The following is a 57,671-nucleotide window of genomic DNA, read 5'->3' on the forward strand; positions in this document are numbered from 1 at the left end:
GACGCCTCGGCGCTCTCGTACAGCACGCCGCGCGCCGCCATGTCCACGTGCATGCCCTCGCGCTGCCCGGCCTGCTTGGGCTGCGCGACGACCGTAGTGGGTGCGTCGCTGCCCAGGTCGGCCACCGGCGGGTGCGACAGCACGTCTGCCTTACTCGCGGCGTCGTCCCTCGGGGTGCGCCGCGCACGCCGCACCAGCGCGCTGCGGCCGCGACGGGAGCCATAGCTCCCCACAAGCTCGCCGACCCTTCTCCCCTGGAGGAAGTGGATGGCGGCAAGGACATCGAGCTTCACGAATATCACGCCGGCGGCCACGGCACATGCGAGCGCGCACATAAACGCGACCGTCGAGACCACCGAGAGCACGGTAATGCTATCCACAGCCCCACCTCCTAATGCTGGCCTACGACCGCGTTGGAGTACGCGGCGGCGATGCGTGCGTTCACTTGATTCGCGAGGCGGCTCTCGAGCTCATCGATTCTGGCGAGCATGGCCGCGTCGTCCTCATCGCTGCCTACGGTGCCGATCTGCCCGCGCAAACGGTCGAGCCCCTGCTCGACCACGCGGTAGAGCTCTTCCATCTCCGCCTTCTCGACACCGGCCCCCTCGAACTTGACCGCGTAGGTCTCCATGGCGTTCACCAGCAACGCGTAGCTATCGAGCTGCACCGTCTCGTTGGTGTCCGAGCTCACATTGCGTGCGAGATCGACCAGGTTGCCCCAATAGGTGGCGTACATCTCCTCGTCATCGTCGTCGGTGCGCACCGCCGTCGCGATGTCGGTCGTGAACTGCGCGATGCCGTAGTACACCTCGGCGCGGTCTTGATCCTCGAAGTTCGCGTCCTCGGCAGGGATGCGGAAGTACTCCATGGAGGCGCGGATGCGCGTGGTCTGGTTATCGTCGCTGTCCGGACCGGCCCCGTAGGAGTAGAAGTACCAGTAGAGTTTGCCGATCTCGAAGCTCAGCTCGGAATAGTCGCGGCTGCGCTGCAGGACGGTGAGGTTTTGCTGGTATACCGAGTTGAACTGGTCGCGCTCGCCCACGTCGAACTCGCCGTCGACCTTGTAGGTCTCGATGAGGCCCAGGTACGCCTCGATCGCATCGGGCCGGTACCCGATGGCCGCCAGATATGCCTCCGCGGCCGCCTCGGGATCGCTCTGGCGCTGGTCCACGCCCAGCTGCATCTGATATTCGAACCGCTCGGTAACCTGGACGGAGCGCACGACCATACAGGCCAGGCCGATCACCAAGAACATGATGGCCGCGGCCGCGGCCAGGCCGAACGTGCGGACGCGGCGCACCTGGCGCTCGCGGAACGAGCTCGTGAGCTGCTCGTAGCGCTCCAGATCGATCTCGAGCTCTTCGCAGGTCTGGTACCGGTCCGCAACCCCCATGGCGCAGCATTTGGGGATGATCACGCCGGCAAAGCCCTCGCTTGCCTGGGGGTTCACCGTGCGCACATCGGGGATGGGGCGCTCCTTGGAGGGCGCCTCGCCCGCAAGCAGATGCCATATGGTGGCGCCCATGGTGAAGATGTCGCTCCGCGGGTCGATATGGTCGACCGAGTCCATCTCGGGCGCAGCATATTCCCTCGTGCCGAAAAGCACCCGATCGCGCTCGGGGCCCTCCACGAGCTCGCGCGCGGCACCGAAGTCGATAAGCTTGATGTAGCCATCGGGGTGCAACATGATGTTGGCCGGCTTGAGGTCGCAGAAGACGATAGGTGGGCTCTGGCGATGCAGGTAGTCGAGGGCGTCGCACACCTGCAGCATCCAGCGGCGGACGTCCTCCTCCGCCTGCGGGCCCTGCTCGCGCACGCGCGTCTCGAGATCGATCCCCTCCACGTGGTCCATGACGACGTAGATGAAGTCCTCGGTCTTCTCGATATCGACGATGTTCACGATATTGGGGTGATCGAGCCGCGACAGCAGCTCAGCCTCGCGCGCGAGCGATTGCTCGATGGGGCGGCCGGCGCTGTCGGAGGCCTGGCGGTCGATCTCCTTGACCGCCCACTGCTTGTTGGTGAGCTCAAGGTCCGCCGCCAGGTACACGCGGCTCATGCCGCCCTTGCCTATGAGCGAGAGGATGCGATAGCGGCCTTTGAGCACATCGCCTACGTCGACGCTCCCCCCGCGCAGTGTCTCACCCATCACGAACGCACCTCCTCTGCATGGGCGCGCAGCACGATGCCGGTGATGTTATCCGCCTCGCCGCGCGCCATGACCAGGTCGGCGATGCGCATCAGGGCGCTGCTGGGCGTGCCCTCCGGCGCGGGGCTTTCCGGTGCGGTCCCCTCGGGCCCTGAGCCCCCGGGTATCATCCCCGCACCGGCGCGGCTCTCGCGCCATCTGCGCTCGCGTTCCCACGCCGCCGCATCGAGGACGCGGGGGCCGAGCGCGCCATACAGCTCACCAGCCGTTACCTCGTGCCTAAAGCCGTCGGAGCAGAGCAGGTAGATGGCATTGTTCTGCACGTTGCCGTGGATGAGCTGCGGCAGCACCTCGCGCGTGGAGCCCAGGCACTGCAACAGCACGTTGCGCTGCGGGTGCACGCGTGTCTCTTCTTCCGTTATGTTGCCCGCCTCGAGCTCGCGCTGCACAAGCGTCTGGTCGCAGGTGAGCTGCACGATCCCATCCGAGGTGATCTGGTAGGCCCTCGTATCGCCCACATGCGCGATGGAGTAGCGCCCGCCGATGGCGAGCATGACGGTGAGCGTGGTGCCCATGTTTGCCTGCGCGCTCATGCCATAGCGGATGAGCTGCAGGTTCATCTCCTGGACAAGACCCTTGAGCTGCCCGTCGACATAGAGCTCGAAGCCTTCTACGGAGGCGTCGAGCGCCTCGAGCGCAAGCGGCAGCTTGGTGTCGAACCACTCGGACAGCATGCGCGCCACCGCCGCGGACGCAAGCTCCCCCTTCTCGAGGCCACCCATGCCGTCGGCTACCGCCGCCATGGCGACATCGCCCACATGGGTTTCGGCGACCTTGATGAGATAGCTATCCTGGTTCGACTCGCGCGTGGCGCCTTGATCGGAATAGCCGACCCCTTCGAATATCACTCCTCGCTCCCCTCCTCGGATGCTTCGAGCACCTCGAACACGAAGGTCTCGTCACTCATGCGAATGCGGTCATCGTCTTCTAGGGCATAGCGTTTTCCCTGGTAGATGCGCTCACCGTTGAGATAGGTCCCGTTGCGCGAGCCGTCGTCCTCCACGCTGCATCCCTCGTCGCTGCAGAAGAACAGGGCGTGACTGCGCGAGACCGTGGTGGTATTGCGCACCTGGTAGCTGCTGTATTTCGACTTGCCGACCACGAAGCGCCTGCCGCGCACCTCGAAGCGCTCCTTTGTGGACAGGCGCGTGAGGAAATAGCGCCGGCGCGGCGCACGTTTGCGCACCGGTTCGCCCTCGGGATCGGAATCGGTCCGGTCGGCCGCAGGGGCGGGTTCGGGCTCGTCGGTCGCGGGGGTGCGGGCGAAAACGGGCGCTTGCTCCAGCGACACCGTGAGCAAGGTCTGCGCTCCCGAGGATGCATCGATGCACTGGTCTTCCCCGGCGATCACCTCGGTCTCGGGAATCTCCCCCCGGTTGCCCACAGAGATATCGCCCTCGCGCTTGGGCTTGGGCACCTGGGTCGTTATGGGCGTCTGCGAAACCGGAGATGTCTGCTCGCCTGCGCCCTGCACGCACGGATCATCGGCAGCCTTGGGAGCGGCATCCATGCCGCGCGGGGCATCCGTGACGCCTGGGATATGGTGGACATCGATGCCGGCGACCACGACGGTAGGCGTCCGCGAGATCGCGGGCCGCCTCGCCGGTGCGCCGGTGGCCTGCGCCTTGTTTACGGGCGCGGCAGCAGCCGAGATGCCGCCTGCCCCGACAGCAGGCGGCGACGAGACCACGGCAGCGCCTAGCCCCTGCGTCGCGGCGGGGGCGATCACCTCGGTCTTCTCGCCATGGAGCGCGCGCGACAGGCCGGCCGCCGGCGAGACGCGCTGCGCCGGTGCTGCCTGCATGTCGCTCGCCTGCATCTGGCTTGCGTACGACCTCGCGCCCAGGTTAACGGTGCCCCCCGGCACGGGTGCGGGCTTGGAGGACTCTTTGGGCACCACCCTGGCAGCCTCTTGCGCACGCTGCCGCCCATCCGTCTTGAACGGCCGGCACGATACGCTCGCAACCACCTGCTCTAGGTGCGTGGGAAACGCCATGATATCGAAGCGTTCGCGCTGTCTGAAAAACGCCAGGTACGAAGTCTTAACGCCCGTCGCGTCCTCATCGGCGGGGATGAGGGCCTCGCCGATTCCCTTGAAGAACCGCTCCGTGGCGTCGAGATTCACGGCCAAGCCGCTCACAGGGAGATATGTGAACCGCCACGTGCCCTGCTGGGCGTCGAACAGAGCACACCGCGCCTGGAACGAAAGGTTCTTGATCGGCAGCTGCTCGCGCACCAGAGCGCGCAAAAGGGCGGCCATATGGTCGAGGAGCGCGCATGCATCCCTCCCGCCCATAGGACGGAGCAGCCGCTGCTGCAGCGACTCCCCTGCCCCATAGAAGCGCAGGGTCATCCCGGTGCCATAAGGCTCCACCCGGAAGGGGAGCAGCTGGGGCACGCGCGACATGCGCGCTGCCAGCGCCTGATCGAGGGGATACTGCGGGCCCAGATGATATTCGAATTCCGGAACGGGCGCCCCCGCAGGAACCCCAGGTCGGGAGAACAATCGCATCAGAGCTCCATCCGTTCCTGGGAAGGCCGTGCGGGCGCGTATAGGCAAAACAGGTACGAGACGCGTCGCGCCAGCTCGATCACATCACCCGGGCGGAGCTCGAACGTGCTGCCCGCTCCTTCTCCGAGGCTGTCATACACCGGCTCGTACGCGTGGTCGGCGCCGCGGCGCAGCACGCGCGTGCCGTAGCGCGCATGTGCGTCTTCCACAAACCACCCATCGGCATAGGCGTATACGCGGCAATGTAGGCGTGACACATACGGATCGCTTTCGATGATGGTGGTGTCGGTGAATCTCCCGAGCGTGGCCACACCGTGCTCTATGGGCCAAAGGCCGAGCAGCTCACACGGGGCGGCGGGATCGATTTTCACCAAGCACCCTTGCGTGCTCGGCGCGGGCAGCTCCTGGTTGGACGGGGCGGCCACCGCGACGGGCGTGTCGCATACGAGCAGGTGCGCGAGCTGGTTGGGGATGCAGCCGAAGGCGAGCATATGAAGGAGCGCCTCGAACAGGACCGGTAGCGGGCTGTTCCCACAAGTGCACTGATGCCGTGCCCATGAGCCAAGGCCGCGCAGTTCGCGTTCGATACGGCTCACATTGAGCTCGGGACGGCCCGCCCTCGCCTCGCTTGCAAAGCCCTCGAGCAGCGAGGGGAAGAGGTCGACATCGATGACATCGAGCAGTTCGCAAACAGACTGGCTGGAGGCTTCGCTCACCCTGCAGGCAAGATCGCTTCCCGCGCTGACGAAGAGCTCGGGATCGTCTTGGAAGCGCTCGCGCATCTCTGCGGCATAGCGCGTTGAGTGGATCAAGCGCGAAAGGGCTGCCGCCGTTCGCTTGCGCACCAATGGGTTCGCGTGGTTCGCGTAGCGTGCGTTCGTGCCCACCAACGCGTAAATCGCCTTGTGGTTAACCGCGCCGCCGGTGATGATGCGTATACCCTCGGCGAAGCGGTAGAACGCGCTGTCCCACCCTTCTACGGTTTTCCGCTTTCGCGGGGAGCGCCCGTCATCTTGCCGATCGAGCGTATCCCCGGCTGCTCCCAAGGCACCCATTGCTCACCCCCAACAGTAAAACTGTACGCAGCGGCCTACTGCAGAGGTGTTGCGCAACAGCAGGGCGCGTCTTTGATGCAACGCCGGACACGCCTCGGGCTCAGGCGCGCAACGCCTGCTCCCCCTCTCCCAAACAGACAGCGACCTCGTGCAGGGCGCGTGCGATCTCGGTGAGCTCGGGCCGGTTGCCTGGAGCGACATCCATGCAGGCCACGAGCGTGGACAGGGCTTCTGCTGGCAGGTTTATCCACCTGCGGTCGCCACCCCTCCGGTATAGGAAGAGGTTGTCAAGCAGCGCATACGCCGTCTTGGCGGGAATGTTCTTCCTGCACCAAGCCAGCCAGGCATGTACCGACGCCTCACCCTGCTCGCCGATGGTCGCGGTCGCATAGGGCCAACTCCCCGAAAGCGCCTCGCACGCGATGATGCCCAAAGCCCACGCATCGCTTCGCAGGGTGACGAGCGCTTGCTCGCCAAAGAGCTCGGGCGCGCTATAGCCCGGCGTGCCAGGCGGCGCACCAGCCGGCAGGCCCATCGCGGCGACACCCACCCGCGCGTCGCGGAACCCCTCTTCAAACAGCACGAGGGTATCGAGATCCAGCAAGCAGGGGCGAAACCCTCCTGCAGCGCCATGAGCGGAGCACAGGAAGATGTTCTGGGGTTTCAGATCGAAGTTCACCAGCGCGGGTACCGGTTCACCTGCATGGTCCAAGCACTGCCCCCGCAGGCGCGCCAGGCCGTCCGCAAGCAGCGACAGCTGCTCGCACACCCAGGGTCGCGACAGCTCGTAGCTCTTCTTGACGCGCGCCCCCCTTCTACGGGAGATAACGCCCCAGTAGAGGGCATCGGCCAAGCTCGACCCCTCGAGCAAGGGAGTTACCAGAAAGAACGCCTCGTCGCCATCGGGGAACGCCATGTTACCGTGATGCAAGATGGGAGTGAGCGCGCCGGCGGGCGCACGACCGGGCCCGCCGCCCCACGCGCCGCCCCTCATAAGGCATGCGCGGATGATGCCGTCCTGGCGACCTATGAACTCATGGGGGCCACGGACGATCTTGAGAGCGCAGGCTATCCCGTGGCAGCCGTTCACCCGGTATTCCCCGCGGTACACACGGGCGTGCTCGGTCGCATGCATCTGCTCGGCAACAGCTACGCCCGCCGCGGCGCATATCAGCCTAAGCTTCTGCTCTTCAGCCGTCACAGATGGCATCGCCGCACGCTCCTTTTATATTGCTCCCCCCATAATATTCACGGAACGGATTCTTCGAAGATGACATGGGAACGGCGAGTTATGACATGGCGCCTACGATACGGCGCTAGCGAATCGTGAACTGCTCGGCACCGAGCTTGAGTGCGCTGCCGCGGCGGAGGGGGACCTCGGCACGCGGCATGATGCGCCTTCCGTCGACGAACACGCCGTTCGTCGAATCCATATCGGTCACGGCGCACGCTGCGCCCCGGCACGTGAAGCACGCATGCATGCGGCTGAGCCCGCGCGCGTCGGGTATGACGATGGAGCACGATTCGTCGCGACCTATGTCGTACACGCCCTCACCGAGCTGCCATGACGCACCGGTCGCCTCGCGGATGAGAATCCATGGCCGGGCAGCGGGCATGCCCATATCCGGCCTTATTCCTTGCCTCAAATCCGGGGACTGCCCGGCGGCCTTTGTGAAATCGAGGCCATGGGAGCTGCGCTGGCCAAGCTGGTCGGTGTCGAGCCAATCATAGCTCTGAGGTTCCTCGCGGTCGGCAGGCAGGGCCCCGTGTTCCACGAGGAACAGGCGGTATTGGCCGCTCGTGACCACGGCCGTGCCACGTGCGTACTCGAGAGCGGCTGTCCGCAGCACGCTCTCGTTCACCGTGTCCGCGCGCTCGCAAAGGTATGCCATCGCGTCGCTGATCCCCACCGTGCCGGTGGTGAACGACTGCAAAGGCACGTAGACGAAGCGCAGACGCCGCGCCTCGACATCGAAGAACAGCTGGGTGTGGTCGAGCGCTACCCGCTGGCGCTTGAGCTCGCACCGCTCGCAATCGCCGAGCAAGTCCAGGAACGATATGAGGAAGCTGCTCAGCTGCCCGGGTTCGAGTCCCATGGCGAGCACATCGTCGATACGCACGAGGTTCGACGGGTCGTACATGAAGCACCAGGTGCGACCGTGCTGCTGATACTCAAACGGCACGAACGAGACCGGCCGTCCATGAACCAGCCGCTGGATATCGGCGTAATCGACCGCGTCGTTTTTCCCGCTCTCGACCGTGATGGCGCGAACCTCTTTGCGCCTCGGTCCTTTGACCTTGAACTTCATAGCTACACCAGTACAAACCGATCGCCATCGGTGAAACCGATCTGCGCAACCGTCGCCTGGGGCATCTGAATCTCACCCGTGGGAACGTACATGAGCGCCGCATCCGCCGTGGCCCGGTAGAAATCGGGTTCAGCGACCTGCATGGCCCGTGCGACAAGCTCGGTAACCGTCTGCATGGGCATATCCGAGGGAACCCAAAAGTCATAATGCTTGCCCGTAGCGGGCAGCATGATATCGAACAGCACTTTCTGCATTGCTACCACCGTGCACCCCATGCATACGTTTCGTCGGATTCCAGACTCTCCTGCAAGCGATCCAAGCGCTGAGATTCATCGCGCAGGCTCTCAAGCTGCTCGTCGGCCTCTCCCATGAGATAATCCGACCCCGCTTGAACCACCTTGCCAGCCAAGTCGACGGTTCCTGCACCGGTAAACCCGTCGGCGATGCCGTCGTAGACGTACGACGCGCCCTCGCCGACGATCTTCACGCCCGTCTTCGCCTCATCGCTCTCGACCCCTTGCTCAACCATGTCGAAACCGAGACCTAGGGCCTGGCTACCAAGGAAAAGCTTGTCGCTTCCCGGCTTGAACGCATCGTCACCTTTGAGGACGCCTCGCTTGGTGTAGTCGTACTCGAGCATAAGCCCCGTGCCCTCGCCAACGCCCTTGCCGATGGCGTTCGCCGTCGACTGGACCTCATCCTCCTCGACGTCCGCATACACGTCTACCCCGGTCAGGACCTTACCGGTCTGTTCCACACGATCCAGCAGATCGTTCGAGGCGCTTATGAACCCCAGCGTGCTGACCGTGCCCTGGACCGCGAAGAGCAACGGGGTGGCTGCGCCGGCGGTCGCCACCATAGCCATCCCCGCCCCCACGACGATCGCAACCTGGGCGATGGTACCGACCACGCTCCAGCGCTTCTTTTCCTTCAGCGCTTGCTCGCGTTCGTATTCGATCTGGGCGTTCTTTACCGAGATGCTCCGCTCGAGCGACTCGGTGACGATCTTCTCGTTTGCGACCTGGTATTCACGACACCTGCCCAGCGCATCGGCTATCCCCAGCTCCTCGACGGTCTGCAAGAAACTTCCGGGCTGGTAGTCCACGATGGGCGCGGCGCTCTTAGCGCACGATGCGATCGCCTGGCTCAAGCCCGCGGCCACACGGTCGAAGTCGCCCTGCTCATTCGCGAGGGAGGCCGCTCCCTCACCATCCGCGTTGCCAACAGCCTGGCGCAAGGCCTTCGTCTTCTCGATGCACTCCTCGAACGCCGAACGCAGGTTGCCCGAAGAGGGAATGTCGAATGAGATGCCCTGGGGGAAGCTCTGTGCCGCGCGGGTCAGGTTGCGCTCCGCTTGAGCCAGCTGCTCGTCGCGGTAGGTAGCCATCTTGGAGCGCGCCGACCCGATCACCGACGACGGCCAACGCGCATCGTGGGCGTCCGCCCCCTCCTTGATCGGATCCTCCGCGAACCTCGACGAGAAATCGGTCGCATACGTCGTGCTAAGCTGATGCGCCAGGGTGGAGAGCGCCTCCGCCAAGCCTTGGTGCACGTCCTGGAAATACGATTTGGCAGCGAGTGCGGCCTGCCCCTGGAACGAATCGAGCCCCGACAAGGTGTTCACGGCGCTGTCAACGGATCGCATCGCCTCATCAAGGGCCTGCTCATACTCAGCGTATAGCCTCTGATGGTCGTTGACCTCTATGTATCTGATGTCGTAATCAGCTGCCATGCTTTCCCCTTCTATGCGCCTGGGTCCGCCGCTGCCGGTTCATGCGCCGTGCGCACCGCACCCGCCGCGCCCTACCTGCTAGTGGTTCGCCTGACGTTTGACGGCGCCGAGCGCATCCGCCCCGACGGAGGCGCCCCCTGCCGCAAAAGCCCCCGCCGACGCCCTATCCTGCTCCTCAAGGTTCTGGATGAGCGCATCGAACTCGCGAGCATCGGATTCCAGCAGATCGCAATAGCTCTTGACCAGCTTCTTGAACTCCTTGGCACGTGCGCGGAACTCCTTGAGCGCCTGGGAGTTCGACGATTTATCGCCCAGCGAGAGCTTTACGCCATCGACCGAAACGCGAGCGGCGTCTATCGTCTTCTGCGCCTGGTGCAGCTCGGCGAACTTAGCTTTTATCTGCGTTCCCATACCTCGCTCCTCAATCCTGCCGCCGGCTTACGCGTCAACCCATCAACTCGCCGAGCGCTCTGCTCAGCTCGTTCAACCTGTTGTCGAACCCTGTTATGGCTTCGGCAATCACGTTGACCTGCAGCCTCAGATCCCAGATCTTGCTCGAGATCCGATCCTCAAGCTCGTCTATAGCTTCGCGATAGCGGTGGGCCTTGGCGTATACCTGATAGCGCTGGCTACCGAAACGCTCGCGGGAGCGTCCCTTCCACGCATCATCCGGGTTATACGTCTTGAACGTGTCCTCAATCTCCCGCGCTTCCCTCTTTGCGCTCTTCACGTAGGCCAGCGCGATTTCCAGATCGTCGATCTGCTGTTTGAGCCTTTCGTTTTCCGCGCTCTCCTCACGGTACCAACGCTCGATCGCGGACATCTCCGCGCGGATCTCGGACTCCGTAGCCATGCCCGCCTCCTACCACTCGTTATTCGGCGCGGGGTCGGCCTTGGGGATGGTCAGCTTGGGGAGCAGCTCCTGCAGGTCGGCCACGACCTTCGCGTTCTCCTCGTTCTCGAATCCGCGGAACAGTACCTGGTCTATCAGTTCATGGTTGGTGTAGATCATGGTATCGCGCAGCATTCCCTCGGGGTAGAGCACCAGGCCGTAGTCGTAGTACTCCGTCTTGCCCTCGTCGGATTTATAGGCGAGCGCGCGCGAGACGATCATCAGGGTCTTCGGGCTCCCTTGGATGGTCACCACCGATCCGAGCGGGTAGAATTCATGGCTCTCGATCATCGGGCTACTCACTCCCCTCATCACCGGCGGCGCTACGAACCAGGCGAACCAGCCTGGGGGTGCCGCCCTCTATGGCATAGCCGCGCTCCGCGCGCATGGCGTGGTCGGGCACGAACTTCGTGTACGACACGTTGAACGCCGTCTGGGCCTCGATGCCGGGGCCGATCCAGAGGCCATCCCTGTTGGTCATCTGGGCTTTGAACCAATCGTCATAGCCGTAGGAGACATCTGCCGCCGCATCGAAGAGCATGACGCGGACCGCATCGGTAAGGGCGAGGCTCTGCAGGTGCTGCTTGGCGAGCGTTGCCGTCTCGCGATCGCCCGAGCTCAGGAGCCCGGCTATGCCGGTGACGATGACCAGCGTCGTATGCGCGCCCTCCTCCGCCTGCTTCGTCGGCAGGCTGCCCGAGAGCGCCGACGCAAGGTAGGCCAGGCCCTGGTCGTGCTTGCGCGTGGCGAACGAGCATCCTTCCGGTTTGGTTGCGCCGAAGAGCTGCGCGGCATCCACGAGCGCCACGTCCCACGCGGGCAGATTCGCGGCAACAGCCACGAGCGCGTGAAGGAACGCCGCACCGCTTTTGCGCCGCTGGTACAGGACGCGGACCATAGCCGCCTCGTCGAAATCGAAGCCGGCGGACTCGAGGGTGTCCTCGTACAGACCGTAGGGCATGTACAGGGCATGCACCGGCTGGACGAGCAGGGCATCAAGATCGATGTGCTCGGGCACCGTGGGGACGGGCTGCGCCTGGGGCAGGCCAGCCGCCTCATGCGCGCGCAGCAGACGCTCGCCCAGCGCCGCGGCGGCGCCGTAATCATCGCCCGTGCGGCTCAGCTGCGCCGCCTGGAACTCGAAGATGCCCTCGTCCGTGAGGGTGAGACCACGCCCGTAGCCGCGCGGCAGGGGGATGCCGCGCATCGACCCGAATACCGTCCCGTACTCGGTGGGATCGCTTGGGTCGCACACGAGGATCTGGCGGAACGTCTGGCGCATGCGGATGCGCAACGACGACGACCCCGGGGCGGAGGCGATCACATAGATGCCGCTGCGGCCCGCCTCGCGCAGGAAGCGCACCAGGCGCTCCTCGAGCTGCGGAGCGGCCTCCGTGAATGCCGGAAGGCCGTTGAGCACCACGACGATCGCCGGCATCGCGCCACCGGCCGCGATGTAGCGGTCGAACGATCCGCCGTACTGCGCGAGCTGGGCGCGGCGCCGTACCTGCACGCCTTCGATCAAGTCGAAGAAGCGACGCGCCTGCTCCTCGTCCTCAGCGCATACCACGCCACCCACCTGCGGAGCTTGCGCGAATGCGCGCATCGACTCGCTGCCGAAATCAAGCACGTAGGCGTTGAGCTCGGTCGCGTCGAAATCTTGCAGCATGCCGTAGAGCGCCGAGCGCAGCACCTGCTCCGCACCGGTCTCCGCCGAACCGTAGACAAGCGCGCTGCCGTTCCGGGTAAGGTCGAGCACCAAGGGCCCCTGGCGCTGACGCTGCGGGTCGTCGAACTCACCCACCACCGGCGCGATGCTAAACGCCTGCGCATCGGCGATGCCGCCGCACGGCACGCGGTACTTTGCCGCCACCTCGTCGACGACGATGCGAGCCGGGATGGGCTCGAGCCAGAGCTGGCGCGCCCGCAGGCCCTCTTCGGCTGCGACGCGCTCGACCATGCGCAGCACCGCCACCGATTCCGGCCCCGTCTCCTCGGTATCAACCGCATGGTCGGGCTTGACCGAGACCAGCTGCCGGCCCGTGTCGGAGATGAGCGTGACCGCCTCATCGCGTGTGGCGATAAAGCGCTCGCGCGGAGTATAGCACGCCCCCGCGTAGGCCGCCTGGCCCAGCGCTGAGTACTCGTTATAGCCCACCAGCAGGAAGAACCTGCCCGCCTGCGAGAACGAGGCGGCGTCCGGGCGGCGGATCATCTCGCGCGAGTCGGCCTCGTCGGCGACCTTGAGGCAGACCTTGAAGCGCGCGTTGCTCCAGATCTGGTCGTTCACCACGCCTGACGGCTTCTGGGTGGCAAGCACCAGATGCACGCCGAGCGAGCGACCGATGCGCGCAGCGGAGATCAGCTCGTCCATGAAGTCCGGCTCCTGCTGCTTGAGCTCGGCGAACTCGTCCGCGACGATGAAGAGGTGCGGGCACGGCTCGGTCATCTTGCCCTGACGGAACAGGTCGAGGTAGGTGTAGATGTCCACATTGTCGCCGCCCACAGCATCGCGCGCGCGGTTGAAGAGTGCCTGCCTGCGCTTGAGCTCGCTTTGAATCGACACCAGGCTGCGCTTGATCGCCGCGCCGTCGAGGTTCGTGATGACGCCCGCCAGATGCGGGAGATGCACATGTTCGTTGTCGAAGGCCTTGGCAAGACCGCCGCCTTTGTAGTCGATGAGGACGAAGGCGACGTCGTTGGGCGAATAGGTGATCGCCATGGACAGGATCCAGGTGATGATGAACTCGCTTTTGCCCGAACCGGTGGTTCCCGCAATCAAGCCATGGGGACCGTGGAACTTTTCGTGCAGGTTGAGCATGAGCGGCTCGCCCTGCGCGTCCACGCCCACCGGGCACGCCAGCGTTGCCGAGGCGTTGCTCTCGCGCCAGCGGGCGGCAATACTCAGATGCTCGACGCTGCCGGCTCCCTCAAGCTCCAGGAAGCCCAGGTGGTCGGGGATGTGCTGCGCGGCGACCTCGACATCGAGCTTGACCCTGCCCATGGCGAACGCAAAGCCCTGCGCCAGGTCGCGCGTGACGCCGATATCGGGAACGAATTCCCTGCGGTTTCCCAGCGGGTCATCGCGATCGAGCTGGTAGGAGCCCTCGTGACCAAGGTGTATCACGCTACGGCACTCTTTGGGAAGGTCATGCATGTCGCGTGCGATAGCGATAAGCGAGACGCCCAGGTTCTCGCGGCTCTCGACGATGGAGCGCACCAACCCCGAGGTATCGGCGATGTCCTCGGAAGCGCATACCACCACGTAGTACGGCTGGGCGTCGCGTGCCTCGAAGACATCGGCAGCACGGCGGGCATCGAGCACGCGCTCCATGTACATGCCCAGCTCGCTTGCCTCCTCCATGCCGCACGCCGTGAAGCGTACGCTGCGCTCGCCCGAGAAGCAGTGGGGCAGGTGCCAGGCAAAGGACCACTCGTCGCGCTCGGCCCCATCGCAAAGCACCATGAGCTTGACATCGTCGTAGCTGCACAAGGCGGCGATCTGCACCATGATCCCGCGAACGAAGCTGCGGGCGAGCTCGCGGTCGCCCACCACGCCGAGCACCGGCTTGTCGATAAGGGAGTAGGCGACGGGCACCTCGCGCAGGACGCGCGGCTCGCGCGCCTGGGCATCAACGGCATCGCGGACGTCATCTTCCACGACCGAGAAATGCGATTCGGGGAAGCGGATGTTCGCCTGCAGCGGCTCGCTGCCCAGGCCCAATCGCACGGCGAGGTAGTCGTCATGCAGCGCCGTCCGATCCATGAGTTCAGGGCTACCCGTGTACGCGCGCTCCAGGCACGCCTGCACGGGGATGCGGTTCTCGCAAAGGATCTGGCGCTGCAGGTTCTCCTCCTCCGCGATGGAGGTGAGCTTGCTGCTGAGGTATTGGGAATAGGCCGCGCGACGGCGTGCCTCATCTTCACGGCGCTGGCGTGTCTGGCTTCGAGAACTCAAAATGGGCCAGAGCACGCTACCCGCGAGCATGGCCACGGCCATGCCGATCATAGGGACGGCACGGATCATGGAACCGCCCTGGTCGGCAAGCGTGCTCACGGAAACCATGGCCGAGAGCACCGAGGCCAGCACCATGACGAGCGACGGGCCTATGCGCATGGCGAGGGACATCTTCTCTTCTGCCGGTGGCTGCGGCGGGGCATCGATCACGAAGTCCTTGGGCTCAATCGACCGCGCGAAACGGAGCGCCGGATAAAAGTAGGCTGGTTTTGCGTCCTGTTCTGACGTGGGCGCCTCGACAGGGACCGCTCGATAGCGCACGAAGGATTCGCGGACGCGCACCGCGCCCCCAGGGCAGTTGCATGAGAACAACCCCTTACCCACCGTGATGCGCTCGTCGAGGAAGGCTACCACATCGCCGTACGCCAATCGATACGGCACGCCCGCACGGATGCGCGCCCCGTTGACGAAGACGCCGTTTTGCGACCGCTCATCTTGCACGGTCCAAACGCCCCGTTGGTACGCCAGGGTCAGGTGGAGCGCGGACACGAAGGGGTTGTCATAGCAGACGTCATTTTCGGGCGCACGGCCCACGGTGATGACGCCGTCCCCGGTAAAGCCGAAGATCTGGGTCTCTTTCGTTCCCGGTGAGTCGGGATAGAACACCAGGCACCAGGTTTCGCCGCTCGCGGAGTCGAGGTTGAGCACCATCGACTCCCGCGGCGTCAACGCGAGCGCGCCTCCGGCACCATCCATCCCGCGCACGTTCATGCCTCCGGCGGGCTCGATGTGCCAGAAGCCCTCCCTACCTTCGATAAACGCAAGACGCGTGCCCGCTGCGTCCTCGATCCAATGCGCACCGGCGACCGTTTCCGGCAACGCCCGCGTGCGCAGACGCTCGCGAGACTGGACGGTGACGATCATCAGCCGCGCAAAGCTGCAGCAGCAGCGCGGTCGGCCTCTTCTTTGTTGCTCGCCTCTTGGTTCAGGGCGCGCGAAATCTCCTCCAGCATCCTCTGAGTGCGCTCGAGGCCCGGTTTGAACTCGCCGAGGTAACGCTCAGAGTACGCATCGGAAGCCTGGCCCTTCCATTCCGCTTGGAGATTCGCAAGCAGGGCGTCCATGTTGCGGACGACGTCGCCGATCGTCTTCGCCTGGGTATCGCACTCACGCGCACGACCACGCATCGCATCAGGGGAAATCAGGATCTCGTTCGAAGCCATGGCAAACCTTCCCTTCGTCCGTGCGCCCTATGCGCACCATGCTTTCATTGTGCGCACGAACGAACTTCCGGGCTGTTGTGCAACAGCTCGGGGGCCTGGTGGGAGCGCACCTCGTCATGACACGCGGGGGAACGTAGGAGGACCCGTAAAGCACCCATCCGCAAGGCGCCCCATACAGGAAAAGCATCGCACGTTCGTCAAATCCAGCGCATTTCCAAGCGCTTTTGACGTTCATGCGATGCTTTTCAATCCGGAGCCTCGACGCAGCTTGCCGTTCGATCACGACGGCAAGCTGCGACGCCGCGAAGGAAGCGCTACATCAGCTCGCAGACGTTCCGCGCGAAGGCGACTGGGTCCTCGGGCAGGATGCCCTCGACCAAGAGAGCCTGGTCATAGAGGAGCCCAGCGTACAAGCCGAGCTTCTCGGTATCGCCAGCCTCCTGGGCTGCGACGAGCTTAGCGACCACGGGATGCTTGGCATTGAGCTCGAGCACGCGCTGGGTGCTCGGCAGGTCCTCGGTGTCCGCTTCGGGGCCGCGCTTCAGCACCTTCTCCATCTCCAGCGAGAGCGGACCCTCCGTGGAGATGCAAGCGGGCGCGCTCTGCTCCCCCACCAGGCGCGAGGACACGGCAACCTTCTCCACCTTGTCTCCCAGCGCATCCTTCATCGCCTCGAAGAGGTCGGCATGCTCCTTGGATGCTTCCTCAGCTTCTTTCTTCTCGTCCTCGGTCGCTAGGTCAAGATCGCCCGACGCGACGTTCTTGAGCTCGAGGTGACGGTCCTCGGTCTCGGGCTCGGCACCGTCGGCCACCGCCTTGGCAGCGGCCTCGCGAGCTGCCTCGTCTTCATAGAGCTTCGGCATGTCCTTTGCCACATACTCACGCATGGCCTGGAACGTGAACTCATCCACATCCTGCGTGCAGAGCAGCACGTCATAGCCACGCGCGAGCACCCCCGTCACCACGGGCATCTTGGAGAGGCGTTCGCGGTCGTCGCCCGCGGCGTAATAGATGGCTTTCTGGCCTTCGGGCATGGCGGCGGCGTACTCAGAGAGCGTAACCATCTTCTGCTCCTTGGCGCTCCAGAAGAGCAGCAGGTCGGCAAGCTCGTCTGCTTTCATGCCGTAACTCGAGTAGATACCGTACTTAAGCCCGCGGCCAAAGTTCTCGAAGAACTTCTCATACGCCTCGCGGTCATCGTCGCGCATGGCGCCGAGCTCGGTGGTGATGCGCTTCTCGATGCGGCGAGCGATAGCGTGCAGCTGGCGGTCGTGCTGCAGAGTCTCACGGCTGATGTTGAGCGAGACATCGGCGGAGTCGACGATGCCGCGCACGAAGTTGTAGTAGTCCGGCAGCAGGTCGGCGCACTTCTCCATGATCATGACGTTGGAGCTGTAGAGCGCCAAGCCCTTCTCATAGTCCTTGCTGTACAGATCGAAGGGCGCGCGACCAGGAATGAACAGCAAGGCGTCGTACTCGAGCGTGCCCTCAGCGTGGAAGCTGATCGTGCGCGCCGGCGCCTCGAAGTCGTGGAACGTGCTCTTGTAGAACTCGTCGTAGTCCTTCTGCTCAACCTCACTTGCGCGCTTCTTCCAGATAGGCGTCATCGAGTTGATGGTCTCGAGCTCCTGATAGTCCTCATACTCGGGCTTGTAGTCGTCGCCGGCATCCTCGGGCTTGGGCTTTTGGCGGCTCTTGGTGACCATCATCTGGATGGGATAGCGCACGTAGTTGCTGTAACGGCGGATGAGCTCCTTGAGCTCCCACTCAGTCAGGTAGCGATCGTAGTTCTCACCGGGCTCGGCGGGCTCGCCAGGCTGCGTGGGACGGGCAGGCTCGTTATCGCGCAACGTCAGGATAACGTCCGTGCCGTGCTCGGCGCGCTCGCCGTCCTCGATGGTGTAGCCCTCCATGCCATCGGACTCCCATACGTGAGCCGCATCCTCGCCATAGGCGCGACTCACCACGCGCACATTCTTGGCAACCATGAAGGCAGAGTAGAATCCCACGCCAAACTGGCCGATGATATCCACCGCGTCGCCCTGGCTCTGGGCGTTTGCCTCCTTGAACTCCTCGGAACCGGAATGGGCGATGGTGCCCAGGTTGCGCTCGAGCTCCTCGGCGGTCATGCCGATGCCGTTGTCGGAGACGGTGATCGTGCGCGCATCCTTATCGAAGCTCACGCGAATCGCAAGGTCCTCCTGCTTGACGTCGAGCGACTGGTCGGTAAGGCTCTTGAAGTTGAGCTTGTCCACCGCGTCCGACGCGTTGGAGATGAGTTCGCGCAGGAAGATCTCCTTGTTGGTGTAGATGGAATTGATCATCAGGTCGAGGAGCTTCTTGCTCTCTGTCTTGAACTTGCGCATGTGCTGCGTCCTTCCCATGTTGCCGCATGCGGCCACGCCGCGTGCGCTATGTACCGACCACATGGTACCCATATGGGCACGCATAAAACCTTAGCGTACAAGACTTAGATTATCTACATGCCCTCCAATTTGATTGAGAAGCGATCCTGGGAAGCATGCGTAACGAGCGCCGTGACACGACCCGCGAGAAGCGAATCAGCCGAAACGCAGGATGCCCCCGGCAGCAAAGCCGCCGAGGGCATCACAACAAGTGTCTATGGTTGCTGGAGCGGGGGGATGAGCGCAAGCGCGGCGTGCGCTCCGCAACCAGCTGCAGCTATCCGCGTCACCGGACCTACAGCACAACCATAGCGACGGTGAGAAATGCGGTGAGCACCACGCCGAGACCGACCACATAGGGCATGATGAACTTCACGAACGTGGTGTACTCGATCTTGGAGATCGCAAGGCCGGCCAGCAAGACGCCAAACGTTGGCGTGAAGAGCAGGATCAGACCGTGAGCAACGACGTAGATGAGGATCATGACCTCGGGCGCAAGGCCAAGCTGGATGGCCAGCGGCCCCATGATGGGCATGGACACGGTGGCCATACCGGAGCTCGAGGGAATCACGAAGGATAGCAGCAGGTACAGGGCGGTCGATCCAACGGAGAAGATCGCGGCGGGGACGTTCGCGAGCGCGCCCGCACGCAGGGAATCGGCACGTACGTCGAATTATAGGATAGAGCTGTAGGAACGGCCGTGCCTCGGCGAGCTGCCAGGCGCGGCCTCGCCGCATAGGGCGGCATATCGACCGACCGCGAATGCAGACAGGAGAACAACCATGAAGATCAAGGATTTCGGTGTCGAGCAGTGGATGAATGCTTGGGAGACCAAGTGCACGCACAACGTGGCAGAGACCTGCGTCTACTCGCTCAGCCTCGATGAGCTCTTCGAGCTCACCGGCACGGATCCCCAAGAGTTCTACGGAAAGATCTCGAGCCGCCGCTTCACCTACGGTGACATCGAGGGATCGCCGGCCTTCCTCGAAGGGGTCAGCAAGCTCTACCGCACGGTTAAACCCGAGCACATCATCCCCACCCACGGAGCGGCGGGCGCCAACTCGCTCGTACTCACCACGCTCGTCGGCCCCGGTGACCACGTGGTCTCGATCATGCCAACCTACCAGCAGCTCTACTCCATCCCCGAGATGTGCGGCGCCAAGGTCGACATCCTGCATCTCGATCCCGCCAAGCACTACCACGTGGACATCGCCGAGCTCGAGGCCCTCGTGACCGACGAGACGAAGGCGATCTGCATCAACAACCCCGACAACCCCACCGGCGCCCTGCTCAGCACAGAGGAACTCGAGGCCATCGTCGAAACCGCGCGCAAGCACGATGCCTGGCTCGTCTGCGACGAGGTGTACCGCCTGCTCACGCAGGAGGACGTCTACCCCGAGTCCGCCATCGATCTCTATGACAAAGCTGTCGTGACCTCATCGATGTCCAAGGTGTGGTCGCTCGCCGGCATCCGCCTGGGTTGGTGCATCACCAAGAGCCCCGAGCTCCGTCATGACCTGCTCTCGCATCGTGATTACAACCTCATCTCGTGCGGCATGTTCGACGAGGCGGTCGCCGCGCTCGCGCTCGGGCACGCCGACAAGATCTTGGAGCGCAGCCGCCGCATCGTGCGCCAGAACCTCGCCGCACTCGAGGAGTGGGTCAACGCCGAGCCGCATCTCTCGTTCGTAAAGCCGGAGGCGGGTACCACGGCATTGGTCTACTACGACTACGACATCGACTCGTATACCTTCTGCACCGACATGATCAAGGTCTCCGGCGCGCTCGTCACCCCGGGCGATTGCTTCGAGGAGCCCAAGAGCATGCGCATCGGCTACGCGTACTCCGACAACGTCGCGGACCTGAAGCGCGGACTCGCCGCCATCTCAGAATATATGCGCACCCTGGAGTAGCGGGCGAGACGTCGGCATATGGCGCCCATCGCACTGACCGCGAAGGGCATCGCACCGGCCTCGGCGCGGTAGCGCTGGGGCCGGTTTCGCCATGCCGGGAACCTGCTACATCTCGGGCAGGTCCTGGACGGGAAAGGTCACGGTGATGCAGGTGCCCATGCCAAGCTCGCTCGCCAGGTCGATGGTCGCGTTGTGGAACACAGCCGCGTGCTTTACGATAGCGAGCCCCAACCCCGTGCCGCCGCGCGCCTTGCTGCGGCTCTTGTCCACGCGATAGAAGCGTTCGAACACCTTGGGCTGCTCCTCCGGCGCGATACCGATTCCCGTATCAACCACCTGGATGTAAGGGTGGCCCTCGACGTCGATTCCGCATCTGAGCGTGACCGTGCCCTGGGGCAGGTTGTAACGGATGCCATTGCTCGCCAGGTTGTAGGCGAGCTCGTCGATCAGGCGCGGCACGCCGAGCACCATCGCAGGCTGGATATCCAGGATGATGGTCACTTCCGCTCGCGAGGCCATCTGCTCCAATCGCTGCTGGATAGACTCGAGCATGCGTGGCAGGTCGACCGGCTCGACCGACCCCAGGACCGAAGCCGAACCATCCAGTTCGGAGCGCTCGGCCTCGTCGAGGTTGGAGAGCGTGAGGATATCGTTTACGAGCGAGGTCAGGCGGCCTGCCTCCTTGTGGATGCGCCCGCCGAAGTCACGCAGGTCGGCCTCATCTGCCACCATGCCGCCGGCGATGAGCTCGGCGTAGCCAGAGATCGTGGTGAGCGGCGTCTTGAGCTCATGCGTGATGTTGGCAGTGAACTCACGGCGCATGCGGTCGTTGTCGGCCAGCGCGCGCATCTGCTGCTTGAGCTCCTGCCGCTGGCTCTCAATACGGTCCAACATAGGCATCATCTCTGAGTAAACGGCATCGTTATTCCTACGGGGATGGTCGAGGTCGACCTCTTGGAGCGGCGCGATGATCGTGGCGGCGAAGTGACGCGCGGCGATGAACGACAGGCAAAGCACCGCGATCGCCAGCATGATGAAGGGCACGGCGAGCGACACGAGCACGGCAAGGAATCCATCCTGCTCTTGGGCGAGGCGCACCACCATACCGTTATCCAGACGCACCGCCTGGTAGAGCATGACCTCGCCGAGTGTGGAGCTCGAACGCTCGGACGTACCGGCGCCATCTGCAAGCGCCGCAGCGATTTCGGGGCGCCGGGCATGGTTTTCCATTCCCTCAGCAGGCTCCTCGCTGTCATAGAGCACGGTGCCGTCAGCCGCGACGAGCGTGACGCGCTTTCCCTCGAGCGAGAGGCTCTCGATCGTCGCTATGTCGTCATCGGTCTGGTCGAGCGCAGTGGCCAACGTCACGGCCTCGTCGTGGAGCTCGAAGCGAGTCACATCGGCGAGGTTTCGTTGCAGGTACGCCGTACCGGCGACCGTAAGGACCACGACGACCGCGAGCGCGACCGCGAAGATGGTCCCGAACACGCGCCTGAACAGCGACCGCTTATTCCCGATGGGACTCATGGGCAGGACCCGAGGCTATTCGTGCGACTCAGCGGCTCGGTCGGCGAAGCGATAGCCCACGCCGCGGACCGTCTCGATGCATCCCGAACGGTCGCCGAGCTTCTGACGGAGCGTCTGCACGTGCACGTCCACGGTGCGCGAGCCGCCGTCGAAGTCCCAGCCCCATACGCTCTGGAGCAGCGCTTCTCGGCTAAAAACCACGCCAGGCTTGCGCATAAGGTACTCGAGCAGGTCGAATTCGCGCAGAGTGAGCTTGACGGGCTTGCCGTCGACCGTCACCTCGCGATGGCTCGGCGACAGCACGATGCCGCCGTAGGAGAGGATGTCGCTCGTCTTTTTGGTCATGCCGCCGCGACGTAGGAGCGCACGGCAACGGCTGGTAAGCTCCATCAGGCTGAACGGCTTGGTGAGATAGTCGTCTGCGCCGCCGTCGAGCGCTACGACCTTATCGAGCTCGGTATCCTTGGCGGTGAGCATCATGATGGGCACCGTGGCGGTCTCTTGGTCGGCACGCAGGCGGCGAAGGATCTCCAAGCCGTCGGTGTCCGGCAGCATGATGTCGAGCAGGACGGCATCGGGCACGCGGCGCGCCACAGCGGCCTTGAACTCGCTATCGCACGAAAAACCCTCGGCCTCGATGCCCTGCTGGTGCAGAGCGTAGAGCGTGAGCCCGCGGATGTTGTCGTCATCTTCGACGTAGTAGATCACGGCTTGTTTCACTCCAACCAGGATGCCGGCATCGCTTGGATGCACCCCATCATACACCGGGCACCTTGAGAACCTGGGCAGGGGCCCGGCGGTGGCGCATCCCCTTGATTCCAATATGCCGCTTCTATAGTACGCGTCAAGGTTCAATAAGGCGAAAGGACTTTGTCAAGGCGATGTAAAGCCGCCGTTTGCACCCGTCATCTTTGCTACCGAATGGTTTCCGCAGGCGGCAAGAGGTCTCCACGGGAAGCCCTGCGATCGCATCGAGCCGCAAAGCCGCCGCACCAAGCCGCTGCGCCACGGCGGGGCACACGGACCTCTACGCGGGGATGACGATGGTGAAGACCGTGCGCTCAGGAGACGAGGCGCAATCGATGGTGCCGCCATGCGCAGCCACGATTTCCTTTGCGATGGCAAGTCCCAGCCCCGCTCCGCCACGGTCCGTCGCTCGAGCGGCATCGAGCCTATAGAACTTCTCAAAGATCACCTGCAACTTCGGAGCAGGGATGGGGTCGCCGTGGTTCTCGAATCGGATGACGATGGTCTGCTCGTTGCGCTCGGCGGAAACGGTGATGGTGGACCCCTCGTAGCTGTAGGCGATGGCGTTCTTCATGACGTTATTGAACACGCGCGCCATCTTATCGCCGTCGATAAGCGCGGTGAGTCCGTCGGGAACCTCGATGTCGGCGCGCTTCTGCTGCTCTTCGAGCGCCGGGTAGAACTCATCAGCCACCTGCTCGAGCATGAACTTGAGGTCAACGTATCCCCGCGTCAAGACGATGTCATGGAAGTCGAAACGCGTGATGTCGAAGAACTCTTCGATGAGCGCATCGAGTCGGTGCGCCTTGTCGAGCGCGATGCCCAGGAAACGAGCGCGCTGCTCGGTAGGGAGGTCCGGCGCCTCGTCCAGAAGCGAGAGGTAGCCCACCACGCTCGCGAGGGGCGTCTTGAGATCGTGCGCAAGGTAGGTCACGAGGTCGTCCTTGCGGCGCGCCTCGTCGCGCAGGGCCTGCCGCGCCAGGCGCTGACGCTCGCGCACCCGGTTGATGGCGCTTTCGACCTCCAGGAAATCCCCGTCCAGCTGGGTCCAATCGTCGGGATGATCGATGAGGCGCCCCACGATATGCTCGGCGATAGCGTCGTCTGCCCGCTCTTGCCCGCGCTCATAACCCAGCTTGTACATCGCGCGTCCGGCAAAGAAGGAAGCACACACCGCGACGCCAAAGAGGAAGCCGCAGAACATGAAGAGGTAATCGAGCTCCACGAACACGCGGCCGGCGACGCTCTGGTTGATGAACTCGCCTAATAGAACGACCGCGAGCCACGAGACGCCGCCGAGCACCACGCAGCGGCGGACATTCATGAAACGATCGATCAGCAAGAACCCTGCAAAGAGAAGCGCAAGGAACACGATGAGGTTGTCGAGGCCAACGATGACCAGAAGCAGCAGCACGAGCACGATCGTCGAGGCAACACGGCTGTCGGCGAGCGAGCGCAAGCGCTCGACAAGAGCATCGTTGCCCTGCTGGGCGATTGGAGTGACGAACGGCGCGGCAGGATAGGTGGGTACGGAGGCGGGGCCGGATGGGGAAGCCATGCCAGGCGAAGCGGTGAAGCCAGGAGCGCCGCCTGCAGCGGACGAGGCGGCAGAGGCGCCGCAAGCGGCGGGGTCGGGAGCGGCCGAGGATGCCGGGGGCGTGCTGCCCTGCGGAGAACACGGCGCGCTCGCAGGGCCATTTGCACCCGTCACACCCGCTTGCCCACCATACGAGGCATGCCCCGCTTGCGCAGCACCTTGCTGAGGCACCGGCGGCTCGCCCGGAACATGCGGCAAGCCCGTGTACGGATTCACCGGTGCATGCTGTGCGCGCCTTCCCGCAACATCATCGATCTTCACGCTCGTCGCTCCCCATGCGCCCAGCGCGTACGCCAAGCGTTCTCAAAACGTTCCATTTGCTTAAAGTATAGGGAACGAATTACCCGACATAACAGGGAAGAAAAACTTAAAGTTGCGAGATGGCGAGCATCGCCCGCTCCCGTCGTCGTGCATACGTGCCGACAGCAGGGTTCGTCCCAAAGCTTCGTATGGGGTTGCGGCGACTGCCCCCGCGACCTATACGCGATAACCGTCCGCATCCTCGCAGACGTCGTCCTACCCCTCGATCGTGTACCCCACGCCCCAGATGTTCTTGATGAAGCGCGGATTCGCCGCGTCGTCGCCGATCTTCTCGCGCAGGTGACGGATGTGCACCATCACGGTGTTGTTGGAACTCGCCATGAACTCCTCGTTCCACACCGCACGGAACAGGTCCTCCACCGGCACCACGCGTCCTTGGTTCTCGGCGAGGTACAGCAAGATGGAATACTCGAGCGGCGTGCAGCGCACCGGCTTGCCATCGACCGTCACGGAATGCGCATCTGGGTTGATCTCGAGCCCCTTGATTGAGATGATCGAGGGACCATCCTCTTTCTCGCGACTCCCGTAGCTGGTATAACGACGCAGCTGGGCCTTCACGCGGGCAACAAGCTCAAGCGGGCGGAAGGGCTTGACCACGTAGTCGTCGGCGCCGAGGCTCAGGCCTTCGATCTTGTCTGTCTGCGAATCGCGCGCGGTGAGCATGATCACGGGATAGGTATGCTCGGCGCGAATGGTGCTCAGCAGCTCGAACCCGTCGATGTCAGGCAGCATGATGTCGAGTACCGCAAGGTCGAATGTCTGGCCGAGAATCGCGCGGGCGGCGTCCGCTCCGTTGTAGGCAAGCGTGACATCGTAACCCTCGTTGCGCAGGTAAATGCCAACCAGGTCGGCTATGGTCTTCTCGTCGTCGACGACGAGGATACGAGGCTCCACATGTGCTCCTTTCCCCGTTTCATTATGCCCGCGATACAGCTGCTCACTATTCATTCAGCTCGTATTAAGGAAGAGTTCACTATTGGTTGGCGTATGGCGGCCGCCCCCGTCCGCACGGCCGCACGCTATAATCTGCTCAGGTATCCACCATCCAAATCGCACCACCATCGCACCTGGAGGTACCCTGTGCCCACCAGCCCCACGCTTTCCCATCGCGCTGCACGGAGCGCGGTGCGGCTCATCCTTATTGCATCATTAGCCTTGACAGCGACACTCATGCCGCCTGCGCCCGCCACGGCCGAGACGCTCGGCTCGGATGTCGTCTGCTCGCAAACCGCCGATGAACGCGGCCTTGCCGCCGAGGACCTGCCCGACATCTCCGCGCGCAACGCCATCGTCGTGCGCAGCGACGGCGAGGTCTACTTCGAACGCGACGCCGATGCGCAGGTGAAAATCGCCTCGACCACGAAGGTCATGACGGCGATCGTCGCGCTCGAGCACGCGAGCCTCGATACCGTGATCACCGTCGACCACGCCGCCGCCACGGTGGGCGAATCAACCGCGCACCTGCGCGAAGGCGACACGCTGACGCTCGGGACCGCGCTCAAGGCCCTGCTCATGCCCTCGGGCAACGACGCGGCGATGGCTATCGCGCGCTCGATCGGGGCGATCATCGACCCCGCCAGCGCAGATCCGTATGCCACCTTCATCCAGGCGATGAACGACAAGGCCGCTGAGCTGGGCATGGGAGCGGTCTTCACCAACCCGCACGGCCTCGATTTCGGCGCATGGGAAAACGACGCGATGCACGCCTCGGCGCGCGATGTGGCAACCATGTTCGCCCACGCCATGCAAAACGACGACTTCCGCGAGATCTCGGCGAGCACCGACAACGTGATCACCGTCACCGGCTCGGACGGCGCCGAGCGCCAGATCGAGCTGCTTGAACGCAACGAGATCCTGGGGCAGCAGGGAAACATCGGAGGCAAGACCGGAGGCACCTACGAGGCGCTCTCGTGCTTCGTCGGGGCGTTCTCGCGCGATGGAGACGAGATCTACACCGTCGTACTCGGTTGCGAAGACAGCGACATCCGCTGGGCGGATACGCTCGCCCTCGCCAACTGGTACTACGCCCACATGCATACCGCGCCCGTCTTGAACAGCGAGCGCACCACGGCAGAAGGCGAGCTGCTCGTCGCCCGCGCCTCCGCCGTCGACTGGACCGATAAGACGATCGACATCGTAGCAGACGATCCAGAAGCAACCGTGCGCTTCTTCGACCTGGAAGGTGATCTCGCTCTTGATGTAGAGCTAGAAACGTTCGACGGGGATGTCGAGCTCGGCGCGGAGGCGGGCACGCTCACCCTCATCCAAGGGGATGAGACCCTAGCCACGATCGACCTTGTCACAGCCGAAAGCATCCAGGCGCCGAGTCTGCTCGAGTGGGGCCTGATCCAGCTCGATCGATTCGTGCGCCTCTTCACCGGCGAACCCGCCACCGCGCCGAGCGAGATCTTCGCCACCGTACCCGAAGTGTAGGGCGGACACGGCACAGGGCGGACTCGCGGGGTCTTCGCACGCCAATCATGCTAGACGAGCCGGCTAATCCGCCGCGCCTAGGAACTGCACGAAACGGCGCGGAAGCGGGACCCTAGCGAAGCCCCTTCTCGATGCGGAACAGCTCCTCGACGCGCTCCCCTGCTTCGTCTGGCATAACGAAGCACGTACCCATCGCGGGCGAATCGCCGTACTTCCCGTGGTAATCGCTTCCGCCGGTCACGAACAGGCCAAAGCGGCCGGCAAGCTCGAACGCACGCGCCGTGTCCTGTGGACCATGGTCCGGATGGAAGGCCTCGATACCCATGAGGCCGGCTTCGACCAGCTCCGGCACAGCGTCCCACGAGTCCATCTGGCCGGGATGCGCCAGCACGGGCACGCCGCCCTGCTCACGGACCGCCCGCACGGCGCCTGCAGCCACCGGCGAGGCGATGTCGTGGGCCGCCACCCCGTCGCCCTTGAAAAGGCACTGGTAGCAGAAGCGGTAATCACGATCGGTCTGCGGCCGGCGCGTGAGGGCTTCCATAATGTGCTGCTTGTAGACGCCCTTGCTCTCGCCCGCAACAGCAACGACCTCATCGAGCGAGACGGTGTGACCCGAGAACTCCGCGCCCGCGCACTTCAGCACCCAAGCCTGCCATAGGGAGTTCGCCGTACGGTCGAACAGCGTCTGGGCAACTAAGCGCTCGAGCGGCCCGGAGCCATCCGGCGTGGCCTCGAGACCGAAGGCCAGGATGTGCACCTTGCGGCCGGTTGCAGGATTGTGTGCCGAAACCTCGGTCCCCGCCAACACGGGAAAACCCAGCTCACGCGAACGCTCGCGTACATACGAGAGCTGCGCCAAGGTATCGTGGTCGGTAATGGCGATTCGCGCGAGCCCGGCGGCGCGCGCTTCGGCAATTAGTTCGTCGACGGTCTTGGAGCCGTCGGAAAAGACGGAATGGGAATGCAGGTCCCACGCGCCCTCGACCGAACGGGATGCCTTGATCCGGGAAATGCTTTCCGCAGAAGCCCGCGCGCACTGGACGAGCTTCTGCGCCGTCTCCTCGGCAGCAAGTTGTATTGCCTTGGCGGCCTTGCGCTCTGCCTTGCGGCGCACCTTCTCTGCGGCCTTTGCACGCGCGCGCGACTCCTTCTTGCTCTGCTTGATGCGAGCCTCGTCATCACGCGCACCGCTCTTGCCCTTGACCTTCTTAGCCATCGCGCCTCCCCGAAACGAATCTTGCTCCCATGGTAGCAGGCAGGAAGGATGCGAGCGCGCCTCTCAGCCGAAAAGACGGACGGCGTTGTCCCACGCGGCACGCGCGACAGCTGCAGGCTCCTCGCCCGTGCGGGCGGCGCGATCGCGGCTGAGCGCGTCCACCGTGAACGCAATCATCGCCGGCTCGCACTCGAGACCGCGAATGGGATCGGGTGCCATGTAGGGACAATCTGTCTCGAAGAGGATACGGTCCGCCGGACAGGCGGCGAAGGCCTCGCGGATGGGCTCGTTGCGCTTGAAGGTCGCCGCGCCTCCAAAGGCGATGTAGCAGCCCAGCTCCACGAAACGTTCCATCGTGGGACGGTCCTCGGTAAAGCAATGCAGTACGCATCCCGCGGCGGGAACGCCCACCTCGCGCAGGACCCGATAGGCATCTGCATGGGCCTCGCGCTCACTGTCGCCGGCGTCGTTGCGCAGATGGAGTTCAACGGGCAGTCCTCGCTCCATCGCAAGGGCGAGTTGGCGCTCCATGCATGCGATCTGAACATCATGCGGGGCCGCCTCAATCTGATCGTCCGCATCGAAATGGTAATCGAGCCCGATCTCGCCGATACCGATGCACCGAGGATCCTGCAACGCCGTCTGGAGACGGGCATGAACCGCGTCATCGTAAGCCGGCGCACCGTAAGGGTGAACACCCACCAGATAACGTACCTTGTCGGGCAGTGTGAGCGCAGCCTTCGGCGGCATGGCTTGGTGCGGCGCACCATCACGAGCACCCGCTGGCACCGCCCGCATATCCGCCAATTCCCCAGCGCCACATGCTACGACGAGCATCTCACGCGCAGAAGCGAGCACGCTATCGAGCTGCATCCGGAACTCCGCCGGCTCGAGCTTATCGCCAACCGGATCATACAGCGTCACGAGCCGCTCGATGCCCGCGAGCGCCGCGCGGGCAACCGCTTCGGCGGGATCTTTGCTCCAGAAGCAGGTGAGGTGTGCATGGGTGTCGGCAACAGGCGCCGATATCAGCGGTGGAATATAGGTCGTCACCTTGGATTTCTTCTTTTTTCTGTATACAAGCGCAAGGGAATCGTCCAAGCAGGCATGCTGCGAAGACTTCCCGTCCACTGGATCCGTTTCCATATCGCAAGCCTCCTGCCCGCCTCAGCCAACCTCGCACCCCACCAGCATGCCCCAATGCGCGCCGCGCGAGCGACGTCGCAGCTTTCCGTAGCGCCAATCGAGGACGATCAGCGAAAATAACCGCATCGATAAAAGTTCGTCCCTCTTGGCGGTGGTTAATTGCGAAACTCCAAAATAGCCTCTTGCATGGCACTCATTCTACCAGCGCATTCGTCTCTGCACGTGGGGGGCAGCGCCCCTCAGTCCGCTAGCACCTCGGCAAGTCGGATGAAGTCCTCCACGGAAAGGGTCTCTGCGCGCGCCGCTGGCGCGATCCCCGTTGCAGCGAATGCGGCGTCTAGCTCATCCTTTCCGAACCCGTTAGCGGACATCGAATTGCGAATCGTCTTGCGGCGCTGCGCGAACGCAGCCTCTACCACACGCGCTACCTGGGCAAACTGCGCATCCGCGACAAGCGGCTCATCGTAGCGATCGATGCGAACCACGGCAGAGTCCACGTGCGGAGCCGGCATGAAGCAGCGCGGCGGCACCTCGAAGCGGCCCGTTACCCGCCCATGCAGCGCAAGCTTCACCGTGTAAGCCCCGTATTCCTTAGTGCTAGGCACGGCCCCGATGCGGTCCGCGACCTCCTTCTGCACCATGACGACCGCCCGCCGAATCGAGGGCATCCGATCGAAGAATGACAAAATGATCGTCGCGGCAACGTTGTACGGCAGGTTCGCGACGAGCAGCTCCGGTTCGCCGCCCAAAGCCTCCACGATCCGCTCGTAGGGCACCTTAAGCGCGTCACCCATCACGTAGGAGAAGTTGGCGTGCTCGGCGGCATGCTCGGCAAGCACCGGCTCGAGCTCTGCGTCCATCTCGATGGAGGCGACATGCGCCGCCTCCTGCACGAGCGCGAGCGTGAGCGTGCCGATGCCCGGCCCCACTTCGAGCACGCGCTCCGTGCCGGTAAGCTCAGACTGGGCGCAAATGCGCTCGATAACATGGTTGTCCACCAAGAAGTTCTGGCCCAAGCGATGCTTGGTCGCGAGCCCGAACTCCTCGAGCAGAGCGCGCGTCGCGGTAAGGTTCGCCAGCGGGGATGTCGTCATGGCCTATTCGTCCGTCAGACGCGGGAAGAGCGGCTGGCCCTTCTCGACCGGCGCGCCGCCTTCGAGCCCTCCCCACGCGCAAGCGGCGGCAAGGTCCGCCGTCGGCGCCGTATCCAGCGAGAGCCGGCGACGTACCTCCGCGGAGATACTCGGCATGAAGGGATCGTAGAGCTCGGTGGCGATACGGATGACCTCGAGCAGGCTCCAGATCACATGCGCGAGCTCGTCGGACTGCGCGGGATCCTTCGCGAGCGCCCAAGGAGCCTTGTCCTCGATGTAATGGTTCGCCGCGGAGACGATGCCGAGCACCTCGCTCACAGCCCCGCCAAAGTCCATGGCCTCCATGCGCGCGGCATAGCGCTCGAACACACCTGCGCACGCATCGTGCAGCGCCGTGGCGCGCTCGAAGTCCGCAGGGCGCACGGGCGCGCAGCCGTCGAAATACTTGGCGCTCATGTTGAGCGTGCGCGACACGAGGTTACCCCAGCTGTTGGCGAGATCGGCGTTGTACACCTGGCGCATGCGGCCCCAGCTGATGGGTGAATCCGCACCGTGCACCACGTCGGTCATGAAGTAGTAGCGGTACGCGTCGACCCCGAGCAGGTCGACAACCTCCTGCGGCGCGATCACGTTACCGCGGCTCTTGCTCATCTTCTCGATCTTACCGGTCTCCTCGTTGCGAACGGTGAGGAAGCCATGCACGAAGACCTTCTCGGGCAGCGGCAGGCCAGCCGCCATGAGCAGCGCCGGCCAGATAACGCAGTGGAAGCGGATGATGTCCTTGCCCACTACGTGCACCTGGGCGGGCCAGCGGAAGGCGAGCGTTTGGGCCGCCTCTTCACCCTCGGCGCCGTAGCCCACGGCAGAAAGATAGTTGATGAGGGCGTCGACCCACACATAGGCGACGTGTCTCTCGTCAAACGGGAACGGCACGCCCCAATCGAAGGTCGAGCGGCTGATGGAGAGGTCCTTGAGGCCACCCTTCACGAAGGAAATCACCTCGTTCCGGCGGGTCTCAGGCTGGATGAAGTCGGGGTGCGCCTCGTAGAAGTCGAGCAGCGGCTGCTCGAATGCAGAGAGCTTGAAGAACCAGCTCTCCTCTTGAATGCGCTCGAGCGGGCGATCGCAATCAGGGCAAAGCGGGTGCTCGGGGTCGGCGGGCGCCTCGCCGGCAGCGACGCGCTCCTCCTCGTGATGACGTACCTGCGTCTCGGTGAAGTAGGTCTCGTCCGGACGGCAATACCAACCGTCATAGGCATCCGTGTAGATGTAGCCGCGGTCGAGGAGCTCCTTGAGGAACTTCTGCACGCCGGCAGTATGGCGCGGCTGGGTGGTGCGGATGAAGTCGTCGTTCGAGATCTCGAGCTCGCGCCACAGGTCCGTGAAGGCAGGCTCCATGGAGTCGCACCATGCCTGCGGAGATTCGAAGCCGTTCTTCTCGGCAGCTTCTGCCACCTTCTCGCCGTGCTCGTCCATGCCGGTGAGGAACTTCACGTCATAGCCGCACGAACGACGGAACCGCGCCTGCACGTCGGCGAGGACCGTGCAATAGGCAGTCCCCAGATGGGGCTTGGCGTTCACGTAGTAGATGGGCGTGGTGATGTAGTACGAAGGCTTCGTGTGCTCCATGCTTGAGATCCCCTCCGGTGGTTGTTGCACTCGACCTCCCATTCTATCGCATGAACCCCGATGTATGCCGCGCTTCCCTTGGCAAGTGCAGACCAATCAAGTGCGATGCGCGCAACGAGCCTCCGCTTCCCCCTACAAAAACGGGGCAATGCGGCGCAATCACCGCTCGCTCACGATCATTGTGAAGCGCATGCCCCCTTGATGAAGCGTACGACCCCTTGGACCGAACCGAGCGCGCCGTCCCGAGATGGTCACTCAGCCTGAAGCTCGACCACCATAGCGTAGACCTCGCGGCGGCGGCGCGAGTAGCGTTGTGAAAGCCGCTTTGCGATCGAGGATGCCGACTCACCGTCTGCCAGCGCGCGCTCTATGTCTGCACGGAGCGCCGCATCCAGGTCGGAAACGCCCGCCCCTGGAGCTCCCGCAGCGCCCGGCATGAGAACCGCCAGCTCGGCGAGCTCGCCCGCTGTAGGCGGCGCGACCACGAGCACGATCTCGCCTCGAACCTCGTCACGGGTCTCAAGCTCCTCGAGCACTTCTGCCGCCGTGCCGCGGATCACCTCTTCGTGCAGCTTGGTGAGCTCGCGGCACAGCGCCACCTCACGCGAAGGGTATGCCTCGGCGAGCGATGCGACCGTCGCCGTCACACGGTGCGGGGACTCGTAGAAAAGAAGCGCTCCCGGTACAGCGGCCAACTGAGCCAAGCGCCGCGCGCGCTCGCCCGCCTTGCGCGGCAGAAACCCCTCGAAGAAGAAATGCTCGCACGGAATGCCCGACGCCACGAGCGCGGTGATGCAAGCGGTCGGCCCCGGCACGACCTCGACGGCGATACCCGCCGCGCGCGCCGCGTCGACAAGCACCTGCCCGGGATCCGAGACGCCCGGCATGCCCGCATCTGAAGCGAAAGCCAGCGTGTCTCCCGCCGTCATGCGTTCAACAAGGCCCGCGGCCCGGCCCGCAATCACGTTCTCGTCGCAGCGCACAAGCGGTTTCTGCACTCCGGCGTGCGCGAGGAGCTTGCCCGTCACACGAGTATCCTCGCAGCACACCGCATCAGCGCGACGAAACGCCTCGATGGCGCGAGGCGACAGGTCACCGAGATTGCCGATCGGCGTACCGACCACGATGAGGCGGCCGGCGCTTGTTGCGTGCTGGACCCCCATGGCGCCTAATCGAGCATCGCGCGCTCGAGCGTGCCGAGCGCCGCGCGCGCATCCCAAGCGGCGATGCGCTTCTCGGTCTTCCACGTTTGGAAGAACCAGCCGCGTGCCTCGGCGAACGAAGCCATCTGGTTCGAGATGAACACGCGCTCATAGGCGGAACGGCCCTCGGGCGTGATGGAGACGTTGGTGAACACCGCGGCTCCGGACCACTCGCCCACGATGACCGGGAACCCGGCCGAACGCGCCTCGTGGATGAGGCGGCGGTTGCGTGCAAGCGCTGCCGAAAGCCCGTGCGGCGTGGTGATGTCGAGCGCCATCTCATCGCGATAGTGGTAAAGATGCACGTCCATGCACACGTTCTTATAGCGAGAGCTGCTCATGAAGCGCTTCCACGCCTTGGGGTGGCCCGAAGCGGAGAACACGATCATCTTGTCCTCGTTCATGTGCATGCGCACCAACCCGTAGGCATCGCGGTAGAAGTTCCTGAGATAGTGGCTCGGAATGCCCTCCGTCACAGTGAAGACGTTCTTGCGGACGCTCATGATGGGAGAGTCGAGCAGCTCGATGCCCATGAGGTTGGCGTTCGTACCATAGCGCGCAGCAAGACGCTCGAGCACGTTCAACGCGATGTGCCTGCCGTTGGTTGAAGAATGCCAATCGACGGTTGACTCAGGCGTGCTGCGGGAATCGTTCGAATCCCCCTGGCCACCGGGAACCGTGGCAAGGTCGAGCAGGACCTTCATATCGTATTTGCGCGCCCATTCGAATGCACGATCGATGTAGTCGACCACCGGGATATGGACCTCGGAATCCTGCTGCGCGCCGAAGGTGTACCACGGCACCGGCAAACGCACCGCGTTCAGACCAATCGCCGACATGCGGCGGAAGTCGTCCTCGGTGATAAAGGTCTCATAGTGCTCGCGAATGCGGTCGCTGTACGTAGCCGCGCCAAGCGCCACCTGAAGCTCGCTTTCGTTTGAAGCGCCCGTCGCTGCGAAAAGCGATGGCGAGACCCACGGCTCGGGGATGAACCATCCAGACAGATTGACGCCGCGGATGCGATCCGCTGCGCCTCTCACTCGTCCTACCTTGGCATCCCTATTCATGCCCGCACGCTCCCTACGCCTCGCTCGTCAGTTGCAATCACTCGATGGTTACCTGAGTATAGGCTATGTACCCTACCACATTGACCCGAGCATGCAATTATCCCGCCGGGGATTTGCGCACCACATCGATGCATCCGACGATGCACCCAACACCAAGGCCGTTGGCCCTCCGTTTCATGCGATTTTCAAACCCGTCAAAATGGCCGCTTGACGCCCCGCCGCAATTTGGTATAGTTATCGAGCCGTTAGTTGCTAACGCACCCGGTCAGATAGCTCAGTTGGTAGAGCAGAGGACTGAAAATCCTCGTGTCGGGGGTTCGACTCCCTCTCTGACCACCATCGATTACTCAAGCCCGCCTCGTGTGGGCTTTTTTAATGCGTTCTCCACAACCGCCGCCACGCCTTCCCGCATGCCCTGCGCGCTCTTCTCACGCCTTCCCATCTCGATCTCGCGTATCGCGCGTCTTTCTACCACCAATCCTCGCTACAGCAGTGGCATTCACGCATGTTTTGCAAACCTCAACATGCCTATCGTAAGATTTCTGCAGTTATACCTTTTGTAATCGTAACTATTCTGCATTTCTAAATTCTTATATCGTACTTTTTCTTCGTTTTAATTTAATATCGTAAATATATTGCATTTCATATACTGTTTTCGTTGTTATTCTGCATTTTATTTTTGGTTATCGTAGTTTATATGCGTTTATTTTTAAAAATATGTAGCATTCTTACGATTGGCATTTCGTTTTTGCATTAATCTTACGATCGTATATTCATAGCAGAAGTGTACGACGGACGGTGATGCAATTCAGCGGCTCGTGCGAAATAGGTAAGGCCCTCATCCGGACGCACCACCGCGTCCCCCATGGATACTGGCAACTTGGCCACCTGCCCGAGGTGCCAGCCATGCTAGCCGTTCATGCCACCCTTACCATAGAGTACGGCAACGGGTTCCACAGGGCACGCCGCGCGAGCCGTCAGCTCGGCGACAATCCCCGCGGGCAGGCTGACGCCGGAGTCGGCAATATCGCCCCATGTGGAGAGCGCTTGCAGGTCTTCCACTGAGGCCTCCACGCGCACCGTGCCGCCAATAAGCCGCGCGCGGACGGTGCTCAACCCAAGCGAGTACAGGTAGTCCTCGCACGCCCGAACCGTTGCGAGCTTCCGAAGATCCAGCTCCTCTCCGCACGGGATGCGCGTCGCTAGGCATGCCCCAGCCGGCAGGTTCCACTGCGCGAAGCCCCAAGCTCGCAGCAGCTCGCGTTCTTCAGGCTTTCGCCAACCGCATTCCATAAGGGGCGAGCGCACACCGAGTTCCCTGATCGCTCGCATGCCGGGCCGGTAGTCATCGGCGTCGTCGGCGTTGCTCCCGTCCGCGACCTCCGCGAACCCACGCTCGCGAGCGACCTCGACGATGCGCTCGAAGCCCATACGCTTGCAGTAATAGCAACGTAGCGGCCCGTTCTCCCTAATATCCGCATCGCCGAGAGGATCGACGTCGATCGTCACGAGCGGCAGGCCGAAGCTCGTGGCTTGCGGGGTATCCAACGCCGTGTCCGGGTAAGTGCCCGTCGCAGCATCCGCCCTGGCACCCCCCATCGGTACCGAGCGTTCGCACTCGACCGTTGGCGCAACCGGTACCGAGCGCTCGCAGCCGGGCGTCACCGTGAGCGGTGCCGAGTACTGTCGTTCAGGCGTTGTCGCAAAGGGCGTCGCCAGATGCACGAGCAGAACGCGCGTGGGCATCACCCGCGCGCAGACCGCCGCGAGAAACGTGCTATCCACCCCGCCGGAGAAACCTACTGCCACCGACCCGTAGCCCAGCAGGCATTCTTCGAGCGCGCGCAACTTGTCGCGATACCGGCTCTCGACCCGATCCATCCCCATTGCCCCCATCTGCTCCGCATCCAACAGGGCGGGAAGCCTAAGCGATTCCCGCATCACGAAGCGGTAACGAATTCAAGAAGACGCCGCCGATTGCCGGCAGCTCTGGCACAATGGTAGCGGCTACGCTGCCGTAGGACGCGCATCTTCAGCAAATCCCACATCGCTCAACCGCGCGCCGAGTATTCGCATGCAACAGCAACCGAACGGAACAAGCATGATCACCACCATTCTCTTCGATATGGACGGCACCCTCATCGACAGCGAACCGCTGAGTGCACGCGCCTGGCGTCAAGCCGCCGACGCGCTCCATGCGCCCGTGTCCGACGAGATGATTCGCAGCTTTGTTGGCCGTCCAATCAAAGCCATCATGAACATGATTGCCGAGAAGCTGGGTTCCCGTGAGTTCGCAGACACCCTCTATGCCGACTACCGCGCCCGCAAAACCCTGATCTACGACCAGGAGCTCGAACTCAAGCCCCAGGTGGCGGAGTCGCTTCCCGCACTCAAGGAAGCCGGGTTCCGCATGGCCGTTGCCACCTCATCGCGGCGCGAGATCACCTTGCACAACCTCGAGCGCTTAGGCATCCTCGACTATTTCGAAAGCCTCACCACCGGCGATGAGGTCGAGAACGGCAAGCCCAATCCTGACATCTATCTTCTGGCCTGCAAGCGTATGGAAGCCGAGCCCGCCGCGTGCGCAGTGATCGAGGACTCCATCAACGGGGTGCGCTCCGGGCATGCTGCCGGCTGCCCCGTCTTCATGATCCCCGACCTCACCCAACCGGATGCCGAGCTGCGCTCGCTCTGCACCGACGTGCTTCCGGACATGAGCAAGCTGCTCAATGCCATCAGACGACAGAATGCGTAAAAGCCCGGCAGCGAAGCGCCCCTGTTAGAGATACGCCCCCGCATCGTATTCCGGAATCCCAGCGGCAACATCGGTCGCTGGGACGCCTGCGGAGGCCCCCGATACATCCAAAGGATCCAAGATTCCCCGCGCCGTGCTTGCACGCTCGAGTAAGAACGGACGAACCGTCTCGTGCGCGACCGGCGGCCCCTCCTGCGCGATGCCGCCGAAACCCCGCAACACCGCGCGTTTCGCCTCGCGAGCGTGCTCCTCGTCCCACATAACGCGCTCGATAATGAGCTGCGCACCTTTACGACCCAACTCGTACCCAGCGGGCGAGCAGGTAGTGAGCGGCAGGGGCCCGCCCCAAGCCAGCGGGTTGCCATCGCATCCCGCAACCATGATGTCATGCGGAACCGAGCATCCGGCCGCCATCACGCCGGCAAGCGCACCCATTGCAATGGCATCCGTTAGACCGATAATCGCATCTGGTCTCACGCGCTCGTTCCGGCTGGCGAGCATAGCGCCCAGCCGGGCTCCATCGCCCGACCCCGAGGTTGCTCCCTCGTTGTAGATCTCCAGCGAGACGTCGCCGTACCCGGGAAACATGTCTCGGATCCCTTCAAGGCGTTCGGCAAGCTGCGCGTTCTCGGCACGCCCCACCACTGCGACGCGCTCTGCCCCCCGTGCAAGCACGTGCTCCGCGATAAGGCGTCCCTGCGCACGGTAGCGCGCTGCAACCGAGGCAACCCGGTCGGACACCCAAGGTACATCGAGGTAGACCGTCGGCACGGGAAGCTCCGCCGCGGCGCGCTGCTTCATGCTCGGCGCGGGCTGCACCAGGATGCCGGCAACCTGAATGCCTACGAAGAAGTTGAGGTAGCGGTCTTCGAGCGCGCTGTCGCCGTCGCTACTCATCACGAGCAGGTCGTAGCCATGGCGCATCGCCTCATTGCGCGCACCGTTCGCGATCTGCAGGCTGCAGCCGCTTGTCAGACCGGGCAGCACCAGGCCGATCGTGTTGGTACGGCCGCCCGCAAGCAAGCGCGCGCTCTGGTTGGGCAGGTAGCCCAGGCGCTGGATGGCCTCATCGATGAGTTTCCTCGTCTCGGGCCGGACCTTCTCGGGATGGTTGAGCGCGTTCGACACCGTGCCGAGCGACACGCCCGCTTCGCGGGCCACATCAACGATTCGCACCTTGCCCATGCGCCCTCCCCTGTTTGCACTCGCCCCGTTCATACCGAAGCCCATCGATCTTGTCGACCATCAATCCCATGGACCCTGAGTATACCAAGGAGTTGAAACGCTTCAAAGCCACATGCTGCCGAGCGCGCAGTGCTCCATAAAGCAGCGGCGCTCAGCGACGATGCTCGTAGGCAGCATGGGTGCAGGCATCGAGCCGCAAGCACCTGAGCTACAATGTTCGGCAACCAAGCGCCCCGCTCCGCAACTACCGGCACCGGGCTCCACCACCTCCAGGGAGGCAGTATGCTACTCGCCGTCGATATGGGAAACACGCAGACCGCTCTCGGCCTCTTCGATGGGACCGAGCTCGCTCATTCCTGGCGCATGCCCACCGACCGTACGTTCACCGCAGACGAGCTGCACGTTCGTCTGCTCGGCTACCTGCGCGTTTACGACCTTCGACTTGAGTGCATCGATGCCATTGCCTTCGCCGGGGTTGTGCCTCAGCTCACGAGCGAATGGCGCGCCGTGGCGCAGCGCATCACGCAAAACGTCGTGGCAGTGGGCCCTCAGACCGCGGACGTCGTACGCGTGGATGCTCCGCACCCCGCCGAGGTCGGCGCGGACCGCATCGCCAACGCCGTCGCTGCGGAGCAGTTCTACGGCGCTCCTTCCATCGTGGTCGACTTTGGCACGGCAACCAACATCGATGTCGTGGACGACCGCGGCTACTACATCGGCGGAGCCATCGCGCCGGGCCTCCGCATCTCGATGGACGCGCTTGTAGCGCGGGCGGCGCGCATCGCGAGCATCCCACTCGATACTCCCCAGCACGCCATCGGCCGCGACACGGTCGAGGCAGTGCAGAGCGGCGCGGTGCTCGGTACCGCCGCCATGGTCGAGGGCCTAGTCGCTCGCATCAAAGACGAGCTCGGCTCGCCGCGTGCGCGGGTCATCGCCACCGGCGGGCTGGCGAACGTCGTCGCGGACTCAACCGATGTGTTCGACGTCATCGACCAGCAGCTCACGTTGAAGGGTATCGCCGAGATCGCTCGCCGCATGCGCGATCGCTAGGCACATCTGCCCTCCATCTGCAGGGGCTCCTCCGAATCCGGCATGAAACCGCGCCTAGCCTTGGAATCCCCCGCGTTCTAGAGGCCGTTTCCCCGCTTTCTCAAGCCGCGGCTTCTCAGCAGGAACCGCGCGCTACTCCTCGCCTGCATCATCCTCGGCAGCGAAGGCGTCTGCAGCCAAGCGGTGCGCCATCACGTCGCACGCAAGCGCGCCTACCACGGTTTTCGCGTCTTCGATCTTGCCGTCGAGCACCGCGTCCACAAGCTCCTGGACATCGACGAGGTCCACATTGAGGAACTCATCCTCGTCGGGCTCGGCGCCCTCGAAGGAGAGTTGCGTGGCCAAGAAAATGTGGATGAGCTCGTCCGTGAAGCCACCCGAGGTAGCGATCGTGGTGAGATAGGCGATCTTCCCCGCGACGAAGCCCGTCTCCTCCTTGAGCTCACGCTTGGCGCTCTCCAGCGGTTCCTCACCGGGATCCATCTTGCCTGCCGGAATCTCCACCGTCACGCGGTCGAGAGCCGTGCGGTACTGGCGCACCACGGCGATCTTGCCATTCTCGGTGAGCGCGACCACGGCAACGGCGCCGCAATGACGCACCACGTCGCGACGGGAGCAATGGCCGTTGGGAAGCTTGACTTCCATGGTCTCGATATCGAAGATCTTGCCGCGCCAAACCGTCTCCTGCGAAAGGATCTCCTCATGCAGGCCGGCGTCGCGCTCGTCCTCGTCGCCGGGGACCAGATGGCCCTCCTCTTCACCGGCATCAGCCTCCACGGCCTGTCCGTCTTCGTACTCAGCGCCGGTTGCACCGCTTTCGAACGGTTCTTCTACGACAGAGCTCGTCGCTACCTGCTCATCCAGCATCTGGTTCTCGTCTTGGGACATATGATCCTCCCCCGGTTGCACGCCCTCTGGTCATACAAGCGTCTTGTACCCAGTCGTCCGGTTTTCCAGCGGAGAGCCAGGCAATCGGGTCGCGCCCCACGCCCCTTTCCCACGAGAACAAGCAAACCATCGCACGAACGTCAAAATCAATCGAAATAGCCATACAAATGTCGCTCATGCGATGCTTTGGGCGGCGAGACGCGGAGCAGGCCGTAAATCGAAAGGCACCCCACCGCATACAAAAGAAGCCCCGAGGCAAGTGCCCCGGGGCTTCCGTTCAGAGCCTATCGACCCGTGGAATCCATGATCCCTTAGACCTCAGCGTAGAGATCCTTGAGCTTGGTGAGGTGCTGGTAGCGGGCGACGGCAGCTTCCTCGTTCTCCTCGAAGAGCTTGTCGACCTGCTCCTGCGGCAGCACGCGAGCGAGCGACGCGTAGCGAGCCTCGTTCATCAGGAACTCCTTGTAGCCGCCCTTCGGCTCCTTGGAGTCGAGCGTGAACTTCTTGCCCACCTCGGCAGTCGGGTTGAAGCGGAAAAGGTTCCAATAGCCGCACTCAACAGCCTTCTTCATCTCGGCCTGGCAGTTCTGCATGCCGCCCTTCTTGATGGAATGCATCTCGCAGGGAGCGTAGCCGATGATGAGGGACGGACCATCGTAGGCCTCGGCCTCCTGAATGGCCTTGAGGGTCTGAGCCGGGTTGGCGCCCATGGCAACCTGCGCCACGTACACGTAGCCGTAGCTCATCGCGATCTCGGCGAGGCTCTTCTTCTTGGTGCGCTTGCCAGCAGCGGCGAACTGGGCAACCTGGCCGATGTTCGAGGCCTTGGAGGCCTGGCCGCCGGTGTTGGAGTACACCTCGGTGTCGAAGACGAAGACGTTGACGTTGTGGTCGGACGCCAGGACGTGGTCCAGGCCGCCGAAGCCGATGTCGTACGCCCAGCCGTCGCCGCCGAAGATCCAGAAGGACTTCTTGGTGAGGTAGCTCTTGTCGGCGAGGATCGCCTTGGCGGCATCGCAGCCGCAGGCCTCGAGCGCTTCGACGTAGGCAGCGGCCGTGGTCTTGGAGGCCTCGGCGTCGTTCTTGGCGTCGAGCCAAGCCTGGCCAGCGGTCTTCACAGCCTCGGGCGTGCCGTCGGCGGCGATAAGAGCCTCGGTCTCGGCAACGAGCTTGTTCTGGACAGCCTCATAGCCCAGGAACATACCCAGGCCGTGCTCGGCGTTGTCCTCGAACAGGCTGTTGTTCCACGCCGGGCCATGGCCGTCCTTGTTCACCGTGTAGGGCGAACGGGCAGCGGGGTTGCCCCAGATCGAGGAGCAGCCGGTGGCGTTGGAGATGAACATGCGGTCACCGCAGACCTGCGTGACGAGACGCGCGTACGCGGTCTCGGCGCAGCCGGCGCAGGAGCCGGAGAACTCGAGCAGCGGCTGCTTGAACTGGCTGCCCTTGACATTGGCGGCCTCGAGCACGGGCTTGGGGGCAACGTTCTCGACGCAGTAGTCGAACGTCTTCTGCTCCTCGAGCTCCTGCTCCTGCGGCACCATGGTGAGAGCGCCCTTGGGGCAGACCTTCGCGCAGTTGGTGCAGCCCATGCAGTCGAGCGGGCTGATGGCCATGGTGAACTTGAGACCCGTGTCCTTGGGCATCTTGATGTCGAGCGTGCGCATGCCCTCGGGGCCGGCAGCGATCTCGTCCTCGGTCAGGCCGAACGGACGGATGGTCGCATGCGGGCACACATAGGAGCACTGGTTGCACTGGATGCACTTGGTCTCATCCCAGTGCGGCACCATGACGGCCACGCCACGCTTCTCGTAGGCGGAAGCGCCCTGCTCGAACTGACCGTCCTCGTGACCGATGAACGCGGACACCGGCAGGCTGTCGCCTTCCATGCGGTTGATGGGCTGCATGATGTTCTTGACCTGGGCGATGAGCTCGGGACGACCCTTGAGCTCGGCCTCGACGGCCTCGTCCTCGGCGGTAGCCCAGTCAGCGGGCACCTCGAACTTGCGGAACGCGGTGGCGCCAGCGTCGATGGCCTTCCAGTTGGCCTCGACGATAGCCTGGCCCTTCTTGGCGTAGGACTTCTCGGCGGCGTCCTTCATGTACTGGAGGGCTTCCTCAGCCGGGAGGACCTTGGCGAGCGCGAAGAACGCGGACTGCAGCACCGTGTTGGTGCGCTTGCCCATGCCGACCTTCTCGGCCAGGTCGATGGCGTCGATCAGGTAGACGTTGATGTTGTTCTTAGCGATGTAGCGCTTGGCATCGGCGCCGAGGTGCTTCGAGAACTCCTCGTCGCTCCACTGGCAGTTGACCAGGAAGGTGCCGCCAGGCTTGACATCGCGGACCATCTTGAAGCCCTTGACGATGTAGCTGGGATTGTGGCACGCCACGAAGTCAGCCTTGTTGATGTAGTACGGGCTCTTGATGGGGTTGTCGCCAAAGCGCAGGTGCGAGATGGTCACGCCGCCCGTCTTCTTGGAGTCGTACTGGAAGTAGGCCTGGACGTACTTGTCGGTGTGGTCGCCGATGATCTTGATCGAGTTCTTGTTGGCGCCCACGGTACCGTCGCCGCCGAGACCCCAGAACTTGCACTCGATGGTGCCCTCGGCAGCCGTGTTGGGGGCGTCCGCGTCCATGGGGAGGCTGAGGTTGGTGACATCGTCGACGATGCCGATCGTGAACTCGCGCTTGGGCTCGTCCTTCTCGAGCTCCTCGTAGACCGAGAACGCAGCCGCAGGCGGCTCGTCCTTGGAACCGAGGCCGTAACGGCCACCGATGACCTCGACCTGGGAGAGGCCGGCCTCGTAGAGAGCAGCGACGACATCCTCGTAGAGCGGCTCGCCGATGGAGCCCGGCTCCTTGGTGCGGTCGAGCACGGCGATCTTCTTGACGGTCTTGGGCAGCGCGGCCACGAAGTGCTCGACAGACCACGGACGATACAGGCGGACCTTCACCAGGCCGACCTTCTTACCATGGGCGTTGAGGTAGTCGATGACCTCCTCGAGCGTGTCGCAGAAGGAGCCCATGCACACGACGATGTTCTCAGCATCGTCGGCGCCGTAGTAGTCGAACAGGTGATAGTTCGTGCCGAGCTTCTCGTTCACCTTGTTCATGTAGTCCTCAACGACCGCCGGGAGCTTGTCGTAGGCGGTGTTGCAGGCCTCGCGGTGCTGGAAGAAGACGTCGCCGTCCTCATGCGTACCGCGGTTGTGCGGATGCTCGGGGTTGAGCGCGTGATCGCGGAAGGCCTGGACGGCGTCCATGTCGCACATCTCGGCGAGGTCCGCGTAATCCCACACGGCGACCTTCTGGATCTCGTGCGAGGTACGGAAGCCGTCGAAGAAGTTCAGGAACGGCACCTTGCCCTCGATGGCGGAAAGGTGAGCCACCGCGGAGAGGTCCATGACCTCCTGGACATTGGTCTCGGCGAGCATGGCGAAGCCGGTCTGGCGGCAGGCCATGACGTCGGAGTGATCACCGAAGATGTTGAGCGCGTGGCTCGCGACCGTACGGGCGGACACGTGGAACACGCCCGGCAGGCCCTCGCCCGCGATCTTGTACATGTTCGGGATCATGAGCAGAAGACCCTGGGAGGCCGTGTAGGTGGTGGTCAGCGCACCCGCGACAAGCGAGCCGTGGACGGTGCCCGCGGCGCCAGCCTCGGACTCCATCTCGATGACGTTCACCTTCGTGCCAAAGATGTTCTTCTTGCCCTGAGCCGCCCACTGGTCGACATGGTCGGCCATTGGGCTGGACGGTGTGATCGGGTAGATACCCGCAACTTCGGTGAACGCATACGATACGTATGCGGCCGCCTCGTTGCCGTCCATGGACTTGAACTTACGCGCCATATACCCCTCTCCTCTCGTGTAGGTATACAGTCCCCGGCAGCCCGTGCTAGCCGGTTAGTCAACGGCGCTTGTGGCCGAATCTGCAACCATCGAGGGTGCGGAGCATTGTCTGGCATACGGTATGCTGGCAACACCGAGCGACCCCGTCCAAGCGCGACCGGCGATGAGGTCGAACGCGTCTGGCCACAGAAATCCACATGCGTGTTTATTGTACCGCGTTCGCGCGGGGCGTATGCGTGAATCTGAATGACATGTGTCGCGGGACACGCCACCTGCGTGTTTTTCTAGTGTTCGATAACCGCTATTGTGGGAAGACAACGGTGTAGGCGTGAACGCTGTCGAGCGACGACGATTTGCAGAGGCCGGCCACTAAGCTTCCGGTTTTAAAAGGTTGTTTCGCCGAGCACCTTACAGCGCGCGCCGGGCCTCGATGGCGCGGCCGAGGGTGAGCTCGTCCGCGTACTCGAGGTCGCCGCCCACGGGCAGGCCGCTCGCCAGGCGGCTCACCGTCACTCCCAGCGGCTTGATGGTGCGCGCCAGGTAGCTCGCCGTGGTCTCCCCCTCGATGTTGGGGTTGGTGGCGATGATGACCTCTTGGATGTCCTCTTCGCCAAGGCGCGCGAGCAGCTCGCGAATGTGCAGCTGCTCGGGACCGATCTTGTCCATGGGGCTGATCACGCCGCCGAGCACGTGGTACAGGCCGTGGTAGGAACCCGTGCGCTCGATGGCCTGCACGTCGCGCGGCTCGCCCACCACGCAGATGCGGGTGCGGTCGCGCATGCCGTCCATGCAGATGGGGCACTCATCGGCCGTAGCGTAGTTGAAGCAGCGGCTGCAGAAGTGCACGTGTTCCTTTACGTCGAGGATGGCCTGGGCCAGACGGCGTGCCTCCTCGGCATCGGCTTCGAGCAGGTGGTAGGCGATGCGCTGCGCGCTCTTGGGGCCAATGCCCGGCAGGCGGCCCAGCTCATCGAGCAGCCGCTGAAGATCCTGGTTGCTGGCCATGCTAGCCTCTCCTGCTCAACACAAACGGAGAGAGCCTGGGCAAGGCGGCCGCAGGCTCCCACCGTCACATCAATCAAACGCTAAAACGGCATCCCCGGGATGTTAAGGCCACCGGTGATGGCGCCCATCTGGCGATTCGCCATCTCGGCAACGCCGCGCACGGCCTCGTTCACCGCGGCGGTGATCATGTCCTCGAGCATCTCGACGTCCTCGGGATCGAGCGCCTCGGGATCGATCTTGAGCGAGGTGATCTGCATCTCGCCATTGACCGTGACCTTCACCATGCCGCCGCCGGCAGACGCATCGACCGTTGCCTGCGAGAGGCTCTCCTGTGCGGCAGCGATCTGCTCCTGCATCTTGCGGGCTTGCTTCATCATCTGCTGCATGTTCATCTGAGCCATGGGGACTCCGTTTCTGTGCACGCCACCTACAAAAGACGGCTCTCTATCTTCCGCGAGCATCGTACCACGAACGAACCGTCACGACGCCCAAGGGCAGGCTAGTCCTTCTTGAAGATCACGCCGTCGCCGAAGACGCTGTCGAGCACGGACTTCACCTCGGATGGCGCCATGTCGACACCCATGAGGCCCGACCCCGAGGCAGTCGCCGCCGTCGTCTCCGGCGTTGGAGCCGGATTCTCCTGCACGGGGGCCGCAGCCGGCTCTGGGGACGACGCCGGCATGTCGAACGGCGGGAGGTCGCCCTCTTCGTAGGAGGCGATGGCATCGTCGTCGTAGGGAACCTGCTCATCCTCCCAAGCACGGCGCTGCTCGTCGATATCACCGGGCTCGGGGATGAAGGTCGGGCTGCTTACCTGGTCGACCACAGGCGCCGCGTCATTGGAGTTGGCAGGAGTCCGTACCGGAGCGGGAGCGGATTGGGGTGCCGCGGGAGCTGGCGCGGCAGGAGCGGGCGTGGCAGCTGGGGCGGGCGCAGCAGCCGGTGCCGCGGGAACTGGGGCCGCGGGAGCCGGCGCAGGCGCCGACCCGGAAGAAGCCGCTGGCTTCGTCGCAGGCGCGGCGGGCGCATCCTGGGCACCGCCCATGACATAGCGCACCGAGCGTCCACCGAAGACGGAGGTCACCTGGGGCAGGATCACGCTCTGCATGTCAGGACGGCCGACCATCACCATCGCGAAGTTCGATCCGGCGGGGAAGCTCACGGTAAGGCTGGTGCCATCGTCCGCGGAAGCGCGGGAACTCTGCAGCAGCGCGCCGCACGAGGGCTTGGCCGCAACGACGCGGCGCACGACATCTTGCCACTTGCGCTGGAGCTCGCCTTGGTCAGTCACGGCAGGCGTGGTCGGCCCGGCAGCGGCAGCGACCGCGGCCGCAGAGGCGGGCGCCGAGCTTTCCGCAGGCTTCGCCGCGGGGGCGGCGGGCTTGGTCGCAGCAGCAGAAGTCGCAGGCTGCGGGCTCGCAACGCTTGCGGAGGGGGCGGGGGCGTAGGCTGGTGCGGATGCAGCGACCTGCGGTGCCGGCTGGGGAGCGGGCACCGGGGCAGCGGGTTCCGGCGCAGGCGATGCCGGGGCAGCGGGCGACTCGGCGGGAACGGGCGATGCGGCGGGTACGGGCGGCTTAGCAGCCGCAGGCTTCGCGGTCGATACGGAACCAGCGCCGGCAGGAGCACCGGAAGCAGAGCGAGCGAACGCGTGCGCGACGGAAGCGCCGGCTCCGGGTGCCGTTGTAGGAACAGCGCCGGTGAGCGCCTGCAGCCCCGATCCAGCGAGCGGAGCCGCGGGGGTATCGCCGGCGAGCCGGGCCTCCAGGCGCTCAATGCGCTCAACGAGCGCCTCCATCGTCAGATCGGTTTCGGGGCGCGCAAGCCTGGTCAGCGCGATCTCCAGCACCAGCCGCGTGTCGGCGGCGGTACGCATCTCCAGCACCGCATCATCGAGCACCGTCAACGCACGAGCGAGCCGATCCGCGCTGCCGAAGAGCTCCGCCTCGCGGGCGAGGGCGTCGACGTCTACCATCGCGCCCTCGAACAGCTCCGGCCGAGAGCCTGCCACGCGCACCATATATACATCGCGGATATGCGCGACCAGGTCGCGCGTAAGCTCCAGGAGGTCGTTGCCCTCGTCCACCTGCGTGCGGACCATGCCAAACAGCCGTGCCACGTCGCGCTCGGCAATGCCCTCACCAAACTGCTCGAGCACCGCACCCGACACCTCGCCCAAAAGCGAGCGGGCGTCGGGAGCCTGAACCGACCCGTTGCCAAAGACCGACAGCTGCTCAAGCGTGGAAAGCGCGTCGCGCATGCCGCCGCGGGCATGCTTGGCCACGATCTCGAGCGCCTCGGTGTCGTAGGCAAAGCCCTCCTGCTCGCAGATGTAGGCGAGCCGCCCCACGATGTCGGCGTTGCCGATTCGGTGGAAATCGAAGCGCTGGCAGCGCGAGAGGATGGTCTCGGGGATCTTCTGAGGATCGGTGGTGCACAGCACGAAGACCACGTGCGAAGGCGGCTCCTCGAGCGTCTTGAGCAAGGCGTTGAAGGCCTGCGTCGTGAGCATGTGGACCTCGTCGATGATGTAGATCTTGAAGGCGCCGCGCACCGGGGCGAAGTTCACCGAGCTGATGATCTCCTCGCGCACGTTGTCCACACCGGTGCGGCTCGCGGCGTCGAGCTCGTAGACGTCGGGGTGCGTGCCCTCGGCGATGGCCGCGCACTCCGGGCAGGTGCCGTCCGGCATGCAGCCCGAGCCACCCTGGGCGCGCGCCTGCTCGGCGCCCTCGCAGAGCAGCGACTTGGCGAGGATGCGCGCCATGGTGGTCTTGCCCGTGCCGCGCGGACCGCAGAACAGGTAGGCATGGCTGAGCCTGCCCTCGATCACCGCGTGCTCGAGCGTGGAGACGATGTGCTGCTGGCCCACGACGCTCTCGAACGTGAGCGGGCGGTACTTTCTATACAGCGACTCCATGTGCCACTCCTTCTTCTGGTCATGCAGCCGCCAGGCGGTTGCAATCGGTCGTGTTCCCTCGGGCAGGTTACGCCTGCGCGCGAGCGCCATCCCAGGGCGGCGCATCGGACGCGGCGCCTCCGCTACAGCCCGCGCTCCTGCAGGCGACGGTCGATGTCCTTGAGCGTGATGCGCGCGGCGAAGAGCTGGCGGTAGGTCGCCGTCTTGACCTTGTCCTGCGCGCGCAGGTCGTCCATGCGCTCGCTTACCTGGGCGAGCTCCGCGCGCACGCCCTGGGCGAACTCATCGTATGCGGCAAGTCTTTGCTCGTCGGTCATGCCGAGCGTCCTTCCTTCCAACAATCACGAGGGTCCAGCCATGGGTCCAGCCGCGGCGCCGCCGAGCGGCACCGCAAGCGTCCCCCTATGATACCCCGGCGCACGGGCACGGGCGGCGGCATGGTACCATAGCAAAAAGGCATACCGAATCACACCACACACGCACGAAAGGCCATGCCGTCCATGCCGCTGTTCCCGCCGCATAAGCCCCAATCAATGCGCCAGCCCGTCTGGCGCGGGCCCGGTGCCGCCTCGCCCGAGCAAGCAGGCTCCCCAGCCAAGGGGGCGGAGGTCGCCAGCAGCCAAAAGGGGCCGTCGGTGCCGCTCGGCTCGCTCGGCCGCCGAAACGCGGGCGCTTCCCGCACGCAGGCACCCGGTGCCACGGCATCATCGCTGCTCAGGCGCTACCGTCCGCTCGAGACCCGCGCCACGGGAGGCTTTGGCAGCGTGGAGGTCTGCCTCGACACGCGCCTGCAACGCCGCGTGGCAATCAAGCGCATCCCGCTCTCCTCGCCCATGGGCACCGCGCCCGAGAGCACGCGCGACGCCGCACTCGCCGAAGCACGCACCGCAAGCATGCTGCAGCACCCCAACATCGTGTCGGTCATCGACTTCACCTATGACAGCGCCTATGCCTACCTGGTCATGGAGTACATCGACGGTATGTCGCTCGAGGAGTTCCTCGCCGGCGTGGAGGGCAACTCGCTTACCTACGACGAGGCGGCAGCGGTCGCCGACGCCCTCGCGCAGGCACTCGCCTTCGCGCACGAGAACGGCGTGCTGCACCTCGACATCAAACCCGCCAATGTGCTGATCGACCGCAACGGCCACATCAAGCTCACAGACTTCGGCATGGCCACCCTCACGAGCGCAGCCGGCTTTGGCGGGGCGCGCGGCGGCACGATCGGTTACATGGCGCCCGAGCAGCTGCGCGGCGAGGTCGTGGACGAGCGCAGCGACGTGTTCTCGCTGGCAGCCGTACTCTACGAGGCGCTCTGCGCCACCGCGCCGTTTCGCGCCGGCACGCCGGCAGACTCGCTCAAGCGCATCGAGAAAGGCGTCATCTACCCCTCGAGCCTGCTCGCGGACATCCCCCAGAACACCGAGGACGCGCTGCTCTGCGCCCTCGCGCCCAACGCGGACGATCGCCCCGCCACCATAAGCGACTTCGGCGATCTCTTCGGCGCCCACCTGGGCAATGCCCGCGAGGGCCGCCGCAGCCTCGCCCGCATCATCGCACGCCTCACCGCAGACGACGATGCCGAGGAATCCGGTGGCGAGACGACGCGTGCGCGGCGCGACCGCGTATGGGAGCTCGACCCCGCCCAGGGCTGGCTCGGCAGCAGGACCAATCGTGCCCGCGCGCTGGTAACAGGCGCCGTCGCAGGCGTCTCCGTAGCCGGAGCGGCCGCTGCGCTCCTCGCCGCCTTGGGACTTGCGGAGGGGGCGGCCCTCGCAGCGGCGGCCGTCGCCATCGGAGCCGCGGCAGCCATCGCCCCGGCGATCGGCTCGGCGCTCGTGGTCACCGGCTTTGTCATGCTCGTGCTCGGCGCGACCCCGATCGTGGGCGCGCTCGCGCCCGTCGCCCTCACGGTGGCCCTCGCCGCCGGCTGGTGGTACGCCTGGGGCCGCACGCTCCCGGCTAGCTCGGCCGTCTTCGCCGCGTTCGCCGCCCTCTCCGCCGTCACGGGCGACCCCGTGCTCTTCTGCGGACCCGTTGCCGTGTTCGCCGGCTGCGCCCTGCCCGCCGCACCCGCCGCGGCCAGCTGCGTGCTCGGCATTCCCTTCGCCCGGCTCTTCCAGACCGCACTCGCGACGGGCGGCCTCCTCGACGCGGCAGAGGCCGCGTCCTCCCTCGCGCACCCGGCGCTCTGGAGCTCCACCGCGCTCGCCGCGCTCGCCGCAGCGACAACGGCGCTGCTGCTCGACCGCCACGCGCGCAACCTGCAGAACTCCCGCGGAAACGCCATGCTCATCGCGGCTAGTACGCTGCCGCCGATTATGGTCGTTTTGCTCCTCTGTCTTGCACACCCTGTGGAAATTGCCAGCTTGGTGACGTACCGCATCGCCATAGCTCTGGGCGTGGGCGCGCTATCCTCTATAATCGTCTGCATGTATGTGTATGCACTGGGCTATCTAAGAGACCTCCCGGAGGGTGATTGATCGTGAACTTCCTTTCCGTCTTCGAGGACCGTGTGGCCGGAATCTTCGGGGCCGCCCGCGCGCCGTTCTCGTTCAAGAAGCTCGCCAAGCAGGCGGCGCACGAGATGGAAGACGCCACTCTCGTGGTCAATGGCGTCAACACGGCGCCGGCGCTCTACACGATTCTCATTTCCGGCGACGACGACTCCTTCATGGCGCCGTATTATCCCGAGCTCTCCAACGAGGTGAGCGAGTTCGTGAAGGCCCAGGCCGAGAAGAAGCGCTATGTCTTCGTGGGCGAGCCGCTCGTCCGCTTCATGATCGACCCCGAGCTCAAAGCCGGTCGTTTCTCGGTCTTTGCAGAGAACGTCGACGCGCCCACGCTCGGCCGCCTGTATGAAGAGGAGCGCGCCTACCAGAAGGGCCTTGCCCAGAACTTCCGCAACAACGAGGCCATGAACCGCAGCAAGGAAGCGCCCATGCCGCGTCAGCAGCCGCGGGCGGAGCAGGGCATGCCGGCGTCTGCGAACGTCGCGCGACCCGCCATGCGTCCGCTCCCGCTCGTGGACGCCGTCCCCGCCGGCGCTGCCGGCGCTGCCGGTGCCGCTGCGGCGGGCGCTGCCTCGAACCTGGCAAGCGCCCCGGTGGACCCCTTCGCCCCCTCGATGCCCGATCCGGCGCAGCCCATCCCCGTGCCCAAGACCATCACCCGCGAGGCGATGGCCGGCGTGGGCGGGGCGGCAGCCACGGGCGCCGCGCTCGGCGTGGCAAGCGTCGCCTCCAACATGGCCAGCACCCGCAACCCCTCGCCCGTGCAAGCCACGGCCCAGCTCGTCGACGTGGTCACAGGCGATACCTTCGAGGTAACCGGCCCCGTGTGCATCGTCGGCCGCGAGCGCGCGGTCTCCAACGTGGCCCTGCGCGACCCCAACGTCTCGCGCCGTCATGCCCAGCTCATGGCCACGGGCAGCGACTGGTCCATCGAGGACCTCAATTCCACCAACGGCACACTCGTGAACAACCGCCGCATCACGCGCTGCCCGCTGCGCAACGGCGACCTGCTCACCTTCGGCCTCTCGACCTTTGAGTTCAGGAGCTGAGCGACATGATCGACGTCATCCTCTTCATAGGGCGCATCGTCCTGGTGGTGATCCTCTACATCTTCCTGTTCGCCGTCATGAAAACCGGCGTGGGACTTGTGCGCGGCCAGCGCCGCGACTCCGCCATCTGGACCATCGACGTCGACAAGGGGCCGCGCGGCATTCGCGGCATCCATGTCGACATGCTCGGTCCGGTGATCGTGGGCCGCTCGCCCAGCTCTGACATCTGCATCAACGAGCCGTTCGTCTCGGCCTCGCATGCGCGCTTCTCGCTGCAGGGGCCCGCGCTGGTGATCGAGGATCTCAACTCGCTCAACGGCACGCTCGTGAACGGCCGTCAACTCGTGGAGCCCGCCACCCTGCGTGAGGGCGACGAGGTGCAGATCGGCGACGTCGTGATGAAAGTGAACCGTCGATGATGCCCGACGAGCACATAAATCCGGACGAGCAGAACCCCCGGGCCGTCGGGGCGCCGGCAATCGGCGCGCATGCCGCGCCGGTGGAGTACCCGAGCGTGGAAGCGCACGGCAGCGCTGCGGCTCAGGGTGGCGTGGGAGCTCACGGCAACGCCGCAGTGTTCGAGCCGCTTGGCGGTGGTCAGGCGACCGCAATGGACGCCAACGCACCAACCGACCGTAACGTTTCCGCAGGTATGAGCGATTTGCCGAGCGATGAGCAACCGCTCCCCCGCCCCGATACCACCGCCGAGATCGATGTATCGCTCGTCGAGGCGCATCTGAGCGATCCCGGCTCCACACAGAGCTTCGCCCCCATCACCGACGACCGCATCGAGACCGACTCGACCTACGACGCCGGCACAAGCACCACGCTCATGTGGGGCGCTCGCTCCGACGTGGGCTGCGTGCGCAATCACAACGAGGATTCCTACCTGGTGCAGCCGCCGCTCTTCTGCGTATGCGACGGCATGGGCGGACACGCCGCCGGCGAGGTCGCCTCGTCCATAGCGGTGGAGACCATAGCCAAGCTCGCGCCCAAGGAAGCCGACCCCATACGCCTGGCCGCCGCCGTTGAAGCAGCGAATTCCGCCATCATCGAGGCCGCCGCGAACGGCCTGGGCAAGGCGGGCATGGGCTGCACCGCGACGACCGCCTACATCGAGGGAACCACGATGGCCATCGCGCATGTGGGCGACTCGCGCGCCTACCTGCTGCACGAGGGCACGCTCATCCGCGTCACGCACGACCACTCCTATGTGGAGGAGCTCGTCGATGCCGGCGAGATCACGGCAGACGAGGCGCGCGTGCACCCCAACCGCTCGGTCATCACGCGTGCGCTCGGCTCCGACCCCGCCATGTACGCCGACCATTTCCAGCTGAACATCATCGAGGGAGACCGTCTCATCCTGTGCTCCGACGGCCTGTCGAGCATGATCTCCGACGGGGAGATCGAGAGCATCGCCACGCAGTCGCCAACCGCGCAGATCTGCACGGACAACCTGGTCGACGCCGCGCTCAATGCCGGCGGCGGCGACAACGTGACCGTTGTGGTGGTCGATGTAGTGGACGACGGACGCATGCGCGAGCTCGTACGCCGCCGCAAGCGCAACTTCCTCATCGCACTCGGCAGTCTGCTGGCAGCCATAGCGCTCGCCTGCACCATCGCGTTCTTCATGATCTCCAACTCGCTGTTCCTCGGTGTCTCCGATGGGCACGTGGCCATCTACTCAGGTGTTCCCGCGAGCTTTATGGGCCTGGACCTCTACAGCCTCTCCGACTCGACGACCATCGACATCGAAGACCTGCCCGAAGACACGCAAAACCGCCTGCGCGCAGGCATCCCGCAAGCCAGCATGGACGAGGCGCGCGACACCCTCTCCAGCTACCGCCAGCAGATCGATGCCGAGATGACGCGTCAGGCGCAGGACGCAGAGGCCATCCGCAATAGCACCGAAGGGGACGCCGCATCCACCGAAGACGATGCCGCCGCAAGCGGGGCGGACGCCGCTGCGGCGCCAGCAGCAGACGAAGCGGCTCCAGCGGATGCCGCGGCCGACGCTGACCCCGCTGAACCAGCACCCCAGGGAGGCGATGCCTGATGGGTAGCCGCAGGAATACCGAGCTCATGCTCCTCATCGGCGCTGCGTTCCCCGTAACGCTGCTCTACGCCCTCTACGTGGTGACCACGGGCACCGCCCTATCGTTCACCACGCTCGCCGTGCCGCTCGGCCTCTTCGCCGGCTTCGCCGCGGCGCATATCGCCGTTCGATTCCTCGCCCCCGGGGCGGACCCGGCGATTCTGCCGATCGTCTTCGCCCTCTCCGGCGTGGGCATCACCTTCATCACGCGGCTCGACTCCTCGATCGCGATGAGCCAGATCGTGTACCTGTTCGTCGCCATCGGGCTCATGGTGGGCACGCTCGCACTCGTGAAGAACCTCGATATCATCAAGCGGTACAAGTACACCTTGGGCATCGCAGGCATCGTGCTGCTCCTTTTGCCGATCTTCATCGGCGTGGACCGCTACGGCTCGAAGCTCTGGATCGAAATCGGCTCGTTCACCGTGCAGCCCGGCGAGTTCGCCAAGGTCTTCATCGTGCTCTTCCTCGCAGGCTACCTTGCCGAGAACCGCGAGCTGCTCTCCATCTCCAACCACAACGTGCTCGGCATCAAGATTCCGCGCCTGCGTCTTTTGGCTCCGCTGTTCGTGGTGTGGGGCATCTGCCTGGCGGTCGTCGCCTTCGAGCGCGACCTGGGTAGCGCCCTGCTCTTCTACACGCTCTTCCTCATCATGCTCTACGTAGCCACGGGCCGCGTGTCGTACGTGATCATCGGCATGCTGCTTTTGGGTATCGGCGGCTTTGGCATGTACCAGCTCATGGGCCATGTGCGCACGCGCTTCGCCATCTGGCTCGACCCGTTCTCTGATCCGCAGAACGCCGGCTACCAGCTCGTGCAGTCGCTCTACTCGCTTGCCGACGGCGGTCTGATGGGCACGGGCATAGGACGAGGCATGTCCACCACCATCCCCGTCGTGGAAAGCGACTTCATCTTCTCCGCCATCGGCGAGGAGATGGGGCTTCTCGGCGGCGCTGCGATTCTCTTGCTGTTCATGCTCTTCGCCGTGCGCGGGCTCACCACCGCGGCGCGCGCCAAGAGCGACCTGGCCGCCTTTAGCGCGACGGGCCTCACCGCCGCCATCTCCTTCCAGGCTTTCCTCATCGTGGGCGGCGTGACGCGCCTCATCCCGCTTACCGGCGTGACCCTGCCCTTCATGAGCGCGGGCGGCTCGTCGCTTTTGGCGAGCTTCATCATCGTGGCGCTGCTCATGCGCGCCGGCGACGAGGCAACCGGCCGCGAGACCGAGCTCACCGGCACGGGCATCATGACCGCCATGCCCGATGCGCCCAAGGCGCCCGCTGCGGGCTCGCCTGCGCTCAGCGCCGTGGGTACGCGCATCTTTGGCGGACAGCGCACCCCCGGCTCCTCGGGCTCGATCGGCGGCTCGCACGCACGTCCCGGCTCTCGCATGCGCCGGCGCCTGCTCGACACGCCCGAGTCGGGCGTGCTCGGCCGCGTTGCCCTCGCCAAGCGCCTCACGCGCACCGTGTTCCTGTTCACCGCCGTGTTCGCCGTGCTCATCGGCAACCTCACCTACATCCAGGTGATCAAGGCAGACGAGTACCGGAGCATGCCGAGCAACAACCACACCATCGCGCGCCAGGCCTACATCCAGCGCGGGTCGATCATCACCTCGGACGGCGTGACGCTTGCCGAATCCGTGGCACAGGGCGACGGAACCTACGTGCGCTCCTACCCCAACGGCAACCTTGCCGCGCACACCGTAGGCTACTACTCCACGCGCTACGGATCTTCCGGCGTGGAGAGCACCATGAACGACACGCTCACGGGATCGGTTGATTATTCCAGCTGGGAAAACGCCTTCATGTCCCTTGCCGGCGTGGCCCAGCCGGGCAACTCGGTGGTGCTCACCCTCGACTCGCGCATCCAGGCGGCCGCCGAACGGGCGCTCGAGGGCTACACGGGCGCCATCGTGGTGCTCGACCCCCGCACGGGCGCGGTGCTCGCCAAGGCGAGCTCGCCCACCTACGACAACACCGATATCGAATCCGTGCGCGCCAACGGCTCGTCCGACTCCTCCGAGTACGACCGGACCACGCAGGCGCTCTACACGCCCGGTTCGACCTTCAAGGCGGTCACGCTCGCCGCGGCACTCGAGACGGGCACCGCCACGCTCGACTCCGAGTACGATGCCCCCTCCGCGCTCGAAATCGGCGGTGCCGATGTGACCAATATCGACCGCCTGAATTTTGGCACCATCAGCCTGCGCCGGGCCTTCGAGCTCTCCGCCAACACGGCGTTCGGCCAGGTGGCTGTCGCAACCGGGGCGGACAGCATGGTGCAGTTCTCGCGCGCCTTCGGCTTTGGGCAGTCGCTCGGCCTGGACTTCACGACCACGCCCTCGATCATGCCCGACCCCGATGAGATGACCGAATGGGAGCTCGCTTGGGCGGGCGCCGGCCAGCCCGTCGGCCAGGGCCATACGCCCGGCCCGCAGGTCACCTGCATGCAGAACGCCGTCATCGCCGCCGCCATCGCCAACGACGGCATCGTGATGAACCCCTATGTGGTGCAGCAGGTACTCTCGCCCGACGGCACCGTGGTCTCCACCACCGAGAGCCGCTCCCTCGGACAAGCCGTGAGCTCCGACACCGCCAGCCAGGTGGCCGAGGCCATGCTCGGCGTGGTCCAGAGCGGTACGGGCAGCGCCGCGAGCGTCTCGGGCGTGCAGGTTGCCGGCAAGACCGGTACCGCCGAGACCTCATCGGAGCACACCAACTCGACCTTCATCGGCTTCGCGCCGTACGATAACCCGACCGTGGCGATCTCCGTTGTTATCGAGGACTACTCGGAGCACGGACACTCGGCCGCATCGGTCGCGGGCAGGGTCCTCGCTGCGGCGCTCGCCGCCCAGGGGCTCTGAGGCGCATGGCGATAGGGAGCGAACGCACGGGAACGCGGGAAGCAAGACGCCCGCGAACCGAGCAGGCGGGGCGCGCGACCGGGATGCCGACCGCGACCGCACGAGAGGTAATCACGTCCGTCCTTAACAAGGGTGCGGACGCAGAGGTTGTTAGGAGCTAATCAGATGGTGCAGCAGGTGCTCGGGGGAAGGTACCTCCTCAAGGACAAGGTGGGCTCTGGTGGCATGGCCACCGTGTACCGTGCGCAGGACCAGGTACTCGACCGCACGGTCGCCGTGAAGATCATGCTTCCGCAGTACGCCGCGGACGCAACCTTCGCCGCGCGCTTCAAGCAGGAGGCTCAGGCTGCCGCCGGCCTCTCCAGCCCGTATATCGTGGGCGTCTACGATTGGGGCAAGGACGGCGACACGTACTACATCGTGATGGAGTACCTGCGCGGCACCGACCTCAAGAGCGGTGTGCGCTCGCACGGGGCGCTCGACCCCAAGAAGGTCGCCCAGATCGGCAGCCAGATCTGCGGCGCGCTCTCCGTCGCGCACAAGCACGAGATCATCCACCGCGACATCAAGCCGCAGAACATCATGGTGCTGCCCGACGGGAACATCAAGGTGATGGACTTCGGCATCGCGCGAGCCAAGAACAGCCATCTCACGCAGGACAACAACGTGCTGGGCACCGCGCACTACGTATCGCCGGAGCAGACCCGCGGTCAGGAGCTCGGCCCCACCTCCGATATCTACTCGCTCGGCGTGGTTATGTACGAGTGCGCCACCGGACAGGTGCCCTTCGACGGCGACGACGCCATCTCGGTCGCGCTCAAGCAGGTCAACGAGCTGCCCGTCCCCCCGTCGCAGATCAACCCCAACCTCGACGCCGACCTTGAGCGCATCATCCTCAAGTGCATGGAGAAGGACCCTGCCAACCGCTTCCAAACCGCCGACGAGCTGCGCCAGGTGCTCAACAGCTACCTCGCCGGTCGCCAGGTCGACGTGCCCGAACCCACGCGCGTGCTCGGCGCGGTACCGGTCTCCGGCATGGGTGCAACCGAGACCCGTGTGATGAGCGATCAGACCCAGGCCATGGTGCGCCCCGTCGGCTCGGGCAACACGGCCGTTCGTCCGTCGTCGATTTCCGGACGCTCCAACGCCTCCAGCTACGAGGACGAGGAACCCAAGGGCGGCAAGGGCAAGATCATCGCCGGCATCATCGCCGCGATCGCGGTCATCGGCATCATCGCCTTCATCGCCATGTCGACGCTCGGAGGCGCCGCCTCGGTCACGGTGCCCAACGTGCTGGGATCCA

At 64.5% G+C, this 57,671-nt stretch carries 44 protein-coding genes and 1 tRNA gene (2 of these 45 cut by a window edge); 11 read left to right on the forward strand and 34 right to left on the reverse strand.

Translation table 11 applies throughout. The features are described from left to right. The 16 genes from C1717_RS02550 to C1717_RS02625 form a co-directional block, all read right to left on the reverse strand. A protein-coding gene (locus C1717_RS02550) for a hypothetical protein (protein ID WP_102371669.1) crosses the window boundary here: on the reverse strand, window positions 1–380 show its 5' end (the start). The gene continues 529 nt to the left of window position 1, outside the view; 380 of the gene's 909 nt are visible here — the first part of the coding sequence; its start codon is at window positions 378–380; its stop codon lies off the left edge, out of view. Window positions 381–391: 11 nt separating this feature from the next. Continuing rightward, on the reverse strand, window positions 392–2,149 hold the full coding sequence (locus C1717_RS02555) for a serine/threonine protein kinase (RefSeq protein WP_102371670.1): 1,758 nt from the start codon (window positions 2,147–2,149) through the stop codon (window positions 392–394). Then, entirely contained in the window at window positions 2,149–3,057 is a 909-nt protein-coding gene (locus C1717_RS02560) for a PP2C family protein-serine/threonine phosphatase (RefSeq protein ID WP_180965811.1), read from the reverse strand. The genes C1717_RS02555 and C1717_RS02560 overlap by 1 nt, the downstream gene beginning before the upstream one ends. Beyond that, on the reverse strand, window positions 3,054–4,721 hold the full coding sequence (locus C1717_RS02565; protein ID WP_102371672.1) for an FHA domain-containing protein: 1,668 nt from the start codon (window positions 4,719–4,721) through the stop codon (window positions 3,054–3,056). Before C1717_RS02565 ends, C1717_RS02560 begins: the two co-directional genes overlap by 4 nt. Continuing rightward, entirely contained in the window at window positions 4,721–5,776 is a 1,056-nt protein-coding gene (locus C1717_RS02570; RefSeq protein ID WP_102371673.1) for an FHA domain-containing protein, read from the reverse strand. Before C1717_RS02570 ends, C1717_RS02565 begins: the two co-directional genes overlap by 1 nt. A 100-nt stretch (window positions 5,777–5,876) precedes the next feature. Beyond that, on the reverse strand, window positions 5,877–6,986 hold the full coding sequence (locus C1717_RS02575) for a protein kinase domain-containing protein (RefSeq protein ID WP_102371674.1): 1,110 nt from the start codon (window positions 6,984–6,986) through the stop codon (window positions 5,877–5,879). 106 nt (window positions 6,987–7,092) lie between these two features. After that, complete coding sequence (locus tag C1717_RS02580) at window positions 7,093–8,085, reverse strand: FHA domain-containing protein (protein ID WP_102371675.1); 993 nt, start codon at window positions 8,083–8,085, stop codon at window positions 7,093–7,095. Between the two features lie 2 nt (window positions 8,086–8,087). Further along, window positions 8,088–8,339, reverse strand: coding sequence for a hypothetical protein (locus tag C1717_RS02585; RefSeq protein WP_102371676.1), 252 nt, complete (start codon window positions 8,337–8,339; stop codon window positions 8,088–8,090). Window positions 8,340–8,341: 2 nt separating this feature from the next. Beyond that, complete coding sequence (locus C1717_RS02590; RefSeq protein WP_102371677.1) at window positions 8,342–9,817, reverse strand: T7SS effector LXG polymorphic toxin; 1,476 nt, start codon at window positions 9,815–9,817, stop codon at window positions 8,342–8,344. Window positions 9,818–9,895: 78 nt separating this feature from the next. Continuing rightward, the gene (locus C1717_RS02595; RefSeq protein ID WP_102371678.1) at window positions 9,896–10,228 is read right to left on the reverse strand and encodes a DUF5344 family protein; all 333 of its coding nucleotides are present in this window, start codon (window positions 10,226–10,228) and stop codon (window positions 9,896–9,898) included. A 34-nt stretch (window positions 10,229–10,262) separates the two neighbouring features. Continuing rightward, window positions 10,263–10,670 (reverse strand): DUF5082 family protein, encoded by a 408-nt coding sequence (locus C1717_RS02600; RefSeq protein ID WP_102371679.1) that lies wholly within the window; start codon window positions 10,668–10,670, stop codon window positions 10,263–10,265. Window positions 10,671–10,679: 9 nt separating this feature from the next. Then, window positions 10,680–11,000 carry a DUF4176 domain-containing protein gene (locus tag C1717_RS02605; RefSeq protein ID WP_180965812.1) on the reverse strand — a complete coding sequence of 107 codons (321 nt, stop codon included), beginning with the start codon at window positions 10,998–11,000 and terminating at the stop codon, window positions 10,680–10,682. A 4-nt stretch (window positions 11,001–11,004) separates the two neighbouring features. Next, on the reverse strand, window positions 11,005–15,591 hold the full coding sequence (essC, locus tag C1717_RS02610) for a type VII secretion protein EssC (protein WP_102371681.1): 4,587 nt from the start codon (window positions 15,589–15,591) through the stop codon (window positions 11,005–11,007). Beyond that, window positions 15,591–15,890, reverse strand: coding sequence for a WXG100 family type VII secretion target (locus tag C1717_RS02615; RefSeq protein WP_102371682.1), 300 nt, complete (start codon window positions 15,888–15,890; stop codon window positions 15,591–15,593). Before C1717_RS02615 ends, essC begins: the two co-directional genes overlap by 1 nt. Before the next feature lie 314 nt (window positions 15,891–16,204). After that, window positions 16,205–18,256 (reverse strand): molecular chaperone HtpG, encoded by a 2,052-nt coding sequence (gene htpG, locus C1717_RS02620; protein WP_102371683.1) that lies wholly within the window; start codon window positions 18,254–18,256, stop codon window positions 16,205–16,207. Window positions 18,257–18,590: 334 nt separating this feature from the next. Next, entirely contained in the window at window positions 18,591–18,947 is a 357-nt protein-coding gene (locus tag C1717_RS02625) for a hypothetical protein (RefSeq protein ID WP_102371684.1), read from the reverse strand. 130 nt (window positions 18,948–19,077) lie between these two features. Here C1717_RS02625 and C1717_RS02630 point away from each other — a divergent pair, with 130 nt between their 5' ends. Further along, complete coding sequence (locus C1717_RS02630) at window positions 19,078–20,208, forward strand: aminotransferase (protein WP_102371685.1); 1,131 nt, start codon at window positions 19,078–19,080, stop codon at window positions 20,206–20,208. Window positions 20,209–20,313: 105 nt separating this feature from the next. Here C1717_RS02630 and C1717_RS02635 read toward each other — a convergent pair whose 3' ends face one another. From C1717_RS02635 to C1717_RS02650, 4 genes are all read right to left on the reverse strand, one after another. Beyond that, window positions 20,314–21,735, reverse strand: coding sequence for a sensor histidine kinase (locus C1717_RS02635; RefSeq protein WP_102371686.1), 1,422 nt, complete (start codon window positions 21,733–21,735; stop codon window positions 20,314–20,316). 15 nt (window positions 21,736–21,750) lie between these two features. Further along, window positions 21,751–22,443 carry a response regulator transcription factor gene (locus C1717_RS02640; RefSeq protein WP_102371772.1) on the reverse strand — a complete coding sequence of 231 codons (693 nt, stop codon included), beginning with the start codon at window positions 22,441–22,443 and terminating at the stop codon, window positions 21,751–21,753. 319 nt (window positions 22,444–22,762) lie between these two features. Continuing rightward, window positions 22,763–24,340, reverse strand: a complete 1,578-nt coding sequence (locus C1717_RS02645) for a sensor histidine kinase (RefSeq protein WP_245859370.1) — start codon at window positions 24,338–24,340, stop codon at window positions 22,763–22,765. 255 nt (window positions 24,341–24,595) lie between these two features. Further along, entirely contained in the window at window positions 24,596–25,294 is a 699-nt protein-coding gene (locus C1717_RS02650) for a response regulator transcription factor (protein ID WP_102371687.1), read from the reverse strand. Window positions 25,295–25,570: 276 nt separating this feature from the next. On the opposite strand from C1717_RS02650, the gene C1717_RS02655 reads away from it, so the two are divergent. Further along, a complete protein-coding gene (locus C1717_RS02655) occupies window positions 25,571–26,833 on the forward strand; it encodes a D-alanyl-D-alanine carboxypeptidase family protein (RefSeq protein ID WP_102371688.1) in 1,263 nt (420 codons plus the stop codon). Between the two features lie 112 nt (window positions 26,834–26,945). On the opposite strand, the gene C1717_RS02660 is transcribed toward C1717_RS02655, so the two are convergent. The 6 genes from C1717_RS02660 to C1717_RS02685 all read right to left on the reverse strand — a co-directional run bounded on the left by C1717_RS02660 (window position 26,946) and on the right by C1717_RS02685 (window position 34,190). Beyond that, the gene (locus C1717_RS02660) at window positions 26,946–28,052 is read right to left on the reverse strand and encodes a PHP domain-containing protein (protein ID WP_102371689.1); all 1,107 of its coding nucleotides are present in this window, start codon (window positions 28,050–28,052) and stop codon (window positions 26,946–26,948) included. A 63-nt stretch (window positions 28,053–28,115) separates the two neighbouring features. After that, complete coding sequence (locus tag C1717_RS02665) at window positions 28,116–29,198, reverse strand: TatD family hydrolase (RefSeq protein ID WP_102371690.1); 1,083 nt, start codon at window positions 29,196–29,198, stop codon at window positions 28,116–28,118. A gap of 239 nt (window positions 29,199–29,437) precedes the next feature. Next, entirely contained in the window at window positions 29,438–30,292 is an 855-nt protein-coding gene (gene rsmA / locus C1717_RS02670) for a 16S rRNA (adenine(1518)-N(6)/adenine(1519)-N(6))-dimethyltransferase RsmA (RefSeq protein WP_102371691.1), read from the reverse strand. A 3-nt stretch (window positions 30,293–30,295) separates the two neighbouring features. Further along, window positions 30,296–31,921: a methionine--tRNA ligase gene (metG, locus tag C1717_RS02675; protein WP_102371692.1), complete on the reverse strand. Its 1,626-nt coding sequence runs from the start codon at window positions 31,919–31,921 to the stop codon at window positions 30,296–30,298. Window positions 31,922–32,172: 251 nt separating this feature from the next. Continuing rightward, window positions 32,173–33,084, reverse strand: a complete 912-nt coding sequence (gene rsmI / locus C1717_RS02680; protein ID WP_102371693.1) for a 16S rRNA (cytidine(1402)-2'-O)-methyltransferase — start codon at window positions 33,082–33,084, stop codon at window positions 32,173–32,175. 5 nt (window positions 33,085–33,089) lie between these two features. Further along, complete coding sequence (locus C1717_RS02685; RefSeq protein WP_102371694.1) at window positions 33,090–34,190, reverse strand: glycoside hydrolase family 5 protein; 1,101 nt, start codon at window positions 34,188–34,190, stop codon at window positions 33,090–33,092. A 263-nt stretch (window positions 34,191–34,453) separates the two neighbouring features. On the opposite strand from C1717_RS02685, the gene C1717_RS02690 reads away from it, so the two are divergent. Continuing rightward, window positions 34,454–34,529 (forward strand) — tRNA-Phe (locus C1717_RS02690). Between the two features lie 570 nt (window positions 34,530–35,099). Here C1717_RS02690 and larE read toward each other — a convergent pair. Next, the gene (gene larE, locus C1717_RS02695) at window positions 35,100–36,071 is read right to left on the reverse strand and encodes an ATP-dependent sacrificial sulfur transferase LarE (protein WP_102371695.1); all 972 of its coding nucleotides are present in this window, start codon (window positions 36,069–36,071) and stop codon (window positions 35,100–35,102) included. Between the two features lie 220 nt (window positions 36,072–36,291). Between larE and C1717_RS02700 the strand changes: the two genes are divergently transcribed. Then, entirely contained in the window at window positions 36,292–36,945 is a 654-nt protein-coding gene (locus tag C1717_RS02700) for an HAD family hydrolase (protein WP_180965813.1), read from the forward strand. Between the two features lie 24 nt (window positions 36,946–36,969). Here C1717_RS02700 and C1717_RS02705 read toward each other — a convergent pair whose 3' ends face one another. After that, the gene (locus tag C1717_RS02705) at window positions 36,970–38,130 is read right to left on the reverse strand and encodes a LacI family DNA-binding transcriptional regulator (protein ID WP_245859373.1); all 1,161 of its coding nucleotides are present in this window, start codon (window positions 38,128–38,130) and stop codon (window positions 36,970–36,972) included. Between the two features lie 282 nt (window positions 38,131–38,412). Between C1717_RS02705 and C1717_RS02710 the strand changes: the two genes are divergently transcribed. Further along, window positions 38,413–39,183, forward strand: a complete 771-nt coding sequence (locus C1717_RS02710) for a type III pantothenate kinase (RefSeq protein WP_102371697.1) — start codon at window positions 38,413–38,415, stop codon at window positions 39,181–39,183. Window positions 39,184–39,315: 132 nt separating this feature from the next. Here C1717_RS02710 and C1717_RS02715 read toward each other — a convergent pair whose 3' ends face one another. The 6 genes from C1717_RS02715 to C1717_RS02740 form a co-directional block, all read right to left on the reverse strand. Next, on the reverse strand, window positions 39,316–40,071 hold the full coding sequence (locus C1717_RS02715; RefSeq protein WP_245859375.1) for an NUDIX domain-containing protein: 756 nt from the start codon (window positions 40,069–40,071) through the stop codon (window positions 39,316–39,318). A gap of 311 nt (window positions 40,072–40,382) precedes the next feature. Continuing rightward, window positions 40,383–43,922: a pyruvate:ferredoxin (flavodoxin) oxidoreductase gene (nifJ, locus tag C1717_RS02720; protein WP_102371698.1), complete on the reverse strand. Its 3,540-nt coding sequence runs from the start codon at window positions 43,920–43,922 to the stop codon at window positions 40,383–40,385. Between the two features lie 408 nt (window positions 43,923–44,330). Then, entirely contained in the window at window positions 44,331–44,927 is a 597-nt protein-coding gene (gene recR, locus C1717_RS02725) for a recombination mediator RecR (protein WP_102371699.1), read from the reverse strand. Window positions 44,928–45,007: 80 nt separating this feature from the next. Beyond that, entirely contained in the window at window positions 45,008–45,328 is a 321-nt protein-coding gene (locus tag C1717_RS02730) for a YbaB/EbfC family nucleoid-associated protein (protein WP_219722257.1), read from the reverse strand. A 98-nt stretch (window positions 45,329–45,426) separates the two neighbouring features. Beyond that, on the reverse strand, window positions 45,427–47,847 hold the full coding sequence (gene dnaX, locus C1717_RS02735) for a DNA polymerase III subunit gamma/tau (protein WP_180965814.1): 2,421 nt from the start codon (window positions 47,845–47,847) through the stop codon (window positions 45,427–45,429). Window positions 47,848–47,969: 122 nt separating this feature from the next. Next, complete coding sequence (locus tag C1717_RS02740; protein WP_102371702.1) at window positions 47,970–48,164, reverse strand: hypothetical protein; 195 nt, start codon at window positions 48,162–48,164, stop codon at window positions 47,970–47,972. A 318-nt stretch (window positions 48,165–48,482) separates the two neighbouring features. Between C1717_RS02740 and C1717_RS02745 the strand changes: the two genes are divergently transcribed. The 6 genes from C1717_RS02745 to pknB all read left to right on the forward strand — a co-directional run. Next, window positions 48,483–50,327, forward strand: a complete 1,845-nt coding sequence (locus C1717_RS02745; RefSeq protein ID WP_219722258.1) for a serine/threonine-protein kinase — start codon at window positions 48,483–48,485, stop codon at window positions 50,325–50,327. Window positions 50,328–50,329: 2 nt separating this feature from the next. Further along, on the forward strand, window positions 50,330–51,406 hold the full coding sequence (locus C1717_RS02750; protein ID WP_102371776.1) for an FHA domain-containing protein: 1,077 nt from the start codon (window positions 50,330–50,332) through the stop codon (window positions 51,404–51,406). 5 nt (window positions 51,407–51,411) lie between these two features. Then, window positions 51,412–51,825, forward strand: coding sequence for an FHA domain-containing protein (locus tag C1717_RS02755; RefSeq protein WP_102371704.1), 414 nt, complete (start codon window positions 51,412–51,414; stop codon window positions 51,823–51,825). Then, entirely contained in the window at window positions 51,822–53,462 is a 1,641-nt protein-coding gene (locus C1717_RS02760) for a Stp1/IreP family PP2C-type Ser/Thr phosphatase (protein ID WP_245859378.1), read from the forward strand. Before C1717_RS02755 ends, C1717_RS02760 begins: the two co-directional genes overlap by 4 nt. Next, window positions 53,462–56,368, forward strand: a complete 2,907-nt coding sequence (locus C1717_RS02765; RefSeq protein WP_102371705.1) for an FtsW/RodA/SpoVE family cell cycle protein — start codon at window positions 53,462–53,464, stop codon at window positions 56,366–56,368. Before C1717_RS02760 ends, C1717_RS02765 begins: the two co-directional genes overlap by 1 nt. Window positions 56,369–56,533: 165 nt before the next feature. Beyond that, window positions 56,534–57,671, forward strand: the 5' portion of a protein-coding gene (gene pknB / locus C1717_RS02770; RefSeq protein WP_102371706.1) for a Stk1 family PASTA domain-containing Ser/Thr kinase. Its footprint extends 674 nt past the window's final position; only the first 1,138 of its 1,812 coding nucleotides appear in the window; its start codon is at window positions 56,534–56,536; the stop codon falls past the right edge of the window.

Origin of the sequence: Enorma phocaeensis (assembly GCF_900186505.1) — a bacterium.
Taxonomy (GTDB): domain Bacteria; phylum Actinomycetota; class Coriobacteriia; order Coriobacteriales; family Coriobacteriaceae; genus Enorma; species Enorma phocaeensis.

Coding starts and splice junctions, on each gene's coding strand:
- C1717_RS02555 (WP_102371670.1), bottom strand. CDS start 2,149: ATGGGTGAGACACTGCGCGGGGGGAGCGTCGACGTAGGCGATGTGCTC.
- C1717_RS02565 (WP_102371672.1), bottom strand. CDS start 4,721: ATGCGATTGTTCTCCCGACCTGGGGTTCCTGCGGGGGCGCCCGTTCCG.
- C1717_RS02570 (WP_102371673.1), bottom strand. CDS start 5,776: ATGGGTGCCTTGGGAGCAGCCGGGGATACGCTCGATCGGCAAGATGAC.
- C1717_RS02575 (WP_102371674.1), bottom strand. CDS start 6,986: ATGCCATCTGTGACGGCTGAAGAGCAGAAGCTTAGGCTGATATGCGCC.
- C1717_RS02580 (WP_102371675.1), bottom strand. CDS start 8,085: ATGAAGTTCAAGGTCAAAGGACCGAGGCGCAAAGAGGTTCGCGCCATC.
- C1717_RS02585 (WP_102371676.1), bottom strand. CDS start 8,339: ATGCAGAAAGTGCTGTTCGATATCATGCTGCCCGCTACGGGCAAGCAT.
- C1717_RS02590 (WP_102371677.1), bottom strand. CDS start 9,817: ATGGCAGCTGATTACGACATCAGATACATAGAGGTCAACGACCATCAG.
- C1717_RS02595 (WP_102371678.1), bottom strand. CDS start 10,228: ATGGGAACGCAGATAAAAGCTAAGTTCGCCGAGCTGCACCAGGCGCAG.
- C1717_RS02600 (WP_102371679.1), bottom strand. CDS start 10,670: ATGGCTACGGAGTCCGAGATCCGCGCGGAGATGTCCGCGATCGAGCGT.
- C1717_RS02605 (WP_180965812.1), bottom strand. CDS start 11,000: ATGATCGAGAGCCATGAATTCTACCCGCTCGGATCGGTGGTGACCATC.
- essC (WP_102371681.1), bottom strand. CDS start 15,591: ATGATCGTCACCGTCCAGTCTCGCGAGCGTCTGCGCACGCGGGCGTTG.
- C1717_RS02615 (WP_102371682.1), bottom strand. CDS start 15,890: ATGGCTTCGAACGAGATCCTGATTTCCCCTGATGCGATGCGTGGTCGT.
- htpG (WP_102371683.1), bottom strand. CDS start 18,256: ATGCGCAAGTTCAAGACAGAGAGCAAGAAGCTCCTCGACCTGATGATC.
- C1717_RS02630 (WP_102371685.1), top strand. CDS start 19,078: ATGAAGATCAAGGATTTCGGTGTCGAGCAGTGGATGAATGCTTGGGAG.
- C1717_RS02635 (WP_102371686.1), bottom strand. CDS start 21,735: ATGAGTCCCATCGGGAATAAGCGGTCGCTGTTCAGGCGCGTGTTCGGG.
- C1717_RS02655 (WP_102371688.1), top strand. CDS start 25,571: ATGCCGCCTGCGCCCGCCACGGCCGAGACGCTCGGCTCGGATGTCGTC.
- C1717_RS02660 (WP_102371689.1), bottom strand. CDS start 28,052: ATGGCTAAGAAGGTCAAGGGCAAGAGCGGTGCGCGTGATGACGAGGCT.
- C1717_RS02665 (WP_102371690.1), bottom strand. CDS start 29,198: ATGGAAACGGATCCAGTGGACGGGAAGTCTTCGCAGCATGCCTGCTTG.
- rsmA (WP_102371691.1), bottom strand. CDS start 30,292: ATGACGACATCCCCGCTGGCGAACCTTACCGCGACGCGCGCTCTGCTC.
- metG (WP_102371692.1), bottom strand. CDS start 31,921: ATGGAGCACACGAAGCCTTCGTACTACATCACCACGCCCATCTACTAC.
- rsmI (WP_102371693.1), bottom strand. CDS start 33,084: ATGGGGGTCCAGCACGCAACAAGCGCCGGCCGCCTCATCGTGGTCGGT.
- C1717_RS02685 (WP_102371694.1), bottom strand. CDS start 34,190: ATGAATAGGGATGCCAAGGTAGGACGAGTGAGAGGCGCAGCGGATCGC.
- larE (WP_102371695.1), bottom strand. CDS start 36,071: ATGGATCGGGTCGAGAGCCGGTATCGCGACAAGTTGCGCGCGCTCGAA.
- C1717_RS02700 (WP_180965813.1), top strand. CDS start 36,292: ATGATCACCACCATTCTCTTCGATATGGACGGCACCCTCATCGACAGC.
- C1717_RS02705 (WP_245859373.1), bottom strand. CDS start 38,130: ATGGGCAAGGTGCGAATCGTTGATGTGGCCCGCGAAGCGGGCGTGTCG.
- C1717_RS02710 (WP_102371697.1), top strand. CDS start 38,413: ATGCTACTCGCCGTCGATATGGGAAACACGCAGACCGCTCTCGGCCTC.
- C1717_RS02715 (WP_245859375.1), bottom strand. CDS start 40,071: ATGTCCCAAGACGAGAACCAGATGCTGGATGAGCAGGTAGCGACGAGC.
- nifJ (WP_102371698.1), bottom strand. CDS start 43,922: ATGGCGCGTAAGTTCAAGTCCATGGACGGCAACGAGGCGGCCGCATAC.
- recR (WP_102371699.1), bottom strand. CDS start 44,927: ATGGCCAGCAACCAGGATCTTCAGCGGCTGCTCGATGAGCTGGGCCGC.
- C1717_RS02730 (WP_219722257.1), bottom strand. CDS start 45,328: ATGGCTCAGATGAACATGCAGCAGATGATGAAGCAAGCCCGCAAGATG.
- dnaX (WP_180965814.1), bottom strand. CDS start 47,847: ATGGAGTCGCTGTATAGAAAGTACCGCCCGCTCACGTTCGAGAGCGTC.
- C1717_RS02740 (WP_102371702.1), bottom strand. CDS start 48,164: ATGACCGACGAGCAAAGACTTGCCGCATACGATGAGTTCGCCCAGGGC.
- C1717_RS02755 (WP_102371704.1), top strand. CDS start 51,412: ATGATCGACGTCATCCTCTTCATAGGGCGCATCGTCCTGGTGGTGATC.
- C1717_RS02760 (WP_245859378.1), top strand. CDS start 51,822: ATGATGCCCGACGAGCACATAAATCCGGACGAGCAGAACCCCCGGGCC.
- C1717_RS02765 (WP_102371705.1), top strand. CDS start 53,462: ATGGGTAGCCGCAGGAATACCGAGCTCATGCTCCTCATCGGCGCTGCG.